Here is a 57,671-nt window from a genome sequence, read left to right as displayed (position 1 = left end):
ACCTCACCGCCCAATGCTTGCAGTTGCGTTACTGCTTCCTCGAATAACCTGGCACTCTCCAAGTTGCCAAAGAATTGCAATTGCTGCCGGGGCGGTATGCCAGAACGGAAACGCTGTCTAAGGTTTTGCAAGGCAGGATCATCGCTGCTCCCTCTCTGGCGGGAATAGATGTCTTCCTCATCATAGCTTGCGGCTGCTTCGAGGACTCGCTCCGCATCAGCAGCAGTAAAGGCGAAGATGGACACGCAATCCAGCGAGCGGCAGGCGGGGACGACACCGCGCGTGGAAAGCCAACCCCGGGTGGGTTTATGCCCGATAAGGTTATTGAAGGCAGCGGGTACTCTGCCGGAGCCTGCGGTATCGGTTCCCAGGCTGAAACATGCCCAGCCTTTCGCTACAGCCACTGCTGAACCCGAGCTTGATCCGCCGGAGATGTATTCGGGATTGAAGGCGTTGCGGCAGACGCCATAGGGAGAGCGGGTACCATTCAACCCGGTGGCAAACTGATCGAGATTGGTCTTGCCGATGGGAATCGCGCCTGCGTCGATCAGCCTCTGCACCACCGTTGCGCTGCGTGGCGGTGTGTAGGCAAACGCCGGGCAAGCCGCAGTAGTTGGAACGCCCGCGAGATCGATATTATCCTTGATAGCGAAGGGAACACCATATAAAGGCAGTGCAGCCAGGCCTCTTTCTTCCACTTTCCGGGCATATTGCCGCAGAGATTCCAGCGGCAGCTTGTGTATCCACACGTTGTCGGGATCGTCATGGATCAGCGCATGCACCGCCTCTACCATCCCGGTAGGAGTCAGTTCCCCAGTGACATAACGTTGCAGCAGGGACGGGATATCGCCCAGGAGATCGAGCTTGTTCATATTCATTCCTCCTGAACGATAAGCAACATCTGCCCGGCGGATATATGGCTCCCCTCCTTGCAGAATAGCTGTCGTACCCTACCGCTGACCGGTGTCTCCACAGAGAATTCCATTTTCATGGACTCCACCACTACCACTGGATCTCCCGTTTCGACACGCTGCCCTTCCTTGACGAGCAGTTTCCATACCGTGCCGGTTACATGCGCACTGACAATCTGGGAATCAGCGGGCAAATCCAGTTCGCTCTGCGCATCTGCTTCCTCGAGTGTAACCTCGCTCACGTACTCAGCCTTGCCTTGGGCCTTCCAGCGTTCACGCTCGGCTTCAAACGCAGCCTGCTGCTTTGCTTTGAAAGCGCTGATGGATCCCGCATTTTCTTTCAGGAAAGCGTTGTACTGTTTCAAACTGAATGTTGTCTCCTCGATCTTCAGCTTGAAGTGTCCGGTAATGAAATCCTTGCGCAACTTGAGCAGTTCGCTTTCGCTAACCGGATAGAAACGAATCTGGTCAAAGAAACGCAGCAGCCAGGGTTTTCCTTCCTTGAAGTCGGCTGTCTGGAGGTACCGGTTCCACATCTGCACCGTGCGGCCCACAAACTGGTAACCTCCGGGACCTTCCATCCCGTATATGCACAAATAGGCCCCCCCTATGCCAACCGCATTCTCGGGCGTCCAGGTACGCGCAGGATTATACTTCGTGGTCACCAGCCGATGACGCGGATCCACGGGCGTGGCAACCGGCGCACCGAGATAGACGTCACCCAGTCCCATGACAAGATAATTCGCAGAAAACAGGATGTGCTGCACTTCCTCGATGCTGTCGAGGCCGTTGATCCGGCGGATGAACTCGATATTGCTGGGGCACCAGGGTGCATCGCTGCGCACCGACTGCATGTACTTTTCTATCGCCAGGCGGGTGGCACCATCGTCCCATGACAGTGGAAGATGGACGACGCGTGCCGGGACCTCCATATCATCGATATCGGGTAATTTCTTTTCCGCGCTGACCAGCATTTCCAGCAGCTTATCGCGTGGGAGTACGCGGGAATCGAAATGCACTTGCAGCGAACGGATGCCGGGTGTCAGATCCAGAATGCCTTTCAGTTCTCCGTCATTGCACGTTTTCTGCACCCAATCCATCAGGGCGTGCGCACGGAAGCGCAAATTGAGATCGAGCTCGAGGGGACCATACTCGACCAGCAGATTTTTATCGCCTGCCTGGCGATATACCACCTGTACATGGCCGTCGCTTTGCGGGATGAAGTGGAGCACAGGCATGGATGCGTCGGTTGCGTCCTGCTCCCCCTCGGATGAAACGTTTTGCGGGACCCGGAGGTCTTTTATCCTTGCATCCTGCTGCAACTCCAGCCCCAGCGCCTGCTCCATCGACATCCTGTGGAAGCGCACGCGATCACCCGGCTTGAGCTGTCCCATCTTCCAAAATTCAGCCTGGATGATGGTAACCGGGCACACGAAGCCGCCAAGGCTGGGGCCATCGGGACCAAGTATCACAGGCATATCTCCCGTAAAATCCACGGTACCTACGGCATAGGCGTTGTCGTGGATATTGGAGGGATGCAGTCCTGCTTCGCCGCCGTCACTGCGCGCCCAATGGGGCTTGGGGCCGATCAGCCGCACGCCGGTGCGATTGGAGTTGTAATGCACTTCCCAATCCGTGGCGAAGAAGGTTTCGATATCCTGCTCCGTGAAAAAATCCGGCGCCCCGTGCGGCCCGTACAACACCCCTATTTTCCAGCTGTCGGTGTAGGGCGGTACCAATTCATCCGGCAGTTCCTGCTCAAATCCGCCATTACCGTCTTTTCTGGCTTCAAAGATATGCAGCACGTCGCCGGTGAGGAGCGTGCGGCCTGCATGCCCCCCGAAGTGCCCGAGGGTGAATGTGGATTTGCTGCCCAGATAATCGGGAACCCGAATTCCTCCTTGCACCGCCAGATAAGCGCGGCACCCATGATTTACGAGTTTGCCGAACTGCAACAACGAACCGGCCTTGACGCGATGCGCTCGCCAATAGGCAAGCGGCTCACCATCCAGGCGCACCTCCATCGGCGCACCGCACACCGCAATAACGCTGTCACAGTTGAAGTGCAGCGTCGGACCGGAAAGCGTAATCTCCAACCCCGCCTTATCCTCGCTGTTATCGACGAGACGATTGGCCAGGCGGAACGCCAGACCATCCATCGGTCCCGATGGCGGCACGCCGATACTCCAGTATCCTGTCCGCCCGGGATAATCCTGCACCGTAGTCTGTACACCCGGACTGAGAACATCGATCGTATGGGCGGCATAACGAAAAGTGTTCAGAAAGCTGGTCGTGTGTTGGGCGCTTCGAAACGCATCGCTGCGTAGAGTCTGCCTGAGATAACCGACGTTGGTTTCCACTCCGTGCAATGCCGTCACGTCCAGGGCTTGCAGCAGCCGCGCAATGGCCTGCTCCCGGTCCGGCGCATGCACGATGATTTTTGCCAGCATAGGATCATAAAATGGCGAGACCTCGACGCCGCGTTCCACCCAGGTTTCCACGCGTGCCGCGGACGGAGGCGGAAACTCTGCGGCGGTGAGAATACCGCAGGAAGGTTGAAAATCTTTGACCGCGTTCTCGGCGTACACGCGTACCTGGAGGGAGGCCCCCTGCGGCTGGATATCGAATGAATCGAGAGGGGGCAAGTCTCCGGCGGCTTGCCGAACCATCCATTCCACCAAGTCGATACCGGTCACTTCCTCAGTTACCCCGTGCTCGACCTGCAGCCGCGTATTCACTTCCAGGAAATAAAATTCTGCAGCGGAGGCATCGAAAATATACTCCACCGTACCCGCAGACTGGTAATTGACTGACTTGCCCAAACGTACCGCGGCATTCAGCAACGCCTGGCGCACGCGTGGCGGCAGATCGGGGGCCGGGGTTTCTTCGATCACCTTTTGGTTACGCCGCTGCATCGAGCAGTCGCGCTCCCCCAGTGCGATCACCCCACCCTTGCCGTCACCGAATATCTGCACCTCGATATGGCGCGCCTTCTCCACATATTTTTCGAGAAACAGGCCGGCGTCCTTGAAATTGTTCTGCGCGAGGTATTTCACCAATTCGTAGTTTGCACTCAACTCTTCCTTGTTCCAGCACAAACGTATGCCTATGCCGCCCCCTCCCGCCGTGCTTTTCAGCATGACCGGGTAACCGATATGAGCTGCCTGGCGCAAGGCCTCATCCAGGTCTTCGAGCAAGCCTGTGCCCGGCAGCAGCGGTACCCGGTTCTGCAGCGCCAGTTTGCGCGCCGTGTGCTTCAAGCCGAACGCGCGCATCTGATGGGGAGTGGGGCCAATGAAGGAAATACCATGGTCAGCGCATTGCTCGGCAAATTCAGCTTTCTCACTGAGGAAGCCATATCCTGGATGAATTGCATTTGCCCCCGCATGGCTCGCAACCTCCAGGATCTTTTCGGCGCGCAGATAGCTTTCCGCGGCGACTCCACTGCCTATGCAGTAGGCTTCATCGGCTTCGATCACATGCCGGGATAACGCATCTGCTTCGGTATAGATGGCAACGCTCTTTACCCCCATACGCCGTAGAGTGCGGATAATCCGACAAGCAATGGCGCCGCGATTGGCTATCAATACTTTTTCAAACATGATTTATTCTCGGTTGAGTGAAAAACGGCCGGGATAGAAACTGGACTATGTAAAGCTCATCTCACTGGGGTCGTCCCAGACCAGCAATCGAATGGGGGTGGGATTGTAGGCGTTGCATGGATTGTTCAATTGCGGGCAGTTCGAAATCAGTACCACCACATCCATTTCGGCCTTCATTTCCACGTATTTGCCAGGCGCGGACACGCCATCCACGAATTCCAGGCCACCCTCTTCCGTCACCGGCACGTTCATGAAGAAATTGATATTGCTCGGAATATCGCGTTTGCTGATACCCAGCTGCTGGCACTCCGGTTCATGCGCCAGCGCGTGCAGAAAGTTATCGCGGCAACTGTGCATGGGAAATTTCTCCAGCGCATACCGCACTGTATTGCTCTCCGCCGCGCATGCCCCTCCCAGGGTGTCATGCCGTCCGCATGTATCCGCAACGATGGTGAGCATTACGTTGCCATAATTCGAGTACAGCTTGCTGCCGGTAGTCAGATAGATTTTCTTCTGCCTGCGTATGGTATCGGTTGCGCTATAGCGCTCCACCGCGTGCGAAGCGTTGTAAAACAGGGTATCGACGGCCTGGTTGCCTTCCAGGTCCACAATCCGGAATATCTGCCCCTCCCTGACGATCTTGACCCACGGTTCTCCCGCGGGACAGATTTCATCCACTACTGCCGCATCGGGATCGAACATGCTTTCAACAAAACTCTTCTTGTTCTTGAAATTCGCATTCATGCCGCACCTCCATGACAAGCATATAAACATTCAGTGTTTTGCCGGGCACGCTGGTTTTCGGAAATATGCGCGCATTCGGCAATCGCCGAGGATGGGGTCGCAAAAGCAGCGAGATTGACTGCACCGGGCTGGTACGTCGTGGAGGGGTCGAGAGGATGCGGCGCAGCGGATAACACCACCAGCGTATCCATTTCGAAACTCAAATCCACATGATCTCCCGCTTTGCTGTTGCCGGAGTGGAAGGTGAGTTCACCGGCTGAATTGGCGGTCACCTTGCTGAAGAAATTGATATTGGATACGACGTCCCGCATACCCAAACCCCATTTTCCAAGCTCGATCAGCATGCCGTCCAGTCCATTGCGGAACATCTGGTTGCGGTGCTCCTGATACCGTGCAGTACCGTATTTCCGGCGTATCAGGTCGGCATCGCTCAGGCCACAGACAGTATCGTGCCAACCCGCGCTATCCGCGGTAATGCAGCAGAATATCCTTCCCATATCCGAATGGCAGGCATGTCCCTTGGTCAGGCGGAAGGTGTGCTGGGATTTGAGCGTATCGGCCATGTTGTAGCGCTCCAGTTTTTCTTCCTGATTGAAGAACAACACCGAGGCATTGGCGCCGCCGCTGACATCCGTCATGCGCAGCGTGGTACCGCGCCGCAGAATGCCGGACCAGTGGCAGCCCCCGGGAATATGTTGTTCCCACAAATATGCATCCGGTTGATTCATCTCTCTTTCTCCTCATCACGATAGTTTTTCAGGTGTATCAGCTCAATTCGTAGATCGATGCGGTGTTTTCGCTTCCCTCTGCATGCTGTGTGAAGTGGATTTTTTACGCATCTTGTTTATCAGGATATACAGGGCCGTAATGCCGAGAATGCTGCCCAGCACCAGGGGTACCGCCCAAAGCTGCCACCACGGGGCATCGGGAGCCGCTGCATAGGGACGCGGCCAGGCAATATTGACAAGTTCGAATACAGACCAGATAAAAGCGGCTGTGTTGATCAGCAACCCCCAGACGCCAAGCTTCAACTCACCCAATGCCGGATTCCAGCGCCCGGTAAGCCGCGTGAATAAACCCACGCCGGTCGTCATGGAAAACATGGCGTAAAGCCCCCCCGTGCCGAAGGCAATCACGGTAGCCACGGCGCCATCATTCAATCCGAACAGCAATCCCAATCCTGCCAGCGATACGGTACAGATAACGGCGTTACGGGGCGTCTTGTCGGGCCCCAGCCGGCTGAGAACAGCGGGCATATGGCCTTCGCGGGCCATGGAATACACGATACGCGAGGTATATTTCACCACCGAGGCGCCGCAAGCCAGGAATGCGACCATGACGATCGCTAAGAATGGCTTTTCCGCCCACTCGCCAAAACTGCCGGTAATCACAGGCGTAATCGGATCGGAAGTGGCACTCGCAGCAATCAGTGCCTCGCGATCGAACGCCAGTGTCAGTGCGGCGGAGTTGAAAAGCACCACCGATCCCACCATGCATAAAGAGAAGAAGACGGCGCGCGGCACCATCCTCTTGGGTTCGTGCGTTTCCTCCGCGATGGTGGAGCAGGCATCAAAACCGATGAATGCCCATCCGGCGATCGCCAGCGCTGCAAGAAACGCGGATAACTGGTCTGGCGCGGTGCCCGTGCCGAGATGCTGGAACAGTTCGGAAAAAGAATGCTGCCTGAAAAACAGGAACAGTAGCAGCGCCACGCCCAGGGAGCCGACAACTTCCGCATAAACTCCCATTGTGATGACCAGCTTGAAGATATTGACGTTAACCAGATTGATAATGGTACACAGGAGGAGGAATACTGCGCCCCAGATCACGAATGCGGAGCCGGTTTCGCTCTCGGCTCCAAAAAACAGGGCAAGCCAGACACCACCCGTATAGGCGGTGGTGGTGAGCATGGCAATAGTGGAACTGACGTAGATGACACCGGCAAATTGCCCGGTAGTCACCCCTCCAAGTTGGCGCGCCCATTTGTATGCGCCCCCTGCAATGGGGAATTGTGAAGACAGCTCGGCGTAGACCGTGGCCACGAGCAGCTGCATGACGAGACAGGTAGCCAGCGCGCCAAACCATCCGCCTCCTGTCACAGTGGTCTGAACGCTGATGATGGCGTAAAGCCCTACCACGGGGGAAACAACCGCGAAGCCGAGCGTAAAGCTGTTCCATACGCTCATGCTGCGATGAAGCTTGTCGCCGGTGACGAGCACAACGCCAGGAGCAGAAGCAGGAGGAGCGGGAGGGACGACGGCGCCGCGGCTTTCCTCTACAGGCATGATAACCCTTTCTAAACAAGCGGGAAGATTTTGTTCTGCCAGTGACGCGCCGGCCTCCTCCCCGAAGCGCTAAAGGCGGGATGCCCGGAAGTACCGGCCGGAAAAACATGAAGATCGAGGAGTATGGACGCAGACACGGGAATGCCGAAAGCATTCAGGCCATGCGCGACAATTGCAGAAACAGGGAAAAATACGGAGGGAGAGTACACGACGGGTCTCCTTTTTCGGCAGTTAAAATTCCAGGAATCAATGTAATAACTACATGATCTCCCGGGCTTTTATCCCTCCGTGGAGCCTCGTCATGACGAAGCCGGAAACTCTCGGACCAGACACTTCGAAAAAGAAGCCGGAACCCTAGTTTCGCGCTACAACTTTACTGGAAACCAGTTTTACACATCTCATTCCGAAATACAACAAGAAATTATAAAAATTTTCTCTCGATTTGCCCCCCCGGATTTGAGCCTTCGATATTTTATTTGGATATTTTTCAGCAGCCCTGCTCTCTCCAAGGATTCGCGGCTTAGGCATTGGAGACTGATTAAAAATAGCGTGTCATTGTGACTTTCTTCGCGCCACGACGACGCCATCCCGCGTTGGATTTATGAAAGCGTCAAATTCGGGATCGCCAAAAATCAACCGGTTGTGCTCGAGAATGGCCTCGGTCCATCCGGGAACAATATCAACATAACGTTCCACCGCCACCCTTCCATGCCAAAGCACGTTATCGGCAATATATAGCCCATGCGGACGAATCCTGTCCTTTGCCATACGCCAGATTTCCGGATAATCCCCCTTGTCCGCATCGTTGTAGCAGATGTCGAATAATCCTTCGGTCTGCCCGAATATCTCCTGCGCGATGCCAGTACGAAAATCGATCCTCTCCAGCAGATCTGCAGACTTGAGATACTGTTCGGCCTTTTCCTTGTTCTGAGGATCGCCATCGGTACAGATCACCTTTCCATCCGCCCCGGCTGCTTTTGCGAACCAGTAAGCCGAGTAGCCGTAGCCGCTGCCAAACTCGAAAATACGTTTGGCATCGATCGTTTTCGCCAGCGTCTCCAGAAAAACACCGACCAGGCGGCCAACGATGGGAAAATTGTTTTTAGCAGCCACCGCTTCCATTTCAGTCAGCACAGGATGATCAGTCCGACCCACGAGGCTGCGCATATACTTTTCGATTGCCGGATTTACCGGGTCCAATTGAGAGGGATTTACAATAGTTGGAGATTGCATGGCCACCGCTCCTCAAGAAACAAGAAATTATGTGCTCGTCGTATGCTCCTTATTCGACTCTACGCTCAATACGATGAGGGGTCAAAGGTGAGCGGCACTGTCATTAATCCTGATAAGCGGGAGTGCCCATAAAAGCAGCATATGAACTCCCGTCGCTCCGGTAATATCATGACATTTGATGATAGAATCAGTGGCATCCTATCCGATCGGCCCGATCAAAACTTCCGGCGAGGAACCGGCACTGGAAGTCAGGAAGACAGGAAGACAGCAATAGTAAGCACTTGGCACTGTAGTAAGAGGAATGACGGGGCGATGACTGAACTTGAAACGAGGTTGAAATGAACAGCAGACCGCACATCATATTGACATCCCAGGACCTGGACAGGCTTGAGACCTTGCTCGAGTCGCTTCCAGCCAACGCGGTTCCTGGCAGTGCGGAACTCCAAGCCGAGCTCGAACGCGCCGAAATCGTCGAGCCCGAGCAAATACCGCCCACGGTGGTAACCATGAACTCCACAGTACGGTTCAGCATCGATTCCTCAGGCCAGGACTTCCGCCTGACGCTGGTCTATCCAAAAGATGTTGACGGGTCCGGTAATAAAATTTCCGTGCTTGCGCCGGTTGGCAGCGCCCTGCTCGGGCTTTCCACAGGCGACGAGATAGAGTGGCCGCGTCCGGGGGGCGGCACCATCAAGGTACGGATAGAGGAGATCATCTACCAGCCGGAGCGCGAGGGGAAGTTTTACAGGTAGAGACACCCCCTTTTTGGACCTTTTGGAGTGTTCATCCGAACATCTGAAATCCAGGCACCCTTGATTCCGGCAAGCAATAAGCCAAGGCATGTCCTCATGTCATGCCCTCGCATGCAACTCGGATAGCACACAGACCAAAGCATGCGTTGCCCATCAGTTCAAAATCCACGCTGATTTTGCTATAGTTGCGAGCATTTTTCCGAAGCCCATGAAATCCCGCTATGCATCTGCCTGATTGCCTGCCTGCTTCATTCACGCCTGCCAAAAACGCCCCCTGCTTTTCAACCTCTTCACAGCGCGCATTGAAGCGGCTGGTGAAATCCGGCTTGGCAGGCATGCTCGGCCTCATGCTCCAGGCTTCTGCGGCAGACCCTGCTCCCGCCGGCAGCACCACCGTAGCCCCGACATCATCGCAAGCGCCCGCGCCTGCAACGGGCAGTGACGGGAGCAGCAGCCGGTTCGACTGGTCGAAAGTGCCGCCGGTGACCGCCCCTTCCCGCCCCGGCATGTTTAGCATCGCCCCCTCGGGACCAGGATACTACTCGCTTTGGGATCATATAACCGGCAACAAGCGTGAGAACCCGCCCGTTTCTCCCTATGCGCCCTATGCCCTCATGACCACACCGGCTTTCGATATCGATTTCCGCTATCTCGAAAAACCCGACCATGAGAAGGATATTTTCGATCCCATCAAGCGCATCCATCTTGGCGATGACTTCCTTCTGTCATTTGGCGGCAGCTTCTGGTACCGGTATATGCGGGAATCCGATGCCCGGCTGACCAATACCAGCGACAACTACCACATGATCCGCAGCCGCTTTCATGCCGATCTCTGGTATCAGGATCGGATCCGACTATTTGCGGAGTTTCTGGATGCCCGCACTTTCGGCCAGGCATTGGCGCCGTTAGCCACGGATGTCAACCACACGGATATGCTGAATGTTTTTGCGGACATCAAGATTGCCAACATCAAGGACGGTCCAGCTTATCTGCGCGTGGGGCGGCAGGAATTGCTTTACGGCTCGCAGCGGCTGATTTCCACGCTCGATTGGGTCAACACCCGCCGCACTTTCCAGGGGATAAAGGGGTTCTGGCGCACGCCTACGTTCGACCTGGATGCATTCTGGGTACGGCCCATGGTGACGGAAAGAAACAATTTCGATAACTGGGATGAGAAGCGCGAATTCTTCGGTTTATGGGGAACATACAAGCCCATGAAAGGGCACTTGGCCGATTTCTATTTTCTGAGCCTGGATGACAACCGCAATCTTGCCGTCGGCAGGGCCGGGGTCAGGGGCGATTCGATCACGCATACCCTCGGCAGCCGCCTGGCCGGAGATTACAACCAGTTCCTGTACGAACTGGAGGGCATGTACCAGTTCGGGCAGTATTCCAACCAGGATATCTCGGCCTTTGCCGTCGCCTCCGGCGCTGGCTACCACTTCAAGGGAAAGCCGCTGAATCCGCAATTCTGGCTGCGCTACGACTTTGCCTCCGGCGACAATAATCTGACCGATGGCAGCCGCACCACCTTCAACCAGCTTTTTCCCTTCGGCAACTATTACCTCGGATGGATCGATCGCGTCGGCAGGCAGAACATCCACGACTTCAACGCCCAGCTCAATCTGCACCCCCTGCCCTGGGCCAATTTCACCGCCCAGTACCACCGCTTCTATCTGGCGAACAAGCGCGATTTCCTGTACAACGCCGCCGGCGCCGCTACCCTTAGAGACGCAACCGGCCAATCCGGCAGCTATGTAGGAGACGAGATCGATTTCCGCTTCAACATACACGTCGACCGGCATGAAGACGTACTGATAGGATATTCGAAACTGTTTGCCGGCAATTTCCTGAAAGCGCAGGCGCCACGCGTCTCGCCTGACTTGTTCTACGTCCAGTACAACTTCAGGTTCTGAAACGTGAACGGCTGGCAGCGGTGATGCCGCCCATCCCCAAAGCATGAAACCAACGCCGCCGGGCGGGGCAAGGAATTCATTCAGCCCTTCCGACAGAAGGGCAGGTTTCTGGTGAAACTCGATATTGCAGGCAGACGGCCATTTTTTTCCTGGAGCACAGCCCAATAGCGCCCTCCGCCCCTGGTTTTTTTATTCCCCTTATAAGAGGCTATTACATGGTCAGCACTGACCCATGTAGACAATATCTTTACCGCGCATGGAAGATGAATGGCGGGATCGTGCAGGCGTTTTGCTTTCTTGATGCCACAGCTATAGCCCGGCTGGTTTGCGCTTTCTTTTGATATCTGCAGCAGCCCTCGATTTGTATCCCGCCTTCTGAATACGTCTTTGGATGGCCCCCTCGCAGCCGCTCCAGGATCAAAGGTGCTTTCGAATTCCGCCATGGACGAAAGCAGGCCCACCCAGAACTGAATCCTTTTTTTGCGTGGCAAATGCTTATAGGTCGGGCAAAATTTGCCGATATCCTTGGGGACCGCAGAGGGAAGAGACGAGGTGTCAACAGCAGTTTCCGTAATCCGCGTCCACGAGCCATCAAGGTTCTTTTTTGACCACGCGGCATAATCCTGAGCCTGAGCGGCGAAGGATGCGACCGGAGCCAGCATGAAGATCAATAACAGGACAACACACACTATGAGTATCCTTCTTAACCATAGATAATGCGTTTATATAAATCATTATAGACTCCATCCCGGCAGAGTTTAGTTCCCCTCAAACTCGCACAGTGCAAACACCTTGAGGCCCTGATCTTCCAGCCGCGCCCTGCCCCCGATATCCGGCAGATCAATGACAAAGCTGCACTCCACCACCTCGCCGCCCATCTCATGAATCAAGCCAGCGGCAGCCTCCGCCGTCCCGCCGGTAGCGATCAGATCATCCACCAGCAGCACCCGGTCGCCCTTCTGAATCGCATCCACGTGAATCTCGATGCGGTCGCTGCCATATTCCAGCTGATAATCGCGCCCCCGCGTTTCGGCAGGCAGCTTGCCCTTCTTGCGCACCGGCACAAATCCCACACCAAGCTCGTAGGCAACCGGCGCGCCAATGATGAAGCCGCGTGACTCGATTCCAGCCACTTTATCGATTTTCATGCTCTTGTAGCGGCTGGCGATTTCCTGAATAGTCGCGCGCAACCCCACCGGGTCTTTCAGCAAAGTGGTGATATCACGAAACATGATGCCTTCATGGGGATAATGCGCGATGGTGCGGATGCGGGATTTGATCTGCATGCTACTTCCTGTTTCTGGTTTTTTGAGTCAAAGGATTCAAGGGCCGTCGATACGGATGAGCCGCTTTCGGCTATACTACCGTAAAGTTGCCGGGGATAGCGTTCTGGTGTATCCTTTGCGCCCTTTGCCGGGTTCCTTTCCTGGAACCCTCAACAGGAGAGATGGCCGAGTGGTTTAAGGTACACGCCTGGAAAGCGTGCGTACGGGTCAAACCGTACCGAGGGTTCGAATCCCTCTCTCTCCGCCAAAAAATAATGTAAGTTGATATTTTTTAAAGAATTCTTTTTGGATTCTTTCGGCTACCTACATTTTCACCCCCACTCTCGTATAACAATAAATTGAAGGCTCACTAATAATCTCATTACATCAAGTAGATTATGGCTACTTGGAGTACTGTCATAACTATATGCAGCGTTAGTTCGACTAGCCTGGGTAAACAAAAGTAATAAGATGTGCATTAATTTCAAGCACAGACACTAACTGTACCTTATAATTGGAAAATCCCTTGTCTTAGTGCTTAGCGGGCCACCAGCTGGTGGAGCCGCACAATGTTACGAGGACGCCGAAGCACGCAATACGTGCCTAGGCCAGGCTGGGCCATTTATGGTTTCGCCTGAGAGATGCAGCCCAAGCTCAGATGATGTAAAGTTAACCGGAGCAAAGCCTTATAGAGGCTCTCATCGGACGGTTGAAGGACTTATTTTCTGGGGGAGGGCGACGCTAACTTGCGGTTGCCAACGCAGTCAAAAACGATAGAATTGGAGACGGCAATGAGGATAAAGACCGCAAGCAAAAACGTGCCAGCCGTGCTTTACGGAAGTGGTTGTACAGCTTAGCTGTCATCGTCTCGGTTTTAGTGCTTAGCGGGCCACCAGCTGGTGGAGCCGCACAATGTTACGAGGACGCCGAAGCACGCAATACGTGCCTAGGCCAGGCTGGGCCATTTATGGTTTCGCCTGAGAGATGAAGTGTCTTGAGCGGGTGGGTTGCTTGCCGATGGGAGCCCCAACAAAAATAAATCATGGCAGAGCTTTATCGCAAGCTGTACAGTAACAATCGTCTAAGAAGTGCTTGGCAGTCCATATACGAAAACGGTATTTCATCTAAATCGCCTACAATTAGAACTGAAATCGAGCAGTTCTCCCTTTCATTAGAAAAAAACCTTCGGCGGATTGCCGATCAGTTGAGAGAAAAACGGTACGTGTTTTCTCAAAGCTATGGGGTCGCGGTTAAGAAGAAGAATAACCCTAGCAAAAAGCGACCGATAGTAATATCCCCCATTCCTAATCGCATTGTTCAGCGAGCGTTGCTAGATGTTGTACAAGAAATTCCAAGTGTCCGAGCTAAATTAGACTCTGGTTTTAATTTTGGCGGAATTGCAGAAATCGGTGTACCTCAAGCGATTCTCAAAGCTTATAAAACAGCCCTGGAAAAGCCCTATTTTATTCGAACTGACATTTGTGCCTTCTTCGATAATATTCCTCGTTCACAAGCATTAGAAATTATTACTTCTGCATCTAAGGATGATGATTTCAATACGTTGTTAACTCAAGCAACAACAACAGAGTTGAGTAATCTTATAACCTTAGGCCGTGACAAGGAACTTTTTCCATTGGAAGGAAAAGGTGTTGCTCAAGGTTCCTGCCTTTCTCCCGTACTTTGCAATTTGCTTTTAGATGATTTTGATAAAAAAATGAATGCCCGAGGCATCGTCTGTATCCGATATATCGACGACTTCATTTTGTTTGCACCAAGTGAATCAAAAGCATTTAAAGCCTTTGCTAGCGCATCAGCTTTCTTGGAAAAACTAAACTTAAGTGTATATGACCCTCGTCACTCTCCCGATAAGGCTGAGCATGGGGTATCCAATAAAGGATTTGAATTTCTAGGATGTAGTGTAAGACCTGACCGCATTCGTCCTTCTGATAAGAGCATAAAAAGACTTAGAGATCGTGTGAATGAAATATTTGACAAGGTTATTAAAAAATCCAGTAGTCCGCTCCGATGCATAAACGAAAAAACTACTTACAAGGATGCGCTAAATGAGGTTAGTAGCACTATTAGAGGATGGGGTAACACGTATTCCTTTTGTACAGATGATCACTTGATGATTAACCTAGATAGGTATATCAGCGAAAAAATTTTGAATTTCAATCGGAGATATAAGCAAAAAATCCGGGCCTTTTCCCCTGAAGATAAAAGGCGCCTGCTAGGGGTATTTCTGCTCCAGGACTGTAAGAAGGACGAAAGCATGAGGGCCACTGTCACGGCTATTTAGTTTTATTAAATTTCTAAAATTAAAATGCGGCCTCGCCTACAAGTAGTGATTCAATTCAACTATCTCCCCTTTATTCGACAAATTATTGATCTCCGGCCTACTGAGTGATAATAACTGCTTTCAGAGTTTCCTGAAGCTTGCAAGCGCTACGCCAAGAACTTGCCTCGTTCATGCCATAGTTCATATTCGCTGGATTGCCTTAGGGTTCAAAGTGTAGACGATACTGTTTATATATCTCCATCAAAAAGAAGAAAGATTCCCACTAGGGAATTAGAGCTACCCTCTGTTTTCTTCCAGCTCAACCAATACCAAATCGAGACGCATCAATTCGTCATTATCTCGCAGCTTCCCCTTAAATCAGCGTTGAGAGCAATGCGCCCCTAATGGACTAGCCACTGGGAGGAGGTTTACGCGAGTGTGATAGATGACATTTAGTAGCTATCACACTCCAAGGAAGGAAATAAGATGCCCCGATCAAGACCTTTCGAACAGGAATGCACTAAGTAGTTGGAAATGGAAAAAAAGACCCTTCCCGCTCGATATCCGCGCGAGCAAGCAACAATCATATTTCAAGACCTGTACGAACTGGATCATGTAAATGAATTGCTTGATGAGATGTGTAGAGCGGCGGTGGTGCTGGAGAAACCGGAGACGACTTGGGATGGCAATCAGGACGAGCTATGGCGCAATCTTACTGCCGATCCCCTTACCTTTCTGATCAGGAAGCTGCGGGAAGCCTTTATTGAATATGAAAGGTTTTGGGAACCAGAGGGATGGACGCTGGATGATGACCCGGACTTGAGGGTGGCTCTAGAGGATCATGCGGAGATGTGGTGGCGCCTAAATGATCTCCGAGAGGGCTGCTGGAGAATGCCAAGGAACCCGCAGGGAAATACGAAAGGTGAGGCGTTGAAAGTTTACGATCCTGCGTTACTCGCATGTGGGGAAGCCTTGTACTTGGCACTTACAATTCAGCAATCCCCGGGTGACAAAAAGTGGATCATCGAATGCGTCGCACAACTGAAAGCTCATCTCTTGCGCTATCACACGGCATCACTTGAGGTGCTTCTAGGCCGGCAAGCTTCTTTTACATCTGGAAGAACACGAGGATCTCTGAGTCCCATTCATCGGCATTTTAGAAGACTGTACCAGAAACTGTGCAGCCAACAGCGCGAACCCGACAATTTCGAGGCATTCTGGTCGGTTATAGAGAAGGAATGCCAAAATCCAACTGTAAAAACTCCTTCAATCCAGTTGCATGAAATCGACGGTGACAAGCTCAATTATCGGATTGGTAAGGAAGATAAATCAATAAGTAAAGCTACTCTTCGCAATAAGTTCCGCTATTACAAAGACGGTATCGGCGGAACGTACAAACAGAAACAGTCCTCGAAGCTGAACCAGCGATAACCCCTTCTGGTTTAGCTCAGACCAAAAGGGGTCAAATAAAAGCGAGGTTCTAATTCATCGACGGAATCTCGGCCTTCCACGGCTAATACCTTGCCACTTCTTCCTTAAAAAAATTTAACGAAACAAAAAAACTTGCCTTGCAGATTCACGGTTTCCGCTAAACCGTGAATGCTCCTCTGTAAATTCTCCTTCACACCCAATGTGTCCCATTGGGGTTTATTCCAACCCATGAAGGAGAATCATGAAAACCAAAAATCTTCCTGACGCAGCTCCATGGTATGAGATTTACCGGATCCCTAGGGTAAAGGGACTCACCGGGCTGTCGCGTTCGTCCATTTATCGGCTGGAAGCGCTGGGCCTTTTCCCTGGCAGGGTAAAGCTGTCGGGCTCAGCAGTTGGATGGCGCAGCGATGAAATACACGCCTGGATAGCAAGTCGCCCACCTGCTAATCCAGGAAAGGGGGCGAAATGAGCGCACTTTTACCCTCTTTCAGGCGCCAGGCAGGCCCCACCTCTGGCGCTTTCTCGTTTCTGGGGCTTACCCGATTCGATGTTCCCTAATAGCAATACTCAATTAAACGTTACTAATCAATTTTGGAGGACTGTTAATGGATGACTTCGTTGAAGTGCCACAGGGAAAAAGACTTCTTCAGCTGCTGGAGGAAAAGCATCAGTTGCCAGTCACGATCGCCAAATACACATGCTGCGCATCCTGCCACAAACCTTTCACACCGCTTTTTCAGCCAGCTGCAGAATTGCATGTTGCACCGGACGGCCTGCGTTTACCAATCCTGCATCTCTGCCAACTATGCCAAGGTTGTGCAGCTAAACATCGTCGCGGGGGACGAAGACAAAGGGCAGTGTTAGCTGCTGTTCGGGAATTTCTGGCAAAGGAGGTGTCATGATCAGAACATTTCTACCCCCCGATTTGGTCGAATTCATGCACCGACATCAGTACAGACCAGAACCGCTGAAGCTGAGCGGAAGCGGGTTCCTCCGCTTTCCACTCGGCAACGAGGCCAATGGCAATACCAGCGGTTACGCCAAGCTTTTTCCCGACGGGAACAGCGCGGTGTTTGGCGATTTTAAATCGGGAACGCAGATTATCTGGAACGCCAAAGATGAGAAGAGCTTATCACCTCCCGAGCGTAGAGCACGCGAGGAGGCATTAAAGAAGGCCCGAGAGGAAATAGCTGAAGAACGGCGTCAGCTTCAGGTAGCCGCTGCAAGGCGGGCAGCCGAAATTTACGCGGGCGCGAAAGAGGCAAGGACTGACCATTCTTACCTGCTCAGGAAATGTATCAAGCCGTGTGGTGGCATCAGGCAGCACGATAATCAGCTACTTGTTCCGGTTTACGTAGCCGATAAGCTTACAAGCCTCCAATTCATCGAGGAGGACGGCACTAAACGATTCTTAAGTGGAGGTGAAATCAGCGGGGGCTGCTGTGTCCTAGGCGATCCTGCCGATGTGATTTGCATTGCCGAAGGGTATGCCACGGGTTGCAGCATACATGAGGCGACAGGTCATGCTGTCGCCGTCGCGTTCAACGCAGGCAATCTCACGTTAGTGGTGCAGACAATGCGGCAACGGTTTAAGGAGGCAACTCTCATCGTATGTAGTGATAATGATCAGTGGACCGAGGGTAACCCGGGCCTGACCAAGGCTACGGAGGCGGCTCTTACCGTCGGCGGACTATTGGCTGTCCCTGATTTTGCTGAGCGTGATATGAGTACTAGGCCGACCGACTTCAATGATCTGCATGTGCTATCGGGGAAGGGCATGGTAAATCAAGCCATCGCTGCAGCAAGGAAGGTAGGTGATCCACCCCGGCCTGTTTCAGATCCTCAGCTCACTCCTCACCTCATGTCACATCAAGCCCTTGTTCCAGCAGGTGATCAGGTCGGCTTGGATGGTTTACCCATTAACCTCCGGTCCCAGACAGATACGGAGGCTGCAACCGACGCTGAGACATCAGAAATAGCGAAGACAATAGAAGTGAGTAGGACGTTTAAGTCGGGCAAGTGGGAGCAACCGGAAGCAATCAAGCAGGAGGATGCGCTCCTGGCTGGGGAATGTGACGCTCCACTTGCCCCGCCCAAGATGCCGGAAATAGGCTTTCCTCCGCTCATCCATGACATAGTCGAGGTGGCTTGCGCTAACAGCGAAGCCCATTGGGTGGCGGTTGCTGCAAATGCCGTGGCCTACTTCAGCGCAATGACGGGCCGAGCATTATTCCAGTCTATAGGCGATGCGGTAATCCATTGCAGGCCCTTCCCACTTATCGTGGGCAAAAGCGGAAAGGCGCGCAAGGGTACGGCAGAATCGACTGTACGCAAGATCTTCAGGCGCGCTAATGCGCTGATCAATGAACAGCGAGAGGTTGAGGAAAGCCTACGCTGCCATACGGGCGGTCTCTCCACAGGGGAAGGTATTGCCTGGGCCATTCGTGATCCAATTGAGGCGGATGAAAAAGGCAGGGGCGGCGACCCGGGTGTGACCGACAAGCGTCTACTGGCTATCGAGAGTGAATTTGATAATGTCCTCTCCCAGCTGCGGCGCGACAACAATACCTTGTCTGCCACTATCCGCAATCTGTTTGATGGCCGCGACATCGAACCGCTTACCAAAACCAACCCTACGCGGGCAACGCGGCCTCATGTCTCGATTCTAGGGCACATTACCAGCCACGAACTGCGCGAGAAGGCGACTGCAAACGATGTGGCAAACGGACTGTTGAACCGGTTCATGATTCTCCACGTGTATCGCCCCAAGCTAGTTGCCTTGCCTCTTCCAACTCCAGAGGCGAAGATTGAAGAGTTGGCGCAGCGGGTAACCGACGCCATTATGGGTGTGACCCATGGGAATCTGCACGACGATAATCTGTATGAGGTTACCTTCAGTGATGCTGCTCGCGACTTATGGGTGGAGCAATACGAAACCATAACGCGAGATCGCGAGGGCAAGGCAGGAAGCTTGCTGGCCAGATCAGAGATGTATGCGCGAATGCTTGCAATGGTTTTTGCTGCAATGGACAAACGCCTCATCATTGAGCCAAGAGATCTTCATGCTGCTATTGCCTGGGTGGAATACTGGAATTCAAGCGTAACTTATGTCTTTAACTGTAGAGATGATGAAAGCGGACTGGATCCCTTCGAGGCTGAAGTGCTGGTTATCGTTACAAGAAATCCTGGCATCACGCTAACGAACCTGCGAAAGCACTGGCCAAACAGTCGAAGGAAGCAGGTGGACAACGCGCTGAAAACTCTGTTGAATCTGGCACCGCCATTGATTGAACAGGAACAGGAACAAACCGGCGGACGACCGGCAACCCGATATTTCCCTTACGAAAAAAAGTAAGAAAAGGTAGAAAAGCCAGCCCGCGCGGTATTGAGGTGGCAATTAAGGGGAAGAAAAGAGTAAAAAAAGGATAAGAGGGCAAGTTAAACAGAGTAAATACTTGCCGACTTCATACTTAATTACCTTTTCTTACCCTTAAATATATGGCTCAAACCCAATAGCCACGCCTTTCTTGACTTATTTCACTTATTTTCGCCCTCTATATATATAAATTATTAAGGGGGAATAGAGGCCAGGAGAAGAGCTGTTGCAGGGGGATGGGGGGTCAAAACTCAAGGGCTTTTTGCCTGGAACCCGAGCGCTTAGGCAAAAAATGATGGGCGCGAAATTGGGAAGGGGGGTGTTATGTTGATTTATATAATCCACTCGGAGATGCAAGGTATATTTGTATACGAAAGACTCCTGATCAAGACTCCTGATCGTCGAGATCGATCTGGTCCTTCATTGGATCACCGGAGGTCGGAGATGCGGAAATGGTACTACGGCATGAGGAGAGAGTGCTGCACATGAAGCTCAGAGCTGAACGTCCTGCGTAAATGGATTGTGGCTATTCATCCGGTGAAGGTCTTCCAGCGCTGAGTAGCGCGTATGGCGGAAAGACCTCTACCGATCTACGCGTCAGGACCCGCTGCTCGCCCCAACTATAGCCCCTGATATAGCCCTTTCGGCAACAAAGCCTCGGAGCCGAGACTGACTGAGATGGCAACGCGTGACGGAGAAGTTGAATCGCCTCATTGTTGAAATTGCGGCACCTCTCTGTAAGCTGATCCTGTTTGTGGTAGTCCCAATTCGGGAAGAACTCTTCTAGCGGACCTGTTCAATCGACGCGGCCATTCAATATTGCGGTTGATATTGCTGCCGCTGTTGTTGTCGCTGTCGATACTCCCTTTGCCACTGCTGGAAAGTTTTTTCCTGCTCGCTCCGCTGTTTCTCCTGCCGCTCAAACTGTAAGTCCTGCTGGCGCCGAATCTGCTCCTGCCGCCCCCGCAGTTGCTGCTGACGCTGATGTTCCTGTTGCTGTCGCTGCAGTTGCTGCTGCTGGAACTGCTGGTGCTGTCGGGAATCTTTCTGGCGTTGTTGTCGCTGACGTTCGAGTATTTGCTCATGTTTTTGTCGATCCTGCCTCGCATGCTCGAATTCATCAGCCTGAGCAGAGGCTTCGGCACTCAAGGTAAGCAACAGGATCGCAAGAAAAGCGCCCATTATTATATTGCCATTTGTTTGGTTCGCATGGTGATGACGGCATTCAAATTATTTTAACTCACACTCTGGGCGATATTGTTTCTGGTAAATGTCGATAATTTTTACACTTATCATCAAGACTTCTCCCTCCTTTATCGCAACTCCATGAATGAATTCATAATCAATAATTTGGCATACTTTATGCTAGTGCTTGAGCTTGTGAGTTTTCTAAAGTGGATGCAAGGAAGGCAGCTCCCTGCATTATCGATTTTGCTGTATCTCCCTCCACCGCAAAACACTCTGTTTCCAACCACGTTGTCCAGTAATGATGGTTAATTGCAGGTAAGGATAAGACGGAAAACCTCGTCAAGGGTTTTCACGCTCCCGGGGCACAATAATAAAAATGAGGTGATATTCGTGAAACTTTTAAGGCAATTAATTGCTGCAGGCATATTGGTCTTTGCAATCCAAAACGCAGGTGCGGCGGCGTTGACGGTGACTTATACAATGTTCGACCTTACGGATAGCACACCCGGAACCGATCGCTGGCAAGTTACTTATCACGTCACGGGTTCACTGACTGCGTTTGAAGGTTTCAATGTATTGTTCGCTCCCACAGACTTCGTCGGGCTCGCCGCCGAATCTGTACCCTCCGGATGGTTCGCCTACACCATAGGTCCAGATCTCATATTTGCTGCTGACGGCATTTTCTCGGCATCAACTGATGGAACTGGCGCATTGCCCGCTGATTTTATAGTGAGCTTTGATTGGACCGGCTCTGGCACTCCGGGCTCACAATCATATGAAATATTCGATGATAGTTTTAATGTTGTTGCGATCAGCGCAACTATGCCAGCAGCCATCGATCCAGGCAATCCGCTTCCTGAACCTGGAAGTTTGTTCCTGATCGGTGCTGGCCTGGCTGCTTTTGTCATGGGCCGCAGAAAGTATCAAAAGAGGTAAAAATCACAGGAAATTACTCGCGGATATCGCAAAACAGCGAGCCAATCGGCGCCCGCAGGGGTGACGCCAAATAATACGCTACTAAGGGGAATATTCGTGGCAAAAAAATCCAAGAATCAGCGTGCACGTCTGGACCAGCGTAAGCAATTGAATAATAACCGTGCTAGCCAGCTACTCGATAGTTTGTTGCGCAGGACAGGCGTGCAGGATAGTACGCCCGAAGATTCCCATCATATTCCACAGCACAAGCGGTTGGTGATTGAAGCGCTTGAGCCGAGATTGCTGCTGAGTGCCGATCTCATCGGTTCAATTGACTCATCTTCGCTTGACCGCGATTTCCTTCCTACGGAGCCCGCCTCAATCTCGGTGCTCATTACCAACCAGGGCGATGCACCCGCCACACCCGTTACCGTAAAACTCTTCGCCTCATCCGATTCACAACTGGATGCTGGCGATACCCTGATCGGTACCGCAACCAGTTCTTCCCCGGAATTATTGCCTGGGACATCCACGACACTCGATGTCCCTGTTTCAGTCGGCGCCCTCGATATAGGCAGCTATCAACTCATCGCTTCGGCCGATCCAGATCAGGAAATTGCGGAAGAAGATGAAAACAATAACATTTTCCTGGCGGAGAGAGCCCTGAATATCGCGCGGCAGTTCGGCCAGGTTCCAGGTCATGCATTGCCGACATCGCTGAGCGTCAATGATACAAATGGCACAGCCGTCACTTTCTCCCTGAGTGGCCCCGGATGGGGCGAGGTAACGAGATCCGGAGCGGGCCTTGCCTTGTCGCTCTTTTCTACCGATACCACAAGCGCGTTGACCGTCACCACCAGCGGGAGTCATTCACTTCTGACCGGCTTGGCAGTCGACGGTAATATCAAGTCCATTCTTGCATCGAACCTGGATTTACTGGGAACCGCCCGCATTTCAGGCAGTATTCAGAACATTACGCTAGGCGACGTGAAGGGAACCTCATCGTTGCTGGTGCAAGGGACGGGGTCCGGCATGGCGTTCAGCGCAGGAAGTGTACGCTCACTGGTACTGACCAGTGCAACGCCAATCAATACGGTGGCGGTACAGGAATGGCTTGCGTCTGGTTCTGCCCCCGCATCCATCAATGGACCTTCTTTGGGTACGCTGACTGCCACTGGAGAGTTCTCCGCGGATATCAACTTGTCCGGCGCCCCGGCCACCTCTTATACCCTTGTCAATGCCCAGATTGGCGGCGCCATCAGTGGTGGCTCATGGATAGTGCTGGGTCGTGCAGGCCAGATAGTCGCGCAGTCAACGGACGCATCATGGAAAGCTGCGTTTGCAGCTCCTTTATCTTTATTCTCCACCAGGGGCACCGCCAGCGGCCAGCTTTCCACACCATCCCTGCAGATGCTACAGGTGGGTGGTAACCTGGAGCAGGCGCGCATTATCGTGGGTGCAAACCTGGGGAGCGATGGTGGGCTCGGAGGCACAGGAAGTGCTGCGGATCAGTTTGCCTCAGGCTTGCTTGGCCGGCTCCGTGTTACCGGCTCTGTCATCGACTCCCATGTCTGGGTCGGCATCGACCCGGGCAACGGAATATTCGATGATGGCAACGATGTCGTGACTGGCGGCACGGCGAGCAGAATCCAGGAAATCATCATTGGCGGCAGCCTGAGCTCATCTTCGAACATCATTGCGGGCTCTTTTCCCAGCCTAGTGAAGATCGAGGGCCTGTCTGTCTCGCCATCGACCCTGCCGCAACTGGCCACATCCACAATCGATACCACGAAGCCCAGCGTAAAGGCAGCGCTTTCAAATGATACCGGACGCAGTGCTGATGACCATGTAACATTCGATGCCACGATTGAAGGACTGATTACGGATGCCAATGGTATTGCATCGCTCAAGGCTGGCTTTGATGATGCACTCCTCGCCCCGTATTCCGAAATCCTCAGCGATGTGCAGGCGGATGGCACACTCACTCTTACCGCCGCCCAACTGGCTGTCATCAACGGGTCGGCGCTGACTGACGGCGAGCACACGTTGCATCTTGTCGCCACAGACAAAGCTGGAAACACGCAGGGTTTCGATCTCCGATTCATTCTCGATACTACCGCACCTGGTTCACCCAGCGTCCATCTTGCGGCAGGAGATGATAGCGGAAGCGCAAACGATGACAACGTTACCAACATCAACGCCCCCAGGATCGACGTCAGCGCGGAAGCGGAAACCGCCATCAGGCTTTATATGGGCGCATTACTGGTTGCCGGGATCAGGTCGGGGCCTGAGACTCAGTACCAGCTGGATAAACTGGTTGACGGCGCCTATACGTTGAACGCAACAGCGGAAGACCTGGCTGGCAACGTCAGCAGTGCGTCTCCCGCTCTGCAGTTGACGGTCGACACGACTGCTCCATCGGTACCGACGCTCGCTCTAGCGCAGCAGTCGGATACGGGCACCGTCGGGGACAATACAACGACTAACGAGATCGTGGTTCTGACGGGCTCCACTTCGCCCGGTGCACGTGTCGATCTGGTCCAGGCTGCCCTCAACACAGTAGCGGACAGTCAAGGTGCGTTCAGCTTTACCGGGGTAGCGCTCACACTGGGTGATAACGACTTTACCGTGCGAGCTACCGATGTGGCGGGTAACAGTAGTGAGTTCAGCCAGAAGATCACACGCACCGAAATACCCAGCGGCGGGGACACTGTCCTGCCACAACTGAACGCGGCGCTGGTCAACGACACCGGTTTCAGCGCAACCGACGGCATCACTTCCAACGGAAGCATTATCGGCACGGTCAGCGACAATGTCGGGTTAACCAGTCTCCTGGCAGGTTTTGATGCCATGCCGCCAGAGCAATACCAGGAAATCCTCGACAGCGTTCAAACGGATGGCACGTTCAACCTTACTTCGGCGCAACTGGCGGCAATCAATGGCGCACCGCTGGCTGATGGAGCGCATAACCTGCACCTCATTGCTCGGGATGGAGCCGGAAACACGCGGAGTCTCGAACTGCAATTCGTTCTGGACACGGCCGCCCCGTCGACCCCGACGCTTGGGCTCGCGCCCGAGTCGGACACAGGCACGCTCGGGGACAATACAACGACTAACGACACCGTGGTTCTGACGGGCTCCACTTCGCCCGGTGCACGTGTCGATCTGGTCGAAGCAGCCCTCAATACGGTAGCCGACAGCCAGGGAGCGTTCTCGTTCAGTGAGGTCCCCCTTGCACTCGGTGATAACGACTTTACCGCGCGCGCCACCGATGGGGCGGGTAACAGCAGTGAATTCAGCCAGACGATCAGGCGCAGCGAGATACCCGCCGGCGGTGATACCGTTCTGCCTCAACTGAATGCCGCTTTGACTGGCGATACCGGTGCCAGCGCAACGGATGGCATCACTTCCAGCGTAAGCATCTCCGGCACAGCCAGCGACAATGTGGCGGTCACCAGCCTGCTCGCGGGCTTCGATGCCACTCCTGTCGCGCAATACAGGGAGATAATCAGCCATGTAAGCAGCAATGGTCAGTTCGTACTCGATCTTCCGCGGCTGGAAACCATTTTCGGCGGGACATTGACCGATGGCAGTCATACCCTCCATCTGCAGGCTTTCGATGCGGCAGGAAATGCTTCCGCACAGATCGATGTCGCTTTCACGCTCGATACTGCCGCACCCATCCAGCCCGTGTTCGACCTCGCGGTCACTTCCGATTCCGGAACGGTGGGGGACCATATCACCAACGCAGCCAAGGTCGCCTTGGTGGGAACCTCCGAACCCGGAGTCAGCATATCCGTGGTGGGCACATCCATTTCAGCGCTTGCAAACAACCTGGGCAACTTCCAGTTGGCCGGCATTTCATTGCAGGATGGCGCCAATGTCCTGACCCTGCGCGCCATTGATGCAGCGGGAAATACCTCGGAGCGCAGCCTCACCTTCCAGCGCACCGGAGAGATAACGCAGGATCAGGCGCTGTTCTGGAACAGTAAGGCGCTCGAAGCCATACGCCTCGATGTGACTGACCCCCCAATCGCGACCCGTCTGCTCGCCATGGTGAGTCTGGCAATCTACGACAGCCTGGCCGCGATCGATGGCACTCAGGCATACCTGGTCAAGCTCAGCGCCACGGGCCCTGTTTCCGCCGATGCCGCAGTGGCGGCAGCAGCTCATCGGGTTCTTACTGTGGAATATCCTGGCCAGAAAGGAACCTTCGACGCCGCGCTGGCAGCTTCCCTGGCTAAAGTCGCGGAAGGACCGGCCAAGGATGCCGGCATTGCACTGGGCACAGCAGTGGCCGATACCGTTCTCGCGTTGCGCGGCAACGATGGTGCACAGACCTTTGTGGATTATCCGGGCAGTACCGAGCTGGGCAAATGGCGGCCAACTGGTCCGATGTTCGATGTTCCAGATCAACCGCAATGGTCAACCGTTACCCCATTTGCTTTAAGCGCCGCGAATCAGTTCCGTCCCCCCGCGCCACCGGCGCTTGACTCATCTGAGTATGCACAGTCCGTGGAAGAAGTTCGCAGCGTGGGCAGCGCCAACAGCACAACGCGAACCGCTGACCAGACGGAGCAGGCCCAGTTCTGGGCAGATGGTATGGGTAGCTACACGCCGCCCGGCCACTGGAACCAGATTGCGGAGGAAATTGCGCGGGCGCAGGGCAACAGCCTCAGTGCCAATGCCCGGCTGTTTGCCATGCTCAATATAGCTCTGGCTGACGCAGCCATCGCCTGCTGGGACGCAAAATATACCTACGGCTTGTGGCGTCCGGAAACGGCGATCAACAACGCCGATCTGGACAACAACGCAGCCACCATCAAGGAAGAGGGCTGGAAACCGCTGCTCATCACCCCGGCCCATCCGGAATATGTCTCGGGACACTCCACATTCAGTGCCGCCGCCGCCGGCATTCTCAATCAAGTCTTCGGCAACGATACCTCCTTTTCCACCACTTCCTACACGCTTCCCGGTGTCACCCGCAGCTTCGACAACTTCGATGCGGCCGCCGGCGAAGCGGGGCGCAGTCGCGTCTACGGGGGCATTCATTACGAATTTACCAACCAGGCCGGGCAGACTCTGGGGCACCAGGTGGCCGAGGCAGTACTGGCCCGCTTCGCGCTCGATGCGGATACCCAGGCACCAATGGTCATCGCCCAGGATACACCTGTCGCGCTCAATACCAACCTCGCTCTCAGCGGCCAGATTCTGGACAATCTCTCGGGTGTTGTGAGCGCGCAGTATCGGATCGACGGGGGTGATCTGAAGGATCTCGCGCTCGATGCGGATGGCAAATTCAGCATCACTACTGCTTTTGCACTTGACGGCACGGCGGATGGCAGCCACACAGTCACCATCCTGGCGCGCGATGCCGCGGGCAACCTCGCCGCCGGATTCAACCGCAGCTTCACCCTCGATACCCAAGCACCCGCGCTCGACCTTGCAAGCCTCGCTGATGGTGCAACCCTTTCCGCTGCCAGCCGCGTAACGGGAACGGCTGATCCCACCGGCACCTGGCTCGTGGAATTGTTCTACACCGTGGATGGCGGGCAGAAGCACAGTCTGATTTTCGATACAACCACCGGAAGTTTCGATCAGGCATTGATCCTGGGTAACCTGGGGATCGGCGACCATAAGCTCGCGCTCAACGCCAGGGATGCGGCCGGCAACACGGCGAATGTCATACGAGAGGTCAAGGTCGAGGCGCTGGCACCCTTCACCATCACGCGGGTGACGCCCACCGGAGGCACCGGGGACGTGGGCGTCACCTATCGTCCGCAGGTATTTTTCTCGCGCGAGGTCAACCCCAATACGTTGACCGCTAATACCTTCTACGCCACCGGGCCGGATGGCACTAAACTCGATACCACCATCGTTCCTGCACTCGATGGCAGCTTCGCCTGGGTGTTCTTCGACAAGCCCATGCCGGGCGGCTCCAACATCACGCTGCACCTGAATGGCTCCGCCATTCGCGCCCAGGCTGACGGGGCTTTCCTGGACGCGGATGGAAATGGCGCGGCGGGCGGCGAATTCACCTGGAGTTTTACCAGCATCAGCAGCACTGTCGTCGCCGGCACAAAGCTGGTTGGCAAAGTTGTGGATCCCGGCCCCGACCTGCTGCCTATGACGTTCGATGACATCCGCCGTGGCCCGGATGGCGTCATCCATACCCCGGACGACGTTTTCCTCAACCCCATCGCGCACGCCAAGGTTTACATCATCGGTCTGGAAGACAAGGTGGTCTACACCGACGCCAATGGCAACTTCGAGCTGACCGAGGTACCGGTAGGGGAAGTCAAGGTCGTCGTGGATGGGCGCACAGCCACCAATGCGCCGGAGGGGATCTTCTTCCCTGAGATGGTCATGTCGACACAACTGCTGCCTGGCATCACCAACACGGTAATGGGCAGCATGGGCTCCAACGAGGAACGGCTTGCCAATGCGGACCGGCGCGAAGTCTACCTGCCACGCGTGCAGACCTCCGCTCTCCAGCAGATCAGCCAGACGGAAACCACCGTTGTCACTGTCGACGACAAATCCGCGCCGGACCTGACGGGCGAGCAGCGCAGCCAGCTCACCTTGACCGTCCCGCCCGGCAGCGCCGTGGGGTTCGACGGCAAGGTATTGGATGACGTCAAGATCGGCATCAACACCGTACCGCCGGAACTCGTGCGCGACATGCTGCCGCCAGGCGTCTTGCAGCACAGCTTCGATATCACCATACAGGCGCCGGGCGTCAACACGTTCACCCAGCCCGTACAGATTACCTTCCCGAACGTGTTCAATGCTGCTCCGGGAACTAAGCTCAACATTCTGAGCTTCGATCATACGACCGGATTGCTGGTGATCAGCGGCACCGGGACGGTATCTGCCGATGGAAAAACAGTGGTGTCAGATGAAGGGTCAGGGGTTATGGCACCGGGGTGGCATGGGATGACACCGCCAGGCTCGCCGACTAATGGTCCGAATCCCCCAAGAGATCCATTACCCGAGGAAGACTGTGACGAGTTAGGTGCAGCAAAGGATGCGCTCTTAGATCGCGTCCCTGCCGCTGTTGATAGTCTCATACGCAATCTGGTCAAGAACATTGCGGGTCTGCGTGAGTTCTATACCATCATGAGTGAGTCTGCTCAAATGGCCACCACAATGATTGAACAATTTGCCGAATTTAAAAAGCAGGTTGATAGTGGTGGGGATCCTAGTGCCCTTAGATTAGGATTTGAATTAATCAAAACGAACAAGGATCGGTGGAAAGCTATATATGAGGCCGTGGTCGAACAAGCGACGTCAAAAAATCCTGTTGGACTGTTGGAAAAAACGCTTGAAGCGGCTAAACCTATCCTTGAGGAACTTAGCGAAGCCTGCGACTCGCTTGTTAAAGCCCTAAAGGAGCATGATTGTCCGACTTTTTGGGTCGAGGTCGGTTGCAGTGCGATAGATGTCGCGGAGTTTACGGTTAGCAACGCCGAAAGCCTTTTAGACTTGGTTAGAGGGGGCATTAAGAATTTAATAACAAAAGCGGGCTTCGAAGCGGTATGCATAGGTCTTGATGCTATCGAAGTCGCGCTGGGAATCGGTGATATTGAAGCGCAATCGACAGAATCGGGAAGTATTCTCACATCGGGAGTAGCTTTCATAGCGAATTCAAGTAAGACCGCTGTCGCCACTACATCGGATGACCTGCTTGCAGCCACCAACAACACTTTTACTGCCTTATTGGCTCACCAACGGGAATTAATCGACTCCTCTGCGATCAGCATAGGCGATCTTGAATCAAAGGTCCTTAATGTAGGCAGTACACTAGCAGATGGAATAGCTAGCATTGTAGGAAACCCAGGCAACGCTTTTTTCTTGATAACGGATTTAAGAACGGGGTTCGAACTTCGAGGACAAACAGCTGCAGATGGAACCATAGATACGATGCTTCCTGCCGATTCTAAGCTTAGAGTTGAAATCTATGACGCTGCTTCTGGCCGCTACGGTTGGGCCGAATTCAGTAGTTCCGCCTCCGGTACAAGCACGAGAATTCCAAATCCGCTCTATTTGTCAGCTAGCAGACTTATTGATTTGGACTCAGACAGTTTACCTGATGTTGCTGAAAAAATAATTGGAACAAATCTTTTAGATCGAGATACTGACGGAGACGGCATTCTTGACTTCTCTGAATTACTGCAGGGCCTCAATCCACTTGGCGGGCTTGGCATTCCCACAGGTGTGGTGTCTGCGACAACTCTCCAGGGCACAGCCGAAGCGGTGTCAGTTGCAGGGTCTACTTCCGATGCGTCGAAACTAACTGCTTATGTCGCCACCGGTAGTTCTGGTCTGGCCGTAGTCGACGTATCACGGTTCACCAAACCTACATTACTTGCCGAGCTAAAGCTCTCCGGCTCAAACAAAGATGTCGCCGTAGATGCAGTCCGTGGACTGGCCGCTGTGGCGGCTAACGAGGGTGGACTGCATATCATCGATGTCTCGAACCCTGTTTTGCCCGTCCTGCGACAAACGATAACCTTTGGCGATTTCGTCACGCAGGTCAAAGTGCGCGATGGTCTCGCTTATATCGCAGTTGGGGATAGCGTCGCAGCCGTGGACTTGAATACGGGGGATATACGCCAGACTCTGGATCTGGGGAATTCTAGTGGGACGACACTGACCGGCCTGGCGCTCGAAGGCAAGACACTTTACACCATGGATACCAACCGTACGCTGCGTGCAATCAGTATAGATGGCGATTTGCTCACCCTGCGCGATTCGCTAGTGCTGGACGCCGGCGGCGGCAAGCTCTTCGTGGGTGGCGGCGTGGCCTATGTCGGCACTGCCACCGATTTCACCCAGGGGTACAGCACGGTCGATGTCTCCGACCCTGCCGACTTGAAATTGATTAGCAGCATCGATGCAGCCAATATAGCCGGTCAGTCGCTGGCTGCCACCGGTTCCGGGCTGCTCGTCACCGCCGGCAATCTGCGCGGTCCACGCGGCGAGCAGATTTATGCACTGGATGTCAGCAGCAGCAACGATCCCACCAATACCGGCAGCTTCATCACCCGCATCAACCTGCCGGCTGCTCCCAGGGATGTGGTGCTCGCCAACGGTCTCGCCTTCGTCGCCGATGGCGCAGCCGGACTGCAGATCGTCAACTACATAGGGTTTGATACCAAGGGTGTCGCCCCCACGGTATCCATCGAGGTGGATGGGATCGATGTCGATCCGGAAAAGGCCGGCATCCAGGTGCTGGAAGGCCGCACGGTCAGTGTCATTCCCACTGTGACCGATGATGTGCAGGTGCGCAATGTCGAGCTGCTGGTCAACGGGCAGGTGGTATCGAACGACGCCGCCTTCCCGTTCGAACTGTTCGCACAGGCGCCAACGATCGCACAAAGCGGCAACAAGCTGACCATCCAGGTCCGCGCCACGGATACAGGCGGCAACGCCACACTGTCTGATCCGGTGGTGCTGGACGTGGTACCTGACACCTTCGCACCCCAGGTGACGAAGATGAGCCTGGATGAGGGCGCACGCGTCTTCTTCGTCCGTTCGATCGACGTGTCGTTCGACGAGCCGCTGGATCTTGCCAAGCTGAACCTGTCGGGCATTGAGCTGATAAACACCGGTTCGGATGGCGTCGCGGGCACGGCGGATGACAGGGCAATCGATGTGCGGCTGGATACCCGCTCCTTCGGCCAATCGCTCTCCATCCTGCCGAATGGCTACCTGCTGCCCGGAACCTACCAGTTGCGCATCGATCCGTCGGTGATAGCGGACAAGGCGGGCAATGCGCTTACCGCGCCCATTGTCCTTAATTTCACCATCCGTCCTGCCAGCGATATCCGCGCGGGCAGCGGCATGCCTGAAATCACCCAGGCGCCCTCTGCCAATCCAGGCCAGGAAATCGGCCTACCCGTTCCCTTCGATCCTGCCACGGCCCGCACCACATTCAACGTGATCGATGCGAGTGGAAACAAAACCACGCGTGACGTGGTGGTCAGTCGTTTTGATGCTACGCAGGGCCTGGCTTATTTCAGGGTGCCGCTGGATGCGGTCACCGGCGAGATCCAGGTGTTTTCACAGGTCGGCAGTACCAAAACGACTTTTGCGGATGGGACATTCCTGCTGCAGATACTTCCTGTGATTGTGGACGTTCAGGTACAGGGAGTGGCGAGTGATGGCAGCAGTGCGACGGTAGTGATCAGCGGACTGGGGTTTGTGGAAGGCAACAACAGCGAATACCGGTTCGGGAGCGACGTGGTGCTGGATGCGGGGGTGAACACCGGGCCGGACGTTTATTACGGATATGTCAATGGGGTGTACACCGCCAACGGCCAGGTCACAGTGACGGTGCCGCTGTCGAGCGGCACCTTCGGCCCCATCAGCATCAGGACCGCGGGCGGCGCCAGCGCGAGCTACAGCGTCAACTTGAGCGGCATAGCCGCCACGGCCTTGAGCGGCACACCCGCGGATGCGGACGAGGCCTCGGCCAATCCGGGGCAGGCGGTCACCCTGCAGGGCACGGGGCTATCCACCGCCACCGATGTGCTGCTGCGCTGGACCGATGTCAACGGCGATGCGCGGATGACCCGCCTGAGTCCGACCAGCGCGGCGGCCGATGGCAGCAGCGCCACGCTCGTCATTCCGGAATACGCCAATGGGGTAGCCAGTTTGCAGGTATTCGGCTCGGCCAGCCAGCCCCTGCTGCAGATCGTGCCCAAGCTTACCGGCTTTGATGTGCAGAGTGGCGCACTGTACCTGTACGGCTCGGGTTTCGTGGAAGGCGCGAGCAGCTATGGCTTTGCCGGCGCAACGGTAGCCGACAGCCGGGTCAATGGTGGAGTGGATGTGTACTACAACACCGACCAGAATGGGCGCGCCTATCTGGATAACAGTACTCTGCCGCGCCACGGCCTGGGGGGGCTCACCGTCACTACCGCGGGCGGCACCTCCGCGGCGCTGGATCTCAACCTGCTGCGCTCGGGCAGCGACACGGGGGCGATAGGTCTTCTGGGCGATGTGGCGGTGGATCCTGTCACGGGAGCGTTGTGGGTGAGCGACAACAGCAATCCCGGCCATATCCTGCGCATCGATGAAGCCAGCGGCGCGATCCTGCAGACCATCACGCTCACCGATGCCTTTGGCGCGCCTTATGCCTTCAGCCTGGCGGGGCTGCAGGTGCTGGGCGAGGCGATCAATCTCAATGGGACCAACGTGCCTCAAGGCAGCCTGCTGCTGTTCAATGGCTACGCCAGCCCAGACCGGGTGGTTGCCGTCAATGCGGCAAATGGGGCGGTGATTGCGAGCCTCACGCTGGGGCAGAACTACGATCTTGCCGCCGGTGTGTTCGATGCGGCCAGCGGCCACCTGTTCGTGACGGATGCGCGCAATTCGGGCAACCGCATCGTGGAGATCAATGCCGCGACCGGTGCCGAGATCGCGAGTTTCGCGGTGCCTTTCACCACATACAGCTATGCCGGCCTGACGATCGATCCGGTCACGGGCAACCTGTGGCTGGGAACCTATTCTGCAGCCGCCACGCTGGTGGAGTTCACCCGCACCGGCACGGAAGTGCGCCGCATCGATCTTGCCTCCCAGGGTGTCAACGACAGTGAGATCTCCGGCTTGGCCTTTGCCCCGGATGGCTCGCTGCGTGTCGCTTCATCCAATGGCGTGGTGTACCGGATCGATCCTGCGCATGATGACGCGGTTCAGCGCGCCACACTCACGCAGGTCCTGGCTTCCGCCACCGATGGCGTGGCTGCACAGAGCGGCGTGGCCGCGGCCAATATCGGCCAGATCATCGAACTGCGCGGCACCAACTTCGGGGCGGGCACCCAGGTATTGTTCAACACCCGCGACAGCAACGGCAACACCAGCATAGTCGCCATCAAGCCTCTGGCGATAAATGATGCGGGCACGCGTTTGCAGGTGCTGGTGCCCGACCTGGCTGCGACCGGAGAGGTCAAGGTCGTCAATACAGGCGCCAGCAACCTCGGTTTCACCAGCTACAACGATGCCATCTACCGCAATGTCACGACCACCTTTACGGCCAATAGCAGCACGGCCGTGCTGCGCTTTGCCGACGGCGGGCTGCAGGATATCAACGACGAGAGCTGGGGCATCGACAACGTTGTCGTCAAGCAAGGCTCAACTACTGTATTTGCGGACACCTTTGAAGGCGGGGCCAAGGCCAACTGGAGCAACCAGATAACCAATCGCAATGCCTTGGGCACCTTCAGCGAATTCTCCGGGCGCTTTGGCAATGCGAGCCAGGTGCTGAACCTGAGCGGGCTGACTGCCGGGCAGACCTATACCCTGAGCTTCGATCTGTATGCGCTGGACAGCTGGGAGGGGAGCCATCCCACCGCTGGCCCGGATCTCATCCAGATCACGGCCGACGGGCAGCAGATCTTCCGGGAAACCTTCGCCAATTACTATCCGGATGCACAATCGGTACAAACTTATGGCGCCAGCAGCGGCATACGCCTGCAGATCGTGCCGACTCTGAGTGGTCTGAGCGGGCGGCCGGGCAGCGACAATGCCTTCAACCTCATCGGCTCGGGCTTCATGGAAGGAACCAGCACCGTGACCATCGGCGGCAGGGTCTTTACTGGCGCTGCGGTCAATGGCGTGGATGTCAGCGGGACGCGCAACGACACCCTGGGCGTGATAGCCCCACGTACGCTCGATGGCGCCATCCGCGTGACCACCGAAGGCGGCTATGCCGAGATCGCAGGCTCGGCCTTCGGGACGCAGCCGACCGTTCTCTTCACCGGTCTTACCGCGTCAGCCAATAGCGGTACGGTGGCCGATGCCACCAAGGCCTCGGCCAACACCGGGCAGACCATCACGCTTACCGGACAGGCTTTCACCGCCCAGACCCTGGTGCAGTTTACCGGGATCGACGACAGCGGGGCGCTGGGCACCATTACCCGCACCGGCACGCCGGGCAGCGGTGGCACCAGTCTCAGCATCGAAGTACCTGCGCTGGCGCGCACGGGCAAGGTCACGGTGCTGGGCAGCAACGCGGGCTTCGACCTGCAGATCGTGCCCACCCTCAAGTCGCTTGGAGGCAGCTTGGCACCAGGCAGCACCGTGGTGCTGGAAGGCACTGGGCTGGTCGGTTCCGAACTGACCGTGCAGATCGATGGCCGCGCCACCGGCAGCTTCAATGTACGCACTGTGTTCGAGGGTCTTGGCAGCAGTTCGGCAGATCAGCAGTTGCTGACCCTGACCGTACCCACCGGGGTGACAACAGGCATCATCACCGTCAGCACCCGCGGTGGAACGGCCAGCCTGGCAGGCAGGAATCTCTCGGGCATCAGCGCCATTGCTGGCAGCGGCACGCCTGCCAGCAGTGGCATTGCTTCCGCCAACACCGGTCAGACCATCACCTTGCAAGGCAGCGGCCTACAAGGCAGCGACAGGGTGGTGTTTACCACCATCGACAGTTCCGGTCGGCTGGCTGAGCGAGCTATCGTGCCGGCGAGCGTGGCTGCGGATGGCAACAGCATGACGGTGGTCGTGCCCGTTGACGCGACCACCGGCACGCTGCGTCTTGCCCGAGACAGCAGCGGCGTGTTGCTGCAGATCGTGCCCACACTAGGCGATATCAGTGCCAGCCTCAACAGTATTTACAACGGTGGCTTCCTGACGCTCAGCGGCAGCGGTTTTGCCGAAGGCGCCATTGCCGTATTGTTCGGTGGTCAGCGACTGAACGATTCATCACGGAATACCGGACCGGACGTTTATCAAGGTTATGTCGATGGCAAGACAGCCTTGGGCTATGGAGAGAATACGACCCTCAATCTGATTGTACCTACGAACGTCCCCACTGGCCCCATTCAGGTCGCCACCATTGGTGGCACCAGCGCTGCTTTCGGCTTGAGCATCACCGGCATTACGGCCAGCGCCGACAGCGGCACGCCTGCCAACAGTACCCAGGCCTCAGCCGTGCCCGGCCAGACCATCAAGCTGCAAGGCAGCGGGCTGGATGCCAGCACGGATGTGGTGTTCGAGACGGTGGACAATAACGGCAACCGCAGCCAGTTGATTGTGCGGCCCGCTACCGTCAATGCGGGGGGCACGGAAATCCAGGTGGCGGTGCCATTGAATGCGGTTACCGGCACGGTGCGTGTGGTGGGCGACCGCAACGCCAGCGCACTGGCCTTGCAGATACTTCCTGTGATTGTGGACGTTCAGGTACAGGGAGTGGCGAGTGATGGCAGCAGTGCGACGGTAGTGATCAGCGGACTGGGGTTTGTGGAAGGCAACAACAGCGAATACCGGTTCGGGAGCGACGTGGTGCTGGATGCGGGGGTGAACACCGGGCCGGACGTTTATTACGGATATGTCAATGGGGTGTACACCGCCAACGGCCAGGTCACAGTGACGGTGCCGCTGTCGAGCGGCACCTTCGGCCCCATCAGCATCAGGACCGCGGGCGGCGCCAGCGCGAGCTACAGCGTCAACTTGAGCGGCATAGCCGCCACGGCCTTGAGCGGCACACCCGCGGATGCGGACGAGGCCTCGGCCAATCCGGGGCAGGCGGTCACCCTGCAGGGCACGGGGCTATCCACCGCCACCGATGTGCTGCTGCGCTGGACCGATGTCAACGGCGATGCGCGGATGACCCGCCTGAGTCCGACCAGCGCGGCGGCCGATGGCAGCAGCGCCACGCTCGTCATTCCGGAATACGCCAATGGGGTAGCCAGTTTGCAGGTATTCGGCTCGGCCAGCCAGCCCCTGCTGCAGATCGTGCCCAAGCTTACCGGCTTTGATGTGCAGAGTGGCGCACTGTACCTGTACGGCTCGGGTTTCGTGGAAGGCGCGAGCAGCTATGGCTTTGCCGGCGCAACGGTAGCCGACAGCCGGGTCAATGGTGGAGTGGATGTGTACTACAACACCGACCAGAATGGGCGCGCCTATCTGGATAACAGTACTCTGCCGCGCCACGGCCTGGGGGGGCTCACCGTCACTACCGCGGGCGGCACCTCCGCGGCGCTGGATCTCAACCTGCTGCGCCCGGGCAGCGACACGGGGGCGATAGGTCTTCTGGGCGATGTGGCGGTGGATCCTGTCACGGGAGCGTTGTGGGTGAGCGACAACAGCAATCCCGGCCATATCCTGCGCATCGATGAAGCCAGCGGCGCGATCCTGCAGACCATCACGCTCACCGATGCCTTTGGCGCGCCTTATGCCTTCAGCCTGGCGGGGCTGCAGGTGCTGGGCGAGGCGATCAATCTCAATGGGACCAACGTGCCTCAAGGCAGCCTGCTGCTGTTCAATGGCTACGCCAGCCCAGACCGGGTGGTTGCCGTCAATGCGGCAAATGGGGCGGTGATTGCGAGCCTCACGCTGGGGCAGAACTACGATCTTGCCGCCGGTGTGTTCGATGCGGCCAGCGGCCACCTGTTCGTGACGGATGCGCGCAATTCGGGCAACCGCATCGTGGAGATCAATGCCGCGACCGGTGCCGAGATCGCGAGTTTCGCGGTGCCTTTCACCACATACAGCTATGCCGGCCTGACGATCGATCCGGTCACGGGCAACCTGTGGCTGGGAACCTATTCTGCAGCCGCCACGCTGGTGGAGTTCACCCGCACCGGCACGGAAGTGCGCCGCATCGATCTTGCCTCCCAGGGTGTCAACGACAGTGAGATCTCCGGCTTGGCCTTTGCCCCGGATGGCTCGCTGCGTGTCGCTTCATCCAATGGCGTGGTGTATGAGGCTTTGGTATGAAACAAATGAGTGACAGACCAGACAGGGGTAGTTAAGTGACACAGCCCGCGTCGAATGCAGAGACTTCGACCCCAGGGATTTCTGCTGAATCAAAAGATCAAGTAACTCTATACGGCGTTTCCAGCGGATACCGCACTGGCCAAGGCCCTTCACAAGCATGGCTTGGGCGTCTGTGCGGCATGCTGGACGGGGTCGAAACGGGCCTTCTTGTAATAGAGGAATCCGCTAATACTTATGTTCCAGCAGGTATTTGGCCTCATGGAACACGGGATGTCACTCATCTTGGCAGCGCCGTGCAAAAGTGCCTTATTTGCCGGGCAGGCAACACGCAGCCCGGAAAAACCGATCAAACGATTCTGATTACCTGGCCCATCGAGCTGAATGGACGCCTGCACGGAGCGGTAGCGCTTGAGGTCACGCAGCGTCCCGCTGCCGCGCTGCAAAAGATAAATCAGCAATTAAGTTGGGGAATGGGATGGTTTGAATCCCATTTCTGGCGCCAGAAAAGTACTGACGATTCTCGGCAACTGGAACGCGCGGCGATAGCGCTGGATGTAGCCGCGCTGGCAGGAGAACACCCAAAGCTCGAAGATGCTTCCCTCGCGATTGCAAACGAACTATGCAAACGTCTTGCCTGCACGCGAATCGCGATTGGCATGGAGCGAAAAAATCAGGTTCACCTGATTGCACTTTCCAACTCTGCCTGGTTTGAAAAAAAAAGCCAGTTTGTGACCGAAATCGAGAATGCCATGGACGAAGCGCTCGATCAGCGTAAAACCATCGCATATCCCCCGATCGAGGGACTGACCAAAGGCATTGCGGTAGCAAACAAGGATATAGCCAAGACAGGTTCGGTTCTGTCCATAGTACTGTGGAGCGCCGGGCGAGGCGTGGGCGTGATTACATTGGAGCGAGCAGAAACACGCTTTATGCTCGCCGACGTGGAGCTATGCCAGGCTACGGCGTCGTTAATCGGCCCCATCTTGGATATGAAAGAGGATGCGACTCATTGGATTGCGGGTCGCTCCGCGCAGCAGCTGCGCGCAGCTGCTCAAGCTCTGGTGGATCCACGTCGCCCGAGTTTCCGCTACGCTGCTGCTTTCCTGCTGGCATTTCTGATTTTCATTTCGGTATTTGAAGCTGAATACCGGGTCCCCGCCAAAGCAGTGCTGGAAGGTGAGGTCCAGCGGGCGGTCGTTGCGCCCTTTGAAGGCTATATCGCTCAAGCTTATATACGGGCCGGTCAAACCGTGAAACACGGACAATTGCTTGCCAAGCTGGATGATCGCGATTTGCTGGTAGAGCGCCAGAAATGGCTGAGCGAATTTGAGCAGAATGATCGTAAGTACCGCGATGCGCTTGCCAAACGAGATCGACCGCAAGTTCGTATTCTGGTGGCGCAAGTCGCGCAAGCGGAGGCCCAGCTGACCCTCGTGGAAGAAAAGCTGGCGCGCACTGCCATTCGTGCCCCTTTTGACGGGATCGTGGTGACGGGTGATCTGAGCCAGATGTTTGGAAGCCCGGTGGAGCGAGGGAAACTTTTGTTTGAAGTTGCACCGCTCGATGCCTACAGGGTCATACTCAAGGTCGATGAGCGGGATATTCGTGATGTGGCGGCAGGACAAAAAGGCACTATTGTTCTGTCCGGCCTATCAGCCGAGTCCATGCCTCTGGAGGTGATCAATATCTCAATCGCCGAAGCCGAAGAGGGGCACAATTATTTTCGTGTCGAGGCGAAGCTTCAGCATGCCCCTCCACGACTTCGCCCCGGGATGGAGGGCGTAGGGAAAATTAGTGTCGGTGAACGAACGTTGATCTGGATATGGACCCATCGATTTATCGACTGGCTGCGTATGCTGAGCTGGAACTGGCTGCCGTGAACCTGAATCCATAGGAAGCAGGTAGTGGCTGAATCTTCCCTGAGTAGCTCCTGGTATCGTGTCGCTGATCTGAAACCGGTCCTGCGGACGCATGCCAAGGTGCACCGCCATCGTTTTCGGGGGCGGGCCTGGTATGTATTACAGGATCCGGCCACAGGCCGCATGCATCGTTTCGCGCCGGGTGCATATCTCGCTATCAGCCTGATGGACGGGAAACATACCGTCGAGGAAATCTGGGTGCTGGTTGCAAAGGAGCTTGAGGCAGCGGCGCCGTCTCAGGACGACATGATTCAACTCCTTACCCAGTTGCATATGGCAGACATACTGCAAAGTGATGTGTCGCCGGATTTGCTGGAGCTATCCCAACGCAGAGTCAAGCAACGGCAGTCGAAATGGATAAAAAATTTCCTGAATCCGATGTCGATCCGTTTTCCCCTGTGGGATCCGGATCGTTTCATCAACCTCACTTATCCCTATCTTAAGTGGCTCTTCACCTGGCGTGGCGGCCTTCTCTGGCTGGCAGTGGTGACACCCGCTTTAATCATGACAGCCTCCCACTGGGAGGATTTGACGCAGAACCTCAGTGACCGGGTTTTGTCATCCAGCAATCTGCTCGCCCTTTGGCTGGTTTTTCCTCTGGTGAAACTGCTGCATGAACTGGGCCATGCCTATACGACCAAGGCCGGTGGCGGCGAAGTGCATGAAATGGGAATCATGCTCCTCGTGCTGATGCCTGTTCCTTACGTGGACGCAACCGCCGCAACGGCATTTCGCAGTAAGCGGCGTCGTGCTCTGGTTGGAGCGGCCGGAATGATGGTCGAGTTGTTCCTGGCTGCTCTGGCCATGTATGTATGGCTGGTAGTTGAACATGGAATAATCCACGCTTTGGCCTTTAACGTGATTTTCGTTGCCGGGCTATCCACCATTGTCTTTAACGGCAATCCGCTATTACGTTTTGACGGTTACTACATTCTTAGCGACCTGATCGAGATTCCAAATCTCGCCAGTCGCGCCAACCAGTACGTGGGATACCTTGTCCAGCGTTATGCATTCCGAAAACGGGATGTACAGCCGCTCCCAGAAACCAGAAGCGAGCGATTATGGCTGGTGTTTTACGCGCTGGCGTCATTCGCTTATAGGCTGTTTGTGACATTTGCAATCGTCGTGTTCATTGCAGGCGAGTTATTCTTTGTCGGGGTGATCCTTGCGATGTGGAGTGTTGCCAGTATGCTCGTAATTCCAATCGTGAAGGGAATTCATCATGTGTTTTATAGCCCCGCGCTTCATCGGCAGCGGCGCCGTGCAGTAGGTGTCACTTTGGGGGGAATTGCCTTCATCGTCCTGTTCTCTTTGGCGGTACCTATGCCGTTTTATCGTCATGCCGAAGGCGTGATCTGGATACCGGAAGATGCGGAGATTCGGGCAAACACCGCAGGGTTCGTGCAGCGGTTATTGGTGGATTCGGGAGTGCAGGTTAACAAGGGAGAAATGGTGATTGAGTCCAGTGATCCTGACCTCATCACGCAATTGTTATCCCAGCGGTCACGAGTAGACCAATTGGTGGTTCAATACTCATCAAGCTTTCTTGAAGACCGCTTACAGGCGGCTATTACCCATGACGAACTGGAAAAAGAGCGCACTCTGCTAGCCAGACTGGAAAATCGTGTCGAGGAGTTGATGGTAGAAGCTCGGACATCAGGGCGACTGGTAATTCCAAACGCACCCGATTTACCGGGTAAATTTATGCAACAAGGGGAACTCGTGGGATATGTATTGGAAGGGCCAATAAGAACGGTTCGAGTTGTGCTTACCCAGGATGACATCGATGTTGTTCGCAGTGGCCTCAAAAGCGTACATCTCAAGTTGATCGATCGCCTGAGCGATACTTATCCGGCACAGGTGTTGCGGGAGGTGCCCGGCGGGCGCGACCAGCTTCCCAGCAAGGCATTGGCGCTTGAGCATGGTGGAATTCACGCCACTGATCCTCGTGATGAGAATGGAACGAAAACACTTGCGCGCGTATTCCAGTTCGATTTGCTGCTTCCTCCATCGGTAGGAGATGTGTCACTGGGAGCGCGTGTCCATGTCCGTTTTGATCTCGCTCCAGAACCCCTGGCATTCCGCTGGTACCGGGCATCGCGGCAACTCCTGTTATCGAACTTCAATGTCTAAAGCCTTGCTTGCTGCCTGGAGAATAAACAGCCTTGCCCCAGCACCTTATCCGGAGCGGCTGGATACGAATGATAATGCTCTGGATCGCTTTTTAGGCTCATCGCTTGGGCAAGCGCGGTTATGGGCATCCCATCTTCGACTTAAACGCTTGAGGAGCTTTGCGGACAAGGTTGTGCATCGAAGCAACGCTCTCTCCGCTTTATCTGAAGCAGAGCTCGCTGCGTGCGTGGACGATCTTAGGGTGAAGCTTGCCCGCCAAGGGTTAACGGAAGATCTGACGATTGAAGTTTTTTCATTGGTAAGGGAAGTTTGCGGCCGTAAACTGGGATTGCGGCATTTTCCGGTGCAGCTGATCGGTGGCCGGGTAATATTGGCCGGGAAGCTGGCGGAGATGCAAACCGGAGAGGGTAAATCACTCACCGCGGTACTTCCCGCGATAGCGGTGGCCCTGTCAGGTTTACCAGTTCATGTAATTACGGTAAATGAATATCTTGTCCGGCGTGATGCCAGATTTATGCGACCGGTGTATGAGTTTTTTGGCCTTGACGTGGGAATGGTGGTTCCAGATCAGGATCCGGAAACACGACGGAATGCCTATGGTTGTGATGTCACCTATTGCGTCAACAAAGATCTAGTATTCGATTATCTGCGTGACCGGATTGACTCTAATCGCGATGTCTCGGATGCCCGCCGCGCTGTAGCTCGCCTGTTCAGGGGTGACGAGAATTCCAGAGCTTACTTACGTGGGTTATTTTTTGGGATTGTCGATGAAGCAGACAGCGTGCTCATTGACGAGGCGCGAACCCCGCTCATCATTTCCAGCAGTGTGTCTGACAAGCAAGGAGTCGATGACTACCGGAGAGCATTGGATTTTTGCCGACAACTTCGAGATGGACTGCATTTTCGGATTTTTGCTGCTGATAAGTTGATCCAGTTGACTCCTGCCGGTCGTGATCACATTACGAACATCTGTGGCAACCTTCCTGGCGTTTGGCAAGTTGCACGCGCCCGCTTCGAGTTGATCGAGCAGGCCCTGGCAGCCCAGTTGCTGTACATGCGCGACAAGCACTACATCGTAAAGGATGAGAAGGTGCAGATTGTAGATGAATATACCGGAAGAGTCATGTCGGATCGGACTTGGGAAAGCGGATTGCACCAGATGATTGAAGTAAAGGAAGGATGTGCGCTTACCGATCGTCGTAAAACCATTTCTCGCATAACATATCAGCGGTTTTTTAGACGATATCTGCGGCTTGGCGGTATGACTGGCACCGCAGCCGAGGTGGTGGGCGAGTTAAGTGCCATATTCGGGCTGGACGTGCTGCGAATTCCAACTAATCGTGCGGTACAGCGAAAGAATTTGGGAACGAGAATCTTTCTCGATACCGCATCCCGTTGGGATGCGGTACTGAAAAGTATACGGCGTGTTCGCGATGAAGGTCGTCCCGTTCTGATTGGAACGCGTTCGGTAGCTGCTTCGGAGCATTTGAGTAGCCTGCTCAAGACAGAAGGAATCGAACATAGCGTGATTAATGCTCGCCAGGATGAAGACGAGGCAACTGTCGTTGAGCAGGCCGGCCGCGTTGGTCGTGTCACAGTCGCGACGAATATGGCGGGGCGCGGTACTGATATTAAATTGGAATCTGGCGTATCGGATAGAGGAGGATTGCACGTAATTTTGTCTGAGTTCCACGAATCGCCCCGCATCGACCGACAACTTTATGGACGTGCTGGACGCCAGGGGGATAAGGGAAGTTACGAATCCATTGTCTCCTTGGAAGACGAGCTATTTGTTCTATTTTCGGGAGAGATGGCTCGTAGGGTTATGAGCAATTCAAGTTTCAGTAATGTAATAACCGGCATGAAAGCAAAACTGCTGCGGGGATCGGCACAACGATCATCAGAACGGTATTACTCGAGAATACGTCGCCAGACTGTGCTGGAAGATCAACGACTAGCGAAGATGCTGGCTTTTGCGGGACGTGGAGAGTGATGATATATCTCGATTGGAAGGAATCAAACGTTGACTATTAATGTGAGGCGCTTTTGGGCACAAGTTACGTTTGCCTGCGTATCCTCTTGGGGGGCGGCATTTGGGTGGGCAGGGGAGTTTGACTGCCTGATCGAGGCGCGCCAGATAGTAGAGATCCGACCGAGCACGACCGGAATTATCGAAAAAATCTGGGTGGATCGCGGTGACGCCGTCAATACTGGTCAGATACTTGTAACGCTGGATTCAGGCTTGGAAAAAGCGACTACCGAGCTTGCCAAATACCGTTCAACTATGGAAGGTGCTATACAGGCCAGCCAGAGTCGATCCGAATATGCGACCTTGAAGCATCATCGCCGTGAACAATTACTTGCACAGAAGTTTGTATCTACACAGGATCGTGATGAAGCAGAGACAGAGAAACGACTGGCTGAAGCAGAGCTAAAGGAGGCTCTGGATAATAAACGCGTGGCTCAGCTCGAGTACCGGCGTGCCAGTGAACAGCTACGTCTACGGACCGTAAGAAGTCCATTCAATGGAATTGTCGTCGACCGGATGATGCACCCTGGAGAGTTGACAGACGCAAGGAGTGATAATCGGAAAATTATTTTGAAAATAGCGGATATTACAGTTTTACATGTAGAAACACTTCTCCCGCTCGAGGCTTATGGAAAGGTCAAACCAGGGCAACTATTGGAAGTATTTCCGGAGGCGCCTGTGGGGGGGTCTTATAAAGCCAGAGTGAAAATCGTAGATAAAGTCATGGATACAGCGAGCGGTACTTTTGGGGTACGAATGGAAATTGCCAATGATGATTCCAAACTACCTGCAGGCATAAAATGCAGGGTGAGCGTGCCGGGTGTGAACACGCGCGTTATGCATCAAACTGTTCATCGACGCGCATCGGGAGAATCGATCCGCAGCTCAAATTACTCGTTAACATCCAGGAATGAGAAATCGGGAGATTGATGCTCTCATGCAAATGAGCTTGGCTGGTGTCAATAAAAGCAGGATGCCCTATCTTCCCTCTGCACCATGATATGTGAATCTAACAGCTGTGGTAGACAGTTTTGATAAAGACAGATCCTTGAACACGCTGCAATCTTTTCAAAAACAGTCACTGCACGGAAAGGTGGGCTCTGCTTGAGGAGATGGGTGGGATGTTGTTGTCGACGAGGAACAGCCGACCAGCTGCCAGCGGTATGATGTTTAGCAATATGCTAATAGAACAACTTCAGCTTTGGGCTGGGTTGTCAACCTGACAGTAAATAATTATAGACGGAAAGATTAGAACACATCTATGCTCTTGGATATTAGTCCCGCAGCCGTATCGAACCGGCACGGGCGGTTAAGCCCGAGGGATTTTAAGTTCCCTCCATTAGATTCAACAACTGACTCTGACTTTTTATAGAAGCCTAAACTGGCAAGTACTTCTTGCAGATGATTCGAACAGAAGCATTCCCTATAGTTATTACCTTGACATAATTGCTGAGCCATCGTAGCAATATCCCGCCCACTCTTCCATCAATACCCTCCGCTTCTCGAACAAGTCTCCTCGACGATAAGCTGCTTCTGCTTTATTGCTTATCGTATGGGCAAGCGCCATCTCACATACGTCTCTTGGAAAATTTGTGCATTCCGAAGCCCAGTCTCGAAATGATGAGCGAAAACCATGTACGGTTATATCATTCCTTCCCATGCGTTCGAGTACCTTAAGCATGGCGTTATTGCTTAGCGGCTTTTCGATCTTCTGCCCTGGAAATACATAGTCGCTTTGCTTTATCTTCTCCAAGTTCAAGATAATTTCCAAAGCTCTTCCCGAAAGCGGTACTCGATGCGGGTCATCCGCTTTCATGCGCGTACCTGGAATAGTCCAGATCGAAGCCTTTAGATCCAACTCTTCCCATCTTGCACCGATAACCTCACTAGTTCGTGCGGCTGTGAGAATTAGGAATTCCAGTGCTCTTGCAGCAATGCCTTCCTCTGCTCGAAGCAATCCCATAAATTCAGCCATCTGGCTGAACTGTAAGGCCGGATGATGTTTTACCCTGAGTTTCTTTTTAAGCGAGGGTAGCGCATGACTAAGATACCCTCGCCATCGGGCGGGATTATCTCCTTCTCGATAACCTCTGACTGTAGCCCAATCAAGTACAGATTCTATACGCCCGCGTAATCGGCTGGCTGTCTCCGGTTTCTGTTCCCAGATCGGGTCTAGCACCTTCATAATCAGCTTCGTATCGACATCCTGGACGGATAACGGGCCTATGACAGGTCCGCAATAAGTCTTGATGGTATTTGTCCACTGATCGGCATGTTTTGTGTTCTTCCAGCTGGAGCGATGGGCTTTAATATAGAGAGCAGCACACTCGGAAAAAGTCATTGACCTTGCAGCTTCAAGTGACTGCTGTGCGTGCTCAGCATCACGTGCTGTAATAGGATCCATTTTGCGAAGCAGCAATTGCCGGCATTGAACGGCGGCAGTGCGTGCATCAGCCAGGGAGACAGTATGAACTGGCCCTAAACCCATGTGCCGGTTCTTGCCGTTCAAGGTATAGCGGAATATCCACGACTTGCTGCCCGAGTCACTTATCTGCAGATAGAGCCCCGCACCATCGCAGTAGTAACCTGGCTTCTTCTTGTTAGACACTTCCTTTGCTGATAACCTACACGTTTGGCGTCTCATTTCTACCCCCATTTCTACCTACATATGAGACTGGGATACTATGGGACAACCTGGAACACGTCAAGGCAAGTATTTAAAAAAAGATAAGTAAAACCAAGTCTTATAGGAATTTCTGAGACACCATGAAACGGTAGGTTGGCGGTCTCTCTCTCCGCCAATTGAAACTGCTTTCTTGAAAGTCCCCTAATACCGTGAAAGGGAGCAGCATTCGGCGGCTCTAAGTCCTGTACTCGGGTGATATTGAAGTCCACCTGGAAATGCGAGATTAAGCACGGTTCGACGCTCGCACAATCGACCGGAACATTAGAAAAATGGGGAACAATACCGGCAGGAAGCTAGCTTCTACATGCAGCGCACAATTAGGCTGAAGGTGAAAGTTGATTTTCATCTTAAAGCGGCTCAAGAAGCTCCTTCAACGACTTTGAAAGACCAATTGTTTCTTCTGACTTGGCTAATCCGACCACCTTCAAAGCAAACTCTCTGACATCTTCATCTTCAAGAATCCTTCGAATCTGATTGTTGTCTAAATAAGCTTTGATGATGCGCTTGACTTCTGAATCTTTGAAATCATCGTAATCATCAAGCGTCGAAACTGCTCTATGCGTGGCAGCGAAAGAGCCGGATTCCTCAAGCCGTTCTATGGCTTCAATCTTATCGATTTCCTCCGCCAGTTGAATGTCAGGGAATTTGGCTTTAAAGAAATCCGCGAGCGACTTCTCCAGTTTGAGTTCACAGCTCGTATTCTTTTCGTTCCATTCCCTCAGCAAATACTCTTTAGGCTTTCCTTTGGACAATTCTGACTCGTAGTCCCCATCGGCGCTGATAATAATAAGCTCATCGTCCCAGAATTCGATTTCCTGTTCGAGGAGCCACTCCCAATTAATGGCGTCTCCAAGGCTGTCTTTCTTCCCGGGAGGGTTTCCAACTTTGGAGCGCAATTGTGCCTGTTCTATAAGGGATGGGCTCACCGCGCCAACTTTGATGGCAGAAAATATCTCTCTTATTACCTCATCGGATTTTAAGGTATCGGCTTCAATGTCTACCCTTGCCTTAGCTGCAAGCTGTTTGACGACTTCGTTCACCTTATCAACCGCTTCCTTTAGTTCCTTGGCCTCAGGATAGATTCGAATGATGTTGGGAATTTGTGCCGAAGCTTTTGACTCACGAAATTTCCGCATAGCGTCCGCAATGACCCGCTCTCGGTTTCGCCAGAACTCGTCAATAACCTGCATGGACACAAGCAATTCGACCTTACCCTTTTCAACCATCTTCTTGAGTTTTCGGAGTTCCTCAAGGTCAGGCCCGGATAGATGATAAATGTCTAGGAGAATATTTGTATCGATAAAAACTTTCATATTTGTTCCAGTTAAGTGCTGGTACAAAACAGGGGTAACGCACGCATTACCAGCCCATCTCTTATATATCAGTATGAGGCCCCTGAATGTGAACTGGAACCGGTTCCATCCTCCTTTTTACTTCCCCCGCTGGGAATAAATTAATCTTAACTATTGCTCCCCCGAAACTTAACACCTGATGAAGTTTTCCCCGATTGGCGTGGATAGCTCGTGGATAGCTCTGTTGATAACTCTCTAAGCTCGTGTCTGGGCTTGAGTTTTCTGCGCTGATCAAGATTGTGGCAGGAGAACGAGCTGTTATTGGATATGAGCTGACTTCCGATTCCCGCACCGCTATCCGCTGCTCCCGCTTCCCGGAGAGTTTCATTCCACGAGCGGAATATCGTCTCCCCTAACTACACTCCGCCAACACGAACCGCTACCTGTAAGATTTTACAGCTACTCCTGGCTTCCATTTGGTTATCTAATCCTGATTCTTTGCGGCCATGCCAAATGCCTGAGCGGGACGAGGCAGGAGGCTGAACCGCATGGCTGAAAGAAAGATTCTTTCGGAAAGTTTCTTTTAACTCCCGTCACTTCTCATTTCCGGGAAATTGCGTGCCCCATGCCCGCCGTCCCGTCAAGCTTTATCCATCCGACTTTATCCGTTCAGCTTTATCCAGAATCGATAACCATAAACAGGGTTTAATCCATGCAGCCAAAATTGTTCTCATCCACCATGTCCCGCCGCACATTCCTGAAAGCTGCGGCGGCGACCACCGCCGCCATCGGCGCTTCTGCCCTGCCCTTCGGAGCCCAGGCACAAGGGAAAGCAAAGTATCGGCGTTTGAACGTTCTGAACCCTGGGGCAAAGCGCGCCATCGAAAGCTACAAGAGGGCTATCGCCAGGATGCTCAAGCTCCCGCCGGAAGACCCTCGCAACTGGTATCGCATCGCGCTCACTCACACGATGGATTGCCCGCACGGCAACTGGTGGTTTCTGGTCTGGCACCGCGGCTATATCGGCTGGTTCGAGCAGATTTGCCGTGAGCTCAGCGGCGACCCAGGGTTTGCTCTTCCCTACTGGGATTGGACGGAGAATACGGACCCCGACAGTCCCTTTCAGGCACGCGTGCCCGCCGTCATGTTCGAGGATGTGCTCACCCCCGCTCATCCGGCCTATATTGCAAACTCGCGCGAATTTCAGAACCGCTTTCGCGGGGTAATCGCCAGGGCGGATTACTGGAAGCGTTTTTGCGGGCCGAATGGTGAATTCGATGATGAGACGCAGTATGGTCAGCTCCTCGCCCGGGGAATCCGCTCCCCCGAGGATCTGTGGTTCGATATGCTAAACGATCCGAGAGGCCGCTTTTTTTTCGATCTGAAACAGGCGCGCGGCACGACCCGGGAAAAGCCGGAGCTCGATGGAAAAACAACGAAGGCCGTCTCCCTGCAAACATTGCTGGACGCGCTGGCCCCTCGCGATTTCCTCACGTTTGCCAGCCCAAAGACCCTTGGTCACAGTGCCCTCACCGGATTTGGCGTGCTGGAAGGACAGCCGCACAACAGGGTGCACAACTGCGTCGGCGGCATCTTTACCGACCCCAATGGCAACACCACCAACAACGGCGGCTTCATGCAGGCCAATCTATCGCCTGTCGACCCGCTTTTTTTTCTGCACCATGCGAATATCGATCGGCTTTGGGATGTATGGACCCGGAAGCAGTTGGCGAGGGGATATCCTGCCTTGCCCGAAGGCGCGGATTTCGACGCCTGGTCGAGGGAACCGTTTCTTTTCTTTGTCGATGCAAAGGGAAAGCCGGCGAAGAAAAGAACCGCCGGGGACTACGCGGCTATCGGGGATTTCAATTACGATTATGAGCCCGGCTCCGGGGAGGAAGTGGTGGCGCCTCCCATGTTCGCCTCACTGCTGGGCGCAGCGGTACCCTCCGAGAGCACCCGGGCCCAGATCACCCGTTCCGTGGTGAGCGGGGAGCAGGCGGCAAGCGCGGTCGTGACACTTCCGTCTCCGCTGCTTGGCTTGCGCGCACAGGCGGAAACGCCGCGATTGTATGCAAAGATCACCCTGGCGCTGCCGCCGCTGGCGCACCATCATGATTTTGCCGTGATGGTGGATGACGGGAACAGTCGAACGGACCCCTCCAGTCCTCACTACGTCGGTACGCTCTCGATGTTCGGTCATCACACCATACAGGCTCCGGTTACCTTTACCGTGCCTTTATCGGGCACGATCGAGGCAATGCGGCAGAACGCGCAGCTTACAGACAGCGGGGCGTTGAATATCCGGATTGTTTCGGAGCGAATGGTAAAACCGGGAGTACCGATGGCAAGACATGCCCCTGGCACGGAACCGAAAGCGGAGGTACTTTCCATTGTTGTGGAGGCCCATTGACTGCCGCGAAATGCAGATGGCAGCTACGCTTCGCCACGGTAATTGCCGTTCTGATATTCTCGTCCATACTGGGATTCTCGTCCATACTGGGAAATGGCGCTTTTGCGCAGATCGAGGTGCCACAGGGCGTGATCGAACTCACGCTTCCGCGCCCGGTTTCCGGCAATGAAAAGGTCCGGGTTGAAGTACGTACGCGCGTGCTTCCCAAACGCGCGGAAATCCGCGTCACCGCGCCGGATGGAACCCTGTTCGGCACGATATCGCCATAGGAGCGTCAGGAACACTACATGAAGCAGCGACTGCAACCTACACCATTCCTCTTCCCCCGAGCGCGATCCTGGATGACCACGTAGAGTTGTTCCTGGAAGTGGATGAACCGGCTATTCCTGCATCGACCCCGCAGCGAGCAATATCCCTTGTTCACTTTGCTGCGGATAGATTCCGCAGTAGCCGCAGATCGCTCTTGAGGTTTTCCGGTTGACCTATCCGGATTCTGCGAAAATCGGGGTGTGCCGGGTTGAGCAGCAGGTTTCGCTCAGCGGGAATTACAACGCTGGGAACATCCATTACGCAGTATCTGGCATCACGCAGCCACCGGCTGCCGATTTCCTCGAGGTTTTTACGGCTCTCGAGAGTTCGCCAGTTCTCCGGGAGCTGTCCGGCATCGATTTCCAGTCTGGGGATATCGCCAGGAATTTCCGCGGGGATCAGGAGATAATTGGCGCGCAGCGGCTCGTCCTGGACGAGCATTTCGAGAAAGGCGAGTGACCTGCTCTGCGCCGTGTACACTACCGGCTCGCCCTTGAGATTCCAGCGGCCGCCGAACAGCCGCGCACCCTCGCCGGAAAATGCAGAAGCGGCGAAGCGGTGTGTGACGATACGCCACACCGTCAACTTCAAGTGAAAATACCGTGCTCGATCCGACCAAGAATAGTCATCACTGAATCGGCGCCAAGATCAGTATCCAGCATGGACAGGGGGGTGGCGCCGCCCAGGCTGGCGTTGGGTGACTTGATCCAGTCCAGCGCCAGGGATCCGTCCTCAAACACCTCGCCGGCACGTTCAACAACCCGCGCCAGGCGCAGCAATTTGCCGGATTCCTCGCAGTTGAGCACTCCTTCCTTTTTTCGTCGCACCAGCGTGCGCTCCGGAATATCCAGCGCGCGGGAGAGTTCACCCTGCCGCAGGTCAACGAGCCCCAGGACTGCGTCGATCGCCGGGGCGGGAATGCCTCTGCGCACGAGTTCTATCCACTCGACTGCCGAACGTGGATCGGTGTGGAGTATCTGCTTGCCGCCTAGAATGTTCGAGGCGGAAAACGGCTTCCGGGCCGCTGGTGAGATAAAAGAAGTCATAAAGATGATGATAAAGCGATATCGAGAAGAAAGCAAGCCATCTGGCGTCTAATATATGCAAACTTGGCAATTTAAATCTTTTATAGCCCAAAGTAATCGAAGCAGGAATTTTCAATACGCCCGGATGAACTACAAATGACGGGCGCAGGCAGTCAGTCTGTGAACGTGGCGCAGCTTATTTTCGCGATACTTTTTGTCACTCGATATCCTGTGCTTGAGAGTCGTTGAACGAACTGGAAATCTCCCGGGTTCTGGCTCGAAGCTCGCTCACCGTTCGACCGACCCTGCGGCGAAGAAGGGTGCGCAAGGTTGTACCATCCGCATAACCCACCTGGGCAGCAATCGCGTCTACATTATCGTTGCTCGTCCCCAGGAGATATACAGCGCGCTCAATACGAAGATCCTGAAAATAAGAAAGCGGGGATTTTCCCAGAACAGCCTTTAGCCGCCGCGAAAGCGTTCTCTCGCTTGTGCCTGTCGCACTGGCTGCTTCGCTCAGGGAGAAACGTTCACCCAGCCTGTGGCGAGCCCAGCGTTCGAATTGCTGAACCAGTGGATCGGCATGTGCAAGGTGATCAGGAATTGCAAAAACTGCCTGTGACGCTCGTGGTTCTATCAGCAGATAACGCGCTGTCATTTCTGCGAGCGTGGGACTGCTTTGGCGTATGAGCCAAAGCGCCAGATCGATATGTGCCAGTGCAGCACCCGCAGTAACCAACCCGGGCGAGCTTACCACCATGCGCGATTCCTCCAGGCGCACGCGGGGATAACGTTCCCGAAACAAGGGGCTAAGCCACCATGATGTGGTAGCGCTCCGGTCATTGAGAAGCAAAGTATCGGCGAGAACGAAGGTTCCAGTGCAGGCGGCGCCGATAAGAACGTCCTCTTTGGACCACTGCCGCAAAAGGTCGCCCGCCTCGCACACATCCGGCCGCTCAAGCGCCAACCGCAGCGTTTCCGGCATTTTTGCCCCAAGCGCCGGAATCAATACCACATCCGGCGGGCTGCATCGCGCCGCTGGCACTACCGGTACAGAAAATCCCTGACTGGTACGAATATTCCGGCGCACCCCCGCGATCGTCAGGTCAAATCGTGTCACTGCGTTGGCAGAAACCGCGAGATCGTTCGCGATACTCAGGGTGTCCAGGAGCGTTGATAATCCGGTGTCGAAAACCTGGTCGAGCGCAAGAATATGAATATGCATGGCGTAAATTATATCAAAATTGTCAATATCGCCACTTGGCAGAAATCCTCCCGATATTTAAAGTCTGAGCCTTATTGTTCAACACGAGAAAGGAAATCAAGATGGTAACAGTTGCGCTGTTTGTGCGGTTACAAGCCAAACCGGGAAAGGAAGCTGACGTAGAAAGCTTTCTCGAGCAGGGGCTTTCAATGGCAAATCAGGAAACCACCACACCGATCTGGTTTGCCCTGCGGCTCGGCCCATCGACTTTTGGTATTTTTGATGCATTTGTGGACGAGGCTGGAAGATCGGCGCATTTGTCCGGCCCGATCGCTGCCGCACTAATGGCAAATGCAGCCGATTTGCTGGCTGAGCCACCGCAAATCGAGCATGTGGATATCCTTGGCGTCAAACTCCCAAGCTGAACTGGGAAAGTGAAAAAATAAAAAGAAAGTGGTGAACGCGCCCGCGTTCATCGCTGGGACGCGCGGAAGGAGGCAGGGCAGGTTCTGCATCAAAGCCTTTGTACTCCTTCATCAGCGCCTGACACGCCAACGCTGCTCTGCCTGTACCTGAGTACGCAAATATCCTGATTGCCGCATAAGTCCCGCACGTCGTGCAGGCGTTTCCAACCCTCGCTCATTCGAGACTACAAAAACCAGTATACTTCGGGGCATCATCATCTTGCCTTGAATACCTCGGCCAGGAAGCGTTCCGTCTCCTTCCAAGAAGCCTTGTCAGCTTGCGCGTCATAAGCGAGCGGTAAATTGAATTTGCGCCCGTAGTCATCGGCCTCGGGATTGGTAAAACTATGCTTGGCGCCCGGAAATGTAACTGCCTTGTAGTTTACGCCGGCATTCTCCATTTCCTGCTTGAATGCCGCTACCTGCTCGGCCGGTATCATGGGGTCAGCCATGCCGGTAAAAGAGATAATCTGCGCCTTCACCCTGCCCCTTTGAGCCGGGTGCTCGGTCGCCAGACCGCCATGAAAGCTGGCCACACCTTTCAAATCTTCACCTTGGCGAGCCATTTCCAAGGCGACGCTGCCGCCGAAACAATAACCCAGCGCCGCGATGTTCCTCGGATCGACATTCTCCTGCTTCTGCAGGAAACTCAGGGCAGCTTCAAAGCGTTTTTTCGCCAAGGGCAGATTCTTCTTCAGCTCTCCCGAATATCTGGAGGCCTCATCCGGATGATGAGCCTGCCTGCCCTCGCCGTACATGTCGACTGCCAACGCGGTGTAGCCCAGTTCCGCCAGCATCTTTGCGCGTTTCCGCGCGTAATCGTCGAGACCCCACCATTCATGCACCACCAGCACCGCAGGGTGGTTATGTGTTATTGCGTCATCATATACAAGGTAACCTTTGAGGGTGGTGCCATTGGTGGTGTAGGTGACTTCCTTCCCCTGTATGGCAGCCTGGGCCAGCGAACCCAGGAAAAACAATGCAGCGGCTGAGAGGATTTTTTTCATGATGAGCTCATTGTGCGGGTGGTTGATTAAATTTATTGATGATGTGAGTATAGGCGAGGCCTGCGGGCCACCCAAATCGAAAATAACGAACGATGGAATCCACACAGGTACAGCGCGAAGGCCTGTTCATTGATGCAGCATAAGGCGGGGGTATCTGAAAATTCAATATGAATTATCACGTTTTTAACGGAGATGCAGACGGTCTTTGTGCCGTCCATCAGCTTCTGCTGAGCAATCCTGTTCGGACAGAATTAGTGACAGGATTAAAGCGCGATATCCGCCTGCTCGAGCGGGTCAAGGCCCACGCAGGCGAACGGGTGACAGTGCTCGACATCTCCCTGAACAGCAACCGTGCTGCCCTCGTGCAACTGCTGGAGACCGGCGTGGCTGTCGAGTATTTCGACCATCACTATGCCGGGGAGATACCCGTCCATCCCCATTTGAGCACTCACATCGATACATCTGCGGGGGTATGCACAAGCCTGCTGGTCGACCGCCATCTGGAAGGAAAATACCGTTCCTGGGGGATTGCCGCAGCCTTTGGGGATAACATCAGCGAAAGCGCCAGTAGACTTGCGCTACAGAATGGACTGGTCCAACCGCAGATAGAGAAGCTCGCACACCTGGGGGAATGCCTTAATTACAACAGCTACGGCGAGACCCTGGAAGACCTGCATTTTCATCCTCTTGCATTATATGAGGCAATGGCGCCCTACCCCGATCCATTCGATTTTATCGCCGAATCGGCTGCCTTCAAGGAGCTTGCAGCGGGATTTCTGGAGGATACCCGGATGACGGCATCGTTGCGCCCCCTGCTCCAGCACGCGCATCACGCTGCCTATCTCCTTCCGGATGCGGCATGGGCAAGACGGGTAAGCGGTGTTTTTGCCAACAAGCTTGCGAACGACAATCCGGCATGCGCGCATGCAGTCATTACGATCGACCGGGCGGGTGGCTATAAGGTCAGTGTGCGGGCGCCGTTGGCGAATCCCCAGGGTGCCGACGTGCTCTGCATGAAGTTTGAAACAGGGGGAGGACGCAAGGCGGCGGCCGGGATCAACAATTTGCCCGAAAGCGCGCTCGATACCTTTCTTGCCCGCTTCGCAGAGCAGTTTGGCTAATGCGTCTGGTTAATATTGGGCGTTACCCTCAACCTGCCGGCCAGGTTATCGATCATGGTCATGAAAGATTCAATCACCCAAGCGAAGAAGCCGTCTGATTCCCCGCAGGCGGATGGAGATGTTCAAGGCAGATTAATCACTGCCTTGCTGGATCCTCGCTGCTATCCCCACCCGGTAAAACGGGTAGGAATAATGGAAACCCACATTTCATGGGTACTGCTGGCGGGACGCTATGCCTACAAAATAAAGAAACCGGTCGACCTGGGTTTCCTCGACTTTACCGATCTGTCATCACGCCGCCATTATTGTGAGGAAGAGCTGCGGCTCAACCGGCGTCTTGCACCCCAACTCTATCTGGATGTCATTCCCCTCGGCGGCACGGCTGAAATGCCGGAAATCGGTGCTGAACCGGCTATCGAATATGCAGTAAAAATGCGCCGCTTCCCTGCTTCCCAACAACTGGACAGGCTGGCCGAGCACGACAGGATTCTCCCGGAGCATATGGATAGCCTGGCGGCAACGATCGCGCATTTTCATGAGGCTCTGCCCTCGGCCGAGCCTGGGGCCGGGCTTGGGTCAGCCGCTGCGACACATGCGACAGTATTTCAGACTCTCGAGCAACTACAAACTGCGCTGGCTGGCACTGAAAATGAAGTCCGTGTGGCTGGATTGCGCGCGGCGATCGAGACTGAGTATGGCGTACGCAAGGAGCATCTGGAACGGCGGCTTGCCGGGGGTTTTGTGCGCGAATGTCATGGCGACCTGCATCTGGGTAATATTGCGCTGATTCGCGGACGACCCGTTCCCTTCGATTGTATCGAGTTCAGTCCCTCGCTACGCTGGATCGATGTAATGAACGAAGCCGCCTTTACCGTCATGGACCTGCTGCATCGCCAGCAGTCTGAGCTTGCCTATCGCTTCCTCAATGCCTATCTGGAAACTACGGGTGATTATGGGGGCCTGCCCTTGCTGCGTTTCTATCTCGCCTATCGCGCCGCAGTGCGTGCCATGGTCAGCGCCGTTCGCGCCGGCCAGGATAACCTCTCCAAACGGGACAAGGCAGCCGCGCTGGCATCCTGCAGCAGTTTTCTTGATCTCGCCAGAGCATGCCTTGCCCGGCAGCGGCCCGCCCTGGTGATTACCCGGGGTTTGCCGGGATCGGGCAAAACGACTTTTGCACAGGCAGCACTGGAAAGGCTGCAAGCCATACGCATACGATCGGACGTGGAGCGCAAGCGTTTATTCGGATTGGCGGCGTTGGCAGACAGCCGCTCGCAGGCGGAGGGCATTTATCATGCGGAGGCTACGGTGCGAACGTATGCGCGACTGCATGATCTGGCCCGAGAACTGCTGGCCGCAGGCTTTCCGGTAATCGTGGATGCCGCCTTTCTGAAACGGGAAGAGCGCGAGCATTTCCGAATGCTGGCAGATGAACTGTCGGTGCCGTTTGTGATTGCATCGCTGAAAGCGTCCTCCGAGACAATGCAAAGCCGTATCGTAAAACGGCAAAGCGAATCAAGCGATGCCTCCGAGGCTGATCTGGGCGTATTGAAACTGTTACAGGAAAAAGAGGAAGTGCTGGCGCCGCAGGAGCGGGCTTACACCGTAGAGTTCGTCAACGAGAAAGAAGGCTTTGACAGCGGCGATAATGCCTGGAAGAAACTGGAGCGGTTGCTGGATGGAAGATGATCCAACTGCTGTTTCAACAAATCAGGCAACTTTCGTTGCTCTTGTTCGCGCCGCTTCGGGGCAGGGACAGGATGCTAAAGCTTGACTGGCTTAAAACTTGAAAGCATGAAAAAGATTGGACGGAATGAACCATGCCCGTGTGGAAGCGGAAAGAAATACAAGCACTGCTGCGAAAGGAACGCGGAAGCGAACCCGGCAGCCTCACTCGCCGACACGTCTCCGCGACAATCCATCCTGCAGTACCTTCAAGCCGCTGTCGAGCATCACAAGAGGGGAAATTTGTCCCAAGCGGAAGCAATTTATCAACACATACTTCAGCTTGATCCGAATCATCCCGATGCACTGCATTTCCTGGGCCTCCTGGCTCGGGATGCAGGCAGGATCGATATCGGTATCGAACTCATCAAGAGAGCCTTGAGGTTCAAGCCCAACTACGTGGAGGCACATAACAACCTTGGTAACACGCTCAGACAACAAGGAAAATTGAATGATGCAATCGCCTCTTACCGGACTGCCGTGAAACTTGAGCCTCGTTTTGCCGAGGCCTATGGCAATCTTGGAAACGCCCTCAGGGAGCAAGGCAGGCTGGATGACGCGATGATCAATTATCGAAAGGCTCTCGGCATCCAGCCTCAGCTTGCGGAGATGCACTGTAATATCGGCATCGTCCATAGAGAGCAGGGGGATCTCGAAAATGCCGTATCAAGCTTCCGCAAGGCACTCCTGTTAAAGCCGGATTCTGCAGAGGC

Annotated in this window: 35 protein-coding genes, 1 tRNA gene and 1 riboswitch (2 of these 37 running past the window's edge); of the genes, 21 read left to right on the top strand and 15 right to left on the bottom strand. The window is 54.7% G+C overall.

From position 1 onward, the window contains the following. From atzF to NMUL_RS04955, 6 genes are all read right to left on the bottom strand, one after another. On the bottom strand, positions 1-872 hold the beginning of the coding sequence (gene atzF, locus NMUL_RS04980) for an allophanate hydrolase (protein WP_011380292.1). Its footprint begins 1,015 nt before the window's first position; 872 of the gene's 1,887 nt are visible here — the first part of the coding sequence; its start codon is at positions 870-872; its stop codon lies off the left edge, out of view. A 2-nt stretch (positions 873-874) separates the two neighbouring features. Then, on the bottom strand, positions 875-4,513 hold the full coding sequence (uca, locus tag NMUL_RS04975) for an urea carboxylase (protein WP_011380291.1): 3,639 nt from the start codon (positions 4,511-4,513) through the stop codon (positions 875-877). A gap of 45 nt (positions 4,514-4,558) precedes the next feature. Next, a complete protein-coding gene (locus tag NMUL_RS04970) occupies positions 4,559-5,257 on the bottom strand; it encodes an urea amidolyase associated protein UAAP2 (protein WP_011380290.1) in 699 nt (232 codons plus the stop codon). Further along, on the bottom strand, positions 5,254-5,985 hold the full coding sequence (locus NMUL_RS04965) for an urea amidolyase associated protein UAAP1 (protein WP_011380289.1): 732 nt from the start codon (positions 5,983-5,985) through the stop codon (positions 5,254-5,256). The genes NMUL_RS04970 and NMUL_RS04965 overlap by 4 nt, the downstream gene beginning before the upstream one ends. Positions 5,986-6,027: 42 nt before the next feature. Beyond that, a complete protein-coding gene (locus NMUL_RS04960) occupies positions 6,028-7,542 on the bottom strand; it encodes an APC family permease (protein WP_011380288.1) in 1,515 nt (504 codons plus the stop codon). A gap of 265 nt (positions 7,543-7,807) precedes the next feature. Continuing rightward, a riboswitch (guanidine-I (ykkC/yxkD leader) is annotated at positions 7,808-7,911 on the bottom strand. Positions 7,912-8,094: 183 nt separating this feature from the next. Next, the gene (locus NMUL_RS04955) at positions 8,095-8,775 is read right to left on the bottom strand and encodes an O-methyltransferase (protein WP_011380287.1); all 681 of its coding nucleotides are present in this window, start codon (positions 8,773-8,775) and stop codon (positions 8,095-8,097) included. Positions 8,776-9,113: 338 nt separating this feature from the next. Here NMUL_RS04955 and rnk point away from each other — a divergent pair, with 338 nt between their 5' ends. After that, positions 9,114-9,527, top strand: a complete 414-nt coding sequence (rnk, locus tag NMUL_RS04950; RefSeq protein ID WP_011380286.1) for a nucleoside diphosphate kinase regulator — start codon at positions 9,114-9,116, stop codon at positions 9,525-9,527. A 94-nt stretch (positions 9,528-9,621) separates the two neighbouring features. Here rnk and NMUL_RS16275 read toward each other — a convergent pair whose 3' ends face one another. Continuing rightward, positions 9,622-10,044, bottom strand: coding sequence for a hypothetical protein (locus NMUL_RS16275; protein WP_238529870.1), 423 nt, complete (start codon positions 10,042-10,044; stop codon positions 9,622-9,624). Here NMUL_RS16275 and NMUL_RS04940 point away from each other — a divergent pair. Beyond that, positions 10,034-11,443, top strand: a complete 1,410-nt coding sequence (locus NMUL_RS04940) for an alginate export family protein (protein ID WP_238529869.1) — start codon at positions 10,034-10,036, stop codon at positions 11,441-11,443. The two genes, NMUL_RS16275 and NMUL_RS04940, sit on opposite strands and share 11 nt — an antisense overlap. An 80-nt stretch (positions 11,444-11,523) precedes the next feature. Here NMUL_RS04940 and NMUL_RS04935 read toward each other — a convergent pair whose 3' ends face one another. Together NMUL_RS04935 and NMUL_RS04930 are read right to left on the bottom strand one after the other, a co-directional pair. Beyond that, positions 11,524-12,132, bottom strand: a complete 609-nt coding sequence (locus tag NMUL_RS04935) for a transglycosylase SLT domain-containing protein (RefSeq protein ID WP_011380284.1) — start codon at positions 12,130-12,132, stop codon at positions 11,524-11,526. Between the two features lie 69 nt (positions 12,133-12,201). Next, complete coding sequence (locus NMUL_RS04930; RefSeq protein WP_011380283.1) at positions 12,202-12,729, bottom strand: adenine phosphoribosyltransferase; 528 nt, start codon at positions 12,727-12,729, stop codon at positions 12,202-12,204. Positions 12,730-12,884: 155 nt separating this feature from the next. On the opposite strand from NMUL_RS04930, the gene NMUL_RS04925 reads away from it, so the two are divergent. The 13 genes from NMUL_RS04925 to NMUL_RS04870 all read left to right on the top strand — a co-directional run bounded on the left by NMUL_RS04925 (position 12,885) and on the right by NMUL_RS04870 (position 44,642). Continuing rightward, a tRNA-Ser gene (locus NMUL_RS04925) sits at positions 12,885-12,976 on the top strand. 774 nt (positions 12,977-13,750) lie between these two features. Beyond that, positions 13,751-15,007 carry a reverse transcriptase domain-containing protein gene (locus NMUL_RS04920; RefSeq protein WP_011380282.1) on the top strand — a complete coding sequence of 419 codons (1,257 nt, stop codon included), beginning with the start codon at positions 13,751-13,753 and terminating at the stop codon, positions 15,005-15,007. A 507-nt stretch (positions 15,008-15,514) separates the two neighbouring features. Further along, complete coding sequence (locus NMUL_RS04915; protein ID WP_146063185.1) at positions 15,515-16,417, top strand: hypothetical protein; 903 nt, start codon at positions 15,515-15,517, stop codon at positions 16,415-16,417. Positions 16,418-16,658: 241 nt separating this feature from the next. Then, the gene (locus NMUL_RS04910) at positions 16,659-16,889 is read left to right on the top strand and encodes a helix-turn-helix transcriptional regulator (protein ID WP_011380280.1); all 231 of its coding nucleotides are present in this window, start codon (positions 16,659-16,661) and stop codon (positions 16,887-16,889) included. Between the two features lie 136 nt (positions 16,890-17,025). After that, entirely contained in the window at positions 17,026-17,322 is a 297-nt protein-coding gene (locus NMUL_RS15615; protein ID WP_146063184.1) for a hypothetical protein, read from the top strand. Next, a complete protein-coding gene (locus NMUL_RS14850) occupies positions 17,319-19,775 on the top strand; it encodes a DUF3987 domain-containing protein (RefSeq protein ID WP_011380279.1) in 2,457 nt (818 codons plus the stop codon). Before NMUL_RS15615 ends, NMUL_RS14850 begins: the two co-directional genes overlap by 4 nt. 990 nt (positions 19,776-20,765) lie before the next feature. Beyond that, entirely contained in the window at positions 20,766-21,035 is a 270-nt protein-coding gene (locus tag NMUL_RS04900) for a hypothetical protein (protein WP_041352392.1), read from the top strand. Between the two features lie 339 nt (positions 21,036-21,374). Further along, on the top strand, positions 21,375-21,920 hold the full coding sequence (locus tag NMUL_RS04895) for a PEP-CTERM sorting domain-containing protein (protein WP_104009593.1): 546 nt from the start codon (positions 21,375-21,377) through the stop codon (positions 21,918-21,920). A gap of 96 nt (positions 21,921-22,016) precedes the next feature. Then, positions 22,017-37,631 carry an Ig-like domain-containing protein gene (locus NMUL_RS04890; RefSeq protein WP_041352391.1) on the top strand — a complete coding sequence of 5,205 codons (15,615 nt, stop codon included), beginning with the start codon at positions 22,017-22,019 and terminating at the stop codon, positions 37,629-37,631. Between the two features lie 35 nt (positions 37,632-37,666). After that, positions 37,667-39,511, top strand: coding sequence for an efflux RND transporter periplasmic adaptor subunit (locus NMUL_RS04885; protein ID WP_011380274.1), 1,845 nt, complete (start codon positions 37,667-37,669; stop codon positions 39,509-39,511). A 24-nt stretch (positions 39,512-39,535) separates the two neighbouring features. Further along, complete coding sequence (locus NMUL_RS04880; RefSeq protein WP_011380273.1) at positions 39,536-41,683, top strand: PqqD family peptide modification chaperone; 2,148 nt, start codon at positions 39,536-39,538, stop codon at positions 41,681-41,683. Between the two features lie 4 nt (positions 41,684-41,687). Then, positions 41,688-43,676, top strand: a complete 1,989-nt coding sequence (locus NMUL_RS04875; RefSeq protein WP_238529868.1) for a preprotein translocase subunit SecA — start codon at positions 41,688-41,690, stop codon at positions 43,674-43,676. A gap of 30 nt (positions 43,677-43,706) precedes the next feature. Next, positions 43,707-44,642: an efflux RND transporter periplasmic adaptor subunit gene (locus tag NMUL_RS04870; protein ID WP_011380271.1), complete on the top strand. Its 936-nt coding sequence runs from the start codon at positions 43,707-43,709 to the stop codon at positions 44,640-44,642. 502 nt (positions 44,643-45,144) lie between these two features. On the opposite strand, the gene NMUL_RS04865 is transcribed toward NMUL_RS04870, so the two are convergent. Then, complete coding sequence (locus NMUL_RS04865; RefSeq protein WP_011380270.1) at positions 45,145-46,356, bottom strand: tyrosine-type recombinase/integrase; 1,212 nt, start codon at positions 46,354-46,356, stop codon at positions 45,145-45,147. Between the two features lie 389 nt (positions 46,357-46,745). Continuing rightward, complete coding sequence (locus NMUL_RS04860) at positions 46,746-47,711, bottom strand: PIN domain-containing protein (protein ID WP_011380269.1); 966 nt, start codon at positions 47,709-47,711, stop codon at positions 46,746-46,748. Positions 47,712-48,402: 691 nt separating this feature from the next. On the opposite strand from NMUL_RS04860, the gene NMUL_RS04855 reads away from it, so the two are divergent. Together NMUL_RS04855 and NMUL_RS04850 are read left to right on the top strand one after the other, a co-directional pair. Beyond that, the gene (locus NMUL_RS04855; protein WP_011380268.1) at positions 48,403-50,103 is read left to right on the top strand and encodes a tyrosinase family protein; all 1,701 of its coding nucleotides are present in this window, start codon (positions 48,403-48,405) and stop codon (positions 50,101-50,103) included. Next, entirely contained in the window at positions 50,100-50,372 is a 273-nt protein-coding gene (locus NMUL_RS04850; RefSeq protein ID WP_041352390.1) for a hypothetical protein, read from the top strand. Before NMUL_RS04855 ends, NMUL_RS04850 begins: the two co-directional genes overlap by 4 nt. Positions 50,373-50,523: 151 nt before the next feature. Here the strand turns inward: NMUL_RS04850 and NMUL_RS04845 are convergent, their stop codons facing one another. From NMUL_RS04845 to NMUL_RS04835, 3 genes are all read right to left on the bottom strand, one after another. Beyond that, positions 50,524-51,003 (bottom strand): RES family NAD+ phosphorylase, encoded by a 480-nt coding sequence (locus NMUL_RS04845; protein WP_202944838.1) that lies wholly within the window; start codon positions 51,001-51,003, stop codon positions 50,524-50,526. Further along, a complete protein-coding gene (gene parS / locus NMUL_RS04840) occupies positions 51,000-51,458 on the bottom strand; it encodes a type II RES/Xre toxin-antitoxin system antitoxin (RefSeq protein ID WP_011380265.1) in 459 nt (152 codons plus the stop codon). Before parS ends, NMUL_RS04845 begins: the two co-directional genes overlap by 4 nt. Before the next feature lie 196 nt (positions 51,459-51,654). After that, positions 51,655-52,662 (bottom strand): GlxA family transcriptional regulator, encoded by a 1,008-nt coding sequence (locus NMUL_RS04835; RefSeq protein WP_011380264.1) that lies wholly within the window; start codon positions 52,660-52,662, stop codon positions 51,655-51,657. Positions 52,663-52,763: 101 nt separating this feature from the next. Here NMUL_RS04835 and NMUL_RS04830 point away from each other — a divergent pair, with 101 nt between their 5' ends. Continuing rightward, positions 52,764-53,066 carry a putative quinol monooxygenase gene (locus NMUL_RS04830; RefSeq protein WP_011380263.1) on the top strand — a complete coding sequence of 101 codons (303 nt, stop codon included), beginning with the start codon at positions 52,764-52,766 and terminating at the stop codon, positions 53,064-53,066. A gap of 254 nt (positions 53,067-53,320) precedes the next feature. Here NMUL_RS04830 and NMUL_RS04825 read toward each other — a convergent pair whose 3' ends face one another. After that, entirely contained in the window at positions 53,321-54,112 is a 792-nt protein-coding gene (locus NMUL_RS04825) for a dienelactone hydrolase family protein (protein WP_011380262.1), read from the bottom strand. Positions 54,113-54,279: 167 nt separating this feature from the next. Here NMUL_RS04825 and NMUL_RS04820 point away from each other — a divergent pair, with 167 nt between their 5' ends. The 3 genes from NMUL_RS04820 to NMUL_RS04810 form a co-directional block, all read left to right on the top strand. Beyond that, entirely contained in the window at positions 54,280-55,233 is a 954-nt protein-coding gene (locus tag NMUL_RS04820) for an acetyltransferase (RefSeq protein ID WP_011380261.1), read from the top strand. A gap of 60 nt (positions 55,234-55,293) precedes the next feature. Next, a complete protein-coding gene (locus NMUL_RS04815; protein WP_104009602.1) occupies positions 55,294-56,922 on the top strand; it encodes a bifunctional aminoglycoside phosphotransferase/ATP-binding protein in 1,629 nt (542 codons plus the stop codon). 105 nt (positions 56,923-57,027) lie between these two features. Then, positions 57,028-57,671: the 5' portion of a class I SAM-dependent methyltransferase gene (locus tag NMUL_RS04810; RefSeq protein ID WP_011380259.1), read on the top strand. 1,984 nt of this gene lie beyond the right edge of the window; 644 of the gene's 2,628 nt are visible here — the first part of the coding sequence; it begins with the start codon at positions 57,028-57,030; its stop codon lies beyond the right edge, outside the window.

The sequence above is a fragment of the Nitrosospira multiformis ATCC 25196 genome (assembly GCF_000196355.1).
Classification (GTDB): Bacteria; Pseudomonadota; Gammaproteobacteria; order Burkholderiales; family Nitrosomonadaceae; genus Nitrosospira; species Nitrosospira multiformis.
The sequence above is the reverse complement of the archived record's forward strand: the minus strand, read 5'-3'. Positions and strand labels throughout refer to the sequence as shown.

Excerpts from the sequence above, each read along its gene's own strand:
- NMUL_RS04970 (WP_011380290.1), bottom strand. The coding sequence starts at position 5,257 with ATGAATGCGAATTTCAAGAACAAGAAGAGTTTTGTTGAAAGCATGTTC.
- NMUL_RS04965 (WP_011380289.1), bottom strand. The coding sequence starts at position 5,985 with ATGAATCAACCGGATGCATATTTGTGGGAACAACATATTCCCGGGGGC.
- NMUL_RS16275 (WP_238529870.1), bottom strand. The coding sequence starts at position 10,044 with ATGCTAAACATGCCGGGGCGGGAAGGGGCGGTCACCGGCGGCACTTTC.
- NMUL_RS04820 (WP_011380261.1), top strand. The coding sequence starts at position 54,280 with ATGAATTATCACGTTTTTAACGGAGATGCAGACGGTCTTTGTGCCGTC.
- NMUL_RS04855 (WP_011380268.1), top strand. The coding sequence starts at position 48,403 with ATGCAGCCAAAATTGTTCTCATCCACCATGTCCCGCCGCACATTCCTG.
- NMUL_RS04960 (WP_011380288.1), bottom strand. The coding sequence starts at position 7,542 with ATGCCTGTAGAGGAAAGCCGCGGCGCCGTCGTCCCTCCCGCTCCTCCT.
- rnk (WP_011380286.1), top strand. The coding sequence starts at position 9,114 with ATGAACAGCAGACCGCACATCATATTGACATCCCAGGACCTGGACAGG.
- NMUL_RS15615 (WP_146063184.1), top strand. The coding sequence starts at position 17,026 with ATGGATGACTTCGTTGAAGTGCCACAGGGAAAAAGACTTCTTCAGCTG.
- NMUL_RS04920 (WP_011380282.1), top strand. The coding sequence starts at position 13,751 with ATGGCAGAGCTTTATCGCAAGCTGTACAGTAACAATCGTCTAAGAAGT.
- NMUL_RS04940 (WP_238529869.1), top strand. The coding sequence starts at position 10,034 with ATGTTTAGCATCGCCCCCTCGGGACCAGGATACTACTCGCTTTGGGAT.
- NMUL_RS04825 (WP_011380262.1), bottom strand. The coding sequence starts at position 54,112 with ATGAAAAAAATCCTCTCAGCCGCTGCATTGTTTTTCCTGGGTTCGCTG.
- NMUL_RS04830 (WP_011380263.1), top strand. The coding sequence starts at position 52,764 with ATGGTAACAGTTGCGCTGTTTGTGCGGTTACAAGCCAAACCGGGAAAG.
- NMUL_RS04815 (WP_104009602.1), top strand. The coding sequence starts at position 55,294 with ATGAAAGATTCAATCACCCAAGCGAAGAAGCCGTCTGATTCCCCGCAG.
- NMUL_RS04860 (WP_011380269.1), bottom strand. The coding sequence starts at position 47,711 with ATGAAAGTTTTTATCGATACAAATATTCTCCTAGACATTTATCATCTA.
- NMUL_RS04835 (WP_011380264.1), bottom strand. The coding sequence starts at position 52,662 with ATGCATATTCATATTCTTGCGCTCGACCAGGTTTTCGACACCGGATTA.
- NMUL_RS04910 (WP_011380280.1), top strand. The coding sequence starts at position 16,659 with ATGAAAACCAAAAATCTTCCTGACGCAGCTCCATGGTATGAGATTTAC.
- NMUL_RS04930 (WP_011380283.1), bottom strand. The coding sequence starts at position 12,729 with ATGCAGATCAAATCCCGCATCCGCACCATCGCGCATTATCCCCATGAA.
- uca (WP_011380291.1), bottom strand. The coding sequence starts at position 4,513 with ATGTTTGAAAAAGTATTGATAGCCAATCGCGGCGCCATTGCTTGTCGG.
- parS (WP_011380265.1), bottom strand. The coding sequence starts at position 51,458 with ATGACTTCTTTTATCTCACCAGCGGCCCGGAAGCCGTTTTCCGCCTCG.
- NMUL_RS14850 (WP_011380279.1), top strand. The coding sequence starts at position 17,319 with ATGATCAGAACATTTCTACCCCCCGATTTGGTCGAATTCATGCACCGA.
- NMUL_RS04865 (WP_011380270.1), bottom strand. The coding sequence starts at position 46,356 with ATGAGACGCCAAACGTGTAGGTTATCAGCAAAGGAAGTGTCTAACAAG.
- NMUL_RS04955 (WP_011380287.1), bottom strand. The coding sequence starts at position 8,775 with ATGCAATCTCCAACTATTGTAAATCCCTCTCAATTGGACCCGGTAAAT.